The organism is Photobacterium sagamiensis (genome assembly GCF_050337085.1).
GTDB lineage: Bacteria > Pseudomonadota > Gammaproteobacteria > Enterobacterales > Vibrionaceae > Photobacterium > Photobacterium sagamiensis.
Genome location: NZ_JAKJSP010000045.1, coordinates 1 through 56,187 on the forward strand (window position 1 = coordinate 1; position 56,187 = coordinate 56,187).

The 56,187-nt window shown below is 48.7% G+C and carries 48 protein-coding genes; 32 read left to right on the forward strand and 16 right to left on the reverse strand.

From position 1 onward, the window contains the following. Positions 1–9 precede the first annotated feature (9 nt). Positions 10–1,332 (reverse strand): IS4 family transposase, encoded by a 1,323-nt coding sequence (locus L4D76_RS20230; protein WP_428442726.1) that lies wholly within the window; start codon positions 1,330–1,332, stop codon positions 10–12. A gap of 147 nt (positions 1,333–1,479) precedes the next feature. Then, positions 1,480–1,797 carry a met regulon transcriptional regulator MetJ gene (gene metJ / locus L4D76_RS20235; protein ID WP_107283464.1) on the reverse strand — a complete coding sequence of 106 codons (318 nt, stop codon included), beginning with the start codon at positions 1,795–1,797 and terminating at the stop codon, positions 1,480–1,482. Positions 1,798–1,979: 182 nt separating this feature from the next. Here metJ and L4D76_RS20240 point away from each other — a divergent pair, with 182 nt between their 5' ends. The 3 genes from L4D76_RS20240 (at position 1,980) to metF (ending at position 6,747) form a co-directional block, all read left to right on the forward strand. Then, positions 1,980–3,149 (forward strand): O-succinylhomoserine (thiol)-lyase, encoded by a 1,170-nt coding sequence (locus L4D76_RS20240; protein ID WP_428442683.1) that lies wholly within the window; start codon positions 1,980–1,982, stop codon positions 3,147–3,149. Then, the gene (locus L4D76_RS20245) at positions 3,149–5,566 is read left to right on the forward strand and encodes a bifunctional aspartate kinase/homoserine dehydrogenase II (RefSeq protein WP_428442727.1); all 2,418 of its coding nucleotides are present in this window, start codon (positions 3,149–3,151) and stop codon (positions 5,564–5,566) included. Before L4D76_RS20240 ends, L4D76_RS20245 begins: the two co-directional genes overlap by 1 nt. Before the next feature lie 284 nt (positions 5,567–5,850). Beyond that, positions 5,851–6,747, forward strand: a complete 897-nt coding sequence (gene metF / locus L4D76_RS20250; protein ID WP_428442684.1) for a methylenetetrahydrofolate reductase — start codon at positions 5,851–5,853, stop codon at positions 6,745–6,747. 97 nt (positions 6,748–6,844) lie between these two features. Here the strand turns inward: metF and L4D76_RS20255 are convergent, their stop codons facing one another. Both L4D76_RS20255 and ppc read right to left on the reverse strand, forming a co-directional pair. Then, complete coding sequence (locus tag L4D76_RS20255) at positions 6,845–7,414, reverse strand: PadR family transcriptional regulator (RefSeq protein ID WP_428442685.1); 570 nt, start codon at positions 7,412–7,414, stop codon at positions 6,845–6,847. Positions 7,415–7,853: 439 nt separating this feature from the next. After that, positions 7,854–10,484, reverse strand: a complete 2,631-nt coding sequence (ppc, locus tag L4D76_RS20260; protein WP_428442686.1) for a phosphoenolpyruvate carboxylase — start codon at positions 10,482–10,484, stop codon at positions 7,854–7,856. A gap of 581 nt (positions 10,485–11,065) precedes the next feature. Between ppc and argC the strand changes: the two genes are divergently transcribed. From argC to argH, 4 genes are all read left to right on the forward strand, one after another. Then, positions 11,066–12,079 carry an N-acetyl-gamma-glutamyl-phosphate reductase gene (gene argC, locus L4D76_RS20265; RefSeq protein WP_428442687.1) on the forward strand — a complete coding sequence of 338 codons (1,014 nt, stop codon included), beginning with the start codon at positions 11,066–11,068 and terminating at the stop codon, positions 12,077–12,079. A gap of 11 nt (positions 12,080–12,090) precedes the next feature. Next, positions 12,091–12,870: an acetylglutamate kinase gene (gene argB / locus L4D76_RS20270; protein ID WP_428442688.1), complete on the forward strand. Its 780-nt coding sequence runs from the start codon at positions 12,091–12,093 to the stop codon at positions 12,868–12,870. Between the two features lie 130 nt (positions 12,871–13,000). Beyond that, positions 13,001–14,215, forward strand: a complete 1,215-nt coding sequence (locus tag L4D76_RS20275; protein WP_428442689.1) for an argininosuccinate synthase — start codon at positions 13,001–13,003, stop codon at positions 14,213–14,215. Between the two features lie 50 nt (positions 14,216–14,265). Then, positions 14,266–16,143, forward strand: a complete 1,878-nt coding sequence (gene argH / locus L4D76_RS20280) for an argininosuccinate lyase (RefSeq protein WP_428442690.1) — start codon at positions 14,266–14,268, stop codon at positions 16,141–16,143. A gap of 93 nt (positions 16,144–16,236) precedes the next feature. Here the strand turns inward: argH and L4D76_RS20285 are convergent, their stop codons facing one another. The 3 genes from L4D76_RS20285 to L4D76_RS20295 form a co-directional block, all read right to left on the reverse strand. Continuing rightward, positions 16,237–16,500 (reverse strand): DUF3624 domain-containing protein, encoded by a 264-nt coding sequence (locus L4D76_RS20285; RefSeq protein ID WP_428442691.1) that lies wholly within the window; start codon positions 16,498–16,500, stop codon positions 16,237–16,239. A 149-nt stretch (positions 16,501–16,649) separates the two neighbouring features. Continuing rightward, entirely contained in the window at positions 16,650–18,101 is a 1,452-nt protein-coding gene (locus L4D76_RS20290; RefSeq protein ID WP_428442692.1) for a dihydrolipoyl dehydrogenase, read from the reverse strand. 119 nt (positions 18,102–18,220) lie between these two features. Then, positions 18,221–18,949 (reverse strand): glutathione peroxidase, encoded by a 729-nt coding sequence (locus tag L4D76_RS20295; protein WP_428442693.1) that lies wholly within the window; start codon positions 18,947–18,949, stop codon positions 18,221–18,223. 181 nt (positions 18,950–19,130) lie between these two features. Between L4D76_RS20295 and oxyR the strand changes: the two genes are divergently transcribed. Then, positions 19,131–20,030, forward strand: a complete 900-nt coding sequence (oxyR, locus tag L4D76_RS20300; protein ID WP_428442694.1) for a DNA-binding transcriptional regulator OxyR — start codon at positions 19,131–19,133, stop codon at positions 20,028–20,030. A gap of 163 nt (positions 20,031–20,193) precedes the next feature. On the opposite strand, the gene L4D76_RS20305 is transcribed toward oxyR, so the two are convergent. After that, the gene (locus L4D76_RS20305) at positions 20,194–22,767 is read right to left on the reverse strand and encodes a penicillin-binding protein 1A (protein WP_428442695.1); all 2,574 of its coding nucleotides are present in this window, start codon (positions 22,765–22,767) and stop codon (positions 20,194–20,196) included. A gap of 150 nt (positions 22,768–22,917) precedes the next feature. On the opposite strand from L4D76_RS20305, the gene pilM reads away from it, so the two are divergent. The 9 genes from pilM (at position 22,918) to dam (ending at position 31,672) form a co-directional block, all read left to right on the forward strand. After that, entirely contained in the window at positions 22,918–23,943 is a 1,026-nt protein-coding gene (gene pilM / locus L4D76_RS20310) for a type IV pilus biogenesis protein PilM (protein ID WP_428442696.1), read from the forward strand. Beyond that, positions 23,940–24,557: a PilN domain-containing protein gene (locus L4D76_RS20315; RefSeq protein ID WP_428442697.1), complete on the forward strand. Its 618-nt coding sequence runs from the start codon at positions 23,940–23,942 to the stop codon at positions 24,555–24,557. Before pilM ends, L4D76_RS20315 begins: the two co-directional genes overlap by 4 nt. Further along, complete coding sequence (locus tag L4D76_RS20320; protein ID WP_428442698.1) at positions 24,550–25,134, forward strand: type IV pilus inner membrane component PilO; 585 nt, start codon at positions 24,550–24,552, stop codon at positions 25,132–25,134. Before L4D76_RS20315 ends, L4D76_RS20320 begins: the two co-directional genes overlap by 8 nt. A 15-nt stretch (positions 25,135–25,149) precedes the next feature. Further along, on the forward strand, positions 25,150–25,668 hold the full coding sequence (locus L4D76_RS20325; protein ID WP_428442699.1) for a pilus assembly protein PilP: 519 nt from the start codon (positions 25,150–25,152) through the stop codon (positions 25,666–25,668). Positions 25,669–25,690: 22 nt separating this feature from the next. Then, positions 25,691–27,406: a type IV pilus secretin PilQ gene (locus L4D76_RS20330; RefSeq protein WP_428442728.1), complete on the forward strand. Its 1,716-nt coding sequence runs from the start codon at positions 25,691–25,693 to the stop codon at positions 27,404–27,406. A 162-nt stretch (positions 27,407–27,568) separates the two neighbouring features. Beyond that, the gene (gene aroK, locus L4D76_RS20335) at positions 27,569–28,087 is read left to right on the forward strand and encodes a shikimate kinase AroK (protein WP_428442700.1); all 519 of its coding nucleotides are present in this window, start codon (positions 27,569–27,571) and stop codon (positions 28,085–28,087) included. A gap of 20 nt (positions 28,088–28,107) precedes the next feature. Further along, positions 28,108–29,187: a 3-dehydroquinate synthase gene (gene aroB, locus L4D76_RS20340; protein ID WP_428442701.1), complete on the forward strand. Its 1,080-nt coding sequence runs from the start codon at positions 28,108–28,110 to the stop codon at positions 29,185–29,187. Positions 29,188–29,199: 12 nt separating this feature from the next. Further along, complete coding sequence (locus L4D76_RS20345; protein WP_428442702.1) at positions 29,200–30,714, forward strand: SPOR domain-containing protein; 1,515 nt, start codon at positions 29,200–29,202, stop codon at positions 30,712–30,714. A gap of 121 nt (positions 30,715–30,835) precedes the next feature. Beyond that, positions 30,836–31,672, forward strand: coding sequence for an adenine-specific DNA-methyltransferase (dam, locus tag L4D76_RS20350; protein WP_428442703.1), 837 nt, complete (start codon positions 30,836–30,838; stop codon positions 31,670–31,672). Here dam and L4D76_RS20355 read toward each other — a convergent pair. Continuing rightward, positions 31,669–31,890: a DUF2970 domain-containing protein gene (locus L4D76_RS20355; protein WP_428442704.1), complete on the reverse strand. Its 222-nt coding sequence runs from the start codon at positions 31,888–31,890 to the stop codon at positions 31,669–31,671. The two genes, dam and L4D76_RS20355, sit on opposite strands and share 4 nt — an antisense overlap. A 171-nt stretch (positions 31,891–32,061) precedes the next feature. Here L4D76_RS20355 and rpe point away from each other — a divergent pair, with 171 nt between their 5' ends. From rpe to L4D76_RS20400, 9 genes are all read left to right on the forward strand, one after another. Further along, on the forward strand, positions 32,062–32,733 hold the full coding sequence (gene rpe / locus L4D76_RS20360; protein ID WP_428442705.1) for a ribulose-phosphate 3-epimerase: 672 nt from the start codon (positions 32,062–32,064) through the stop codon (positions 32,731–32,733). A gap of 2 nt (positions 32,734–32,735) precedes the next feature. Beyond that, positions 32,736–33,419, forward strand: a complete 684-nt coding sequence (locus L4D76_RS20365; protein ID WP_428442706.1) for a phosphoglycolate phosphatase — start codon at positions 32,736–32,738, stop codon at positions 33,417–33,419. An 85-nt stretch (positions 33,420–33,504) separates the two neighbouring features. Continuing rightward, positions 33,505–34,509: a tryptophan--tRNA ligase gene (gene trpS / locus L4D76_RS20370; RefSeq protein ID WP_428442707.1), complete on the forward strand. Its 1,005-nt coding sequence runs from the start codon at positions 33,505–33,507 to the stop codon at positions 34,507–34,509. Between the two features lie 236 nt (positions 34,510–34,745). Further along, positions 34,746–37,865, forward strand: coding sequence for an ExeM/NucH family extracellular endonuclease (locus L4D76_RS20375; protein WP_428442708.1), 3,120 nt, complete (start codon positions 34,746–34,748; stop codon positions 37,863–37,865). A 158-nt stretch (positions 37,866–38,023) separates the two neighbouring features. Next, on the forward strand, positions 38,024–38,608 hold the full coding sequence (locus tag L4D76_RS20380; RefSeq protein ID WP_428442709.1) for an aminodeoxychorismate/anthranilate synthase component II: 585 nt from the start codon (positions 38,024–38,026) through the stop codon (positions 38,606–38,608). Between the two features lie 329 nt (positions 38,609–38,937). After that, the gene (locus L4D76_RS20385) at positions 38,938–40,155 is read left to right on the forward strand and encodes an aspartate aminotransferase family protein (protein ID WP_428442710.1); all 1,218 of its coding nucleotides are present in this window, start codon (positions 38,938–38,940) and stop codon (positions 40,153–40,155) included. Between the two features lie 201 nt (positions 40,156–40,356). Further along, positions 40,357–41,373: an arginine N-succinyltransferase gene (gene astA / locus L4D76_RS20390; RefSeq protein WP_428442711.1), complete on the forward strand. Its 1,017-nt coding sequence runs from the start codon at positions 40,357–40,359 to the stop codon at positions 41,371–41,373. Between the two features lie 26 nt (positions 41,374–41,399). Beyond that, entirely contained in the window at positions 41,400–42,857 is a 1,458-nt protein-coding gene (astD, locus tag L4D76_RS20395; RefSeq protein ID WP_428442712.1) for a succinylglutamate-semialdehyde dehydrogenase, read from the forward strand. 54 nt (positions 42,858–42,911) lie between these two features. Continuing rightward, positions 42,912–43,703 carry a DUF1338 domain-containing protein gene (locus tag L4D76_RS20400; protein WP_428442713.1) on the forward strand — a complete coding sequence of 264 codons (792 nt, stop codon included), beginning with the start codon at positions 42,912–42,914 and terminating at the stop codon, positions 43,701–43,703. 54 nt (positions 43,704–43,757) lie between these two features. Here the strand turns inward: L4D76_RS20400 and L4D76_RS20405 are convergent, their stop codons facing one another. After that, positions 43,758–43,961: a hypothetical protein gene (locus L4D76_RS20405; RefSeq protein WP_428442714.1), complete on the reverse strand. Its 204-nt coding sequence runs from the start codon at positions 43,959–43,961 to the stop codon at positions 43,758–43,760. A 195-nt stretch (positions 43,962–44,156) separates the two neighbouring features. After that, positions 44,157–44,789, reverse strand: coding sequence for a cAMP-activated global transcriptional regulator CRP (gene crp / locus L4D76_RS20410; protein ID WP_428442715.1), 633 nt, complete (start codon positions 44,787–44,789; stop codon positions 44,157–44,159). 272 nt (positions 44,790–45,061) lie between these two features. On the opposite strand from crp, the gene L4D76_RS20415 reads away from it, so the two are divergent. Then, entirely contained in the window at positions 45,062–45,466 is a 405-nt protein-coding gene (locus tag L4D76_RS20415; RefSeq protein WP_428442716.1) for an OsmC family protein, read from the forward strand. A gap of 259 nt (positions 45,467–45,725) precedes the next feature. On the opposite strand, the gene L4D76_RS20420 is transcribed toward L4D76_RS20415, so the two are convergent. The 4 genes from L4D76_RS20420 to L4D76_RS20435 all read right to left on the reverse strand — a co-directional run bounded on the left by L4D76_RS20420 (position 45,726) and on the right by L4D76_RS20435 (position 49,589). Then, a complete protein-coding gene (locus tag L4D76_RS20420) occupies positions 45,726–46,595 on the reverse strand; it encodes a phosphoribulokinase (RefSeq protein ID WP_428442717.1) in 870 nt (289 codons plus the stop codon). 94 nt (positions 46,596–46,689) lie between these two features. Next, positions 46,690–46,905, reverse strand: a complete 216-nt coding sequence (locus L4D76_RS20425; RefSeq protein WP_428442718.1) for a YheU family protein — start codon at positions 46,903–46,905, stop codon at positions 46,690–46,692. A gap of 236 nt (positions 46,906–47,141) precedes the next feature. Further along, positions 47,142–48,119: a hydrolase gene (locus L4D76_RS20430; RefSeq protein WP_428442719.1), complete on the reverse strand. Its 978-nt coding sequence runs from the start codon at positions 48,117–48,119 to the stop codon at positions 47,142–47,144. A 69-nt stretch (positions 48,120–48,188) separates the two neighbouring features. Further along, positions 48,189–49,589, reverse strand: coding sequence for an aminotransferase-like domain-containing protein (locus tag L4D76_RS20435; RefSeq protein ID WP_428442720.1), 1,401 nt, complete (start codon positions 49,587–49,589; stop codon positions 48,189–48,191). Between the two features lie 136 nt (positions 49,590–49,725). On the opposite strand from L4D76_RS20435, the gene L4D76_RS20440 reads away from it, so the two are divergent. Beyond that, positions 49,726–50,325 carry a LysE family translocator gene (locus L4D76_RS20440; RefSeq protein ID WP_428442721.1) on the forward strand — a complete coding sequence of 200 codons (600 nt, stop codon included), beginning with the start codon at positions 49,726–49,728 and terminating at the stop codon, positions 50,323–50,325. A 375-nt stretch (positions 50,326–50,700) separates the two neighbouring features. Here the strand turns inward: L4D76_RS20440 and L4D76_RS20445 are convergent, their stop codons facing one another. Then, complete coding sequence (locus L4D76_RS20445; protein WP_428442722.1) at positions 50,701–52,629, reverse strand: ABC transporter ATP-binding protein; 1,929 nt, start codon at positions 52,627–52,629, stop codon at positions 50,701–50,703. A 238-nt stretch (positions 52,630–52,867) separates the two neighbouring features. Between L4D76_RS20445 and kefG the strand changes: the two genes are divergently transcribed. From kefG to slyD, 4 genes are all read left to right on the forward strand, one after another. Further along, entirely contained in the window at positions 52,868–53,467 is a 600-nt protein-coding gene (gene kefG / locus L4D76_RS20450) for a glutathione-regulated potassium-efflux system ancillary protein KefG (RefSeq protein ID WP_428442723.1), read from the forward strand. Next, complete coding sequence (gene kefB, locus L4D76_RS20455) at positions 53,457–55,259, forward strand: glutathione-regulated potassium-efflux system protein KefB (protein ID WP_428442724.1); 1,803 nt, start codon at positions 53,457–53,459, stop codon at positions 55,257–55,259. Before kefG ends, kefB begins: the two co-directional genes overlap by 11 nt. A gap of 39 nt (positions 55,260–55,298) precedes the next feature. Next, positions 55,299–55,505: a YheV family putative zinc ribbon protein gene (locus tag L4D76_RS20460; RefSeq protein WP_107283602.1), complete on the forward strand. Its 207-nt coding sequence runs from the start codon at positions 55,299–55,301 to the stop codon at positions 55,503–55,505. 89 nt (positions 55,506–55,594) lie between these two features. Continuing rightward, positions 55,595–56,170, forward strand: coding sequence for a peptidylprolyl isomerase (slyD, locus tag L4D76_RS20465; protein WP_428442725.1), 576 nt, complete (start codon positions 55,595–55,597; stop codon positions 56,168–56,170). The last annotated feature ends 17 nt before the right edge of the window (positions 56,171–56,187 follow it).

Here is a 56,187-nt window from a genome sequence, read left to right on the forward strand (position 1 = left end):
TAATGCCGTTCACTTAACGTGAGCGGCATTGTTTTTTCTAACGGGATATCGGTTTTTTGAGCACTTCAATACTCTAGGGTAACTTCGTTCTCTTCTAGCAGGTAAAATAAACTGCTTCGCGATCTCTTCTAGTACCATTACTTGTTTCGGTATGTTCCCTGGTGTCACAAATGGCAACTGCGTTAACTCATGAACAATATGCAATGCCGCCCCATGAAAACTGAGTTGATTGGGAAAGACTCCTTTTAAACTACTAGCCATCAATACCATCTTATATCTCAAGAGGTTATAAGCTAGAAGGATCCCCCAAAGTTCCTGTCTTACGAGTTCTGGCTGCAAACTCCGTAACGTGAACTTATTGTCTAACATGTATTGTTTCATCTCTCTGTAACCCAGTTCGATTTCCCACCGATGACCATATAAATCAACTATATCCGATGATGGAAAGCGTAAAGGGTCTGTCATAGACGTTAATATTTCGACTTTTTTCCCTTTAACGGTTCTTGTTACTAAACGTGCCTGAACAGTTTCTTTTAAATCTGGAAATTTCTTCTGGGCTTGTCGGCTGGGAGTCAGCTCAATCAATACATCTTGTCGACCCAACTTGCGAATGACTTGGTATTGAGTTCCTTTCTTTAAAGGCAACAGCCAGTGTCGTGCTGTACCTGTATTTCGCCATCGAGATAATAGTCCTAGTGAGTAAAAACCCTTATCAAACAAAGTTAAGCTGTGGTCTGGTGTTTTCTCAATCAAATCTTCAGCCAAGACCATTTCACTAACTGAAACACTATCAAATGAGGAAGCTGTAAGAAGATGGCTCGTCAGCTCCATCTGACACACCATACGAACTTGCGGATACGTAGCTTTCCCGGACTGGTTTGATGTGCGACTAAAGCTTTGAGAATTATCTTCCGTATCTTGAGTTCGCCATACCACTCCATCGACCCCAAGCAATGTCAGCCCACACCATGTTGGGTGGTTAACTTGGGCGTGCCAATGAGACTGAGTCAGGTCAAAAATATGTCTGATAGCATCACTTCCAAGCTTGTGTCTTGCTTGGGTCACTGCACTTGAAGCAACATAAGGTTTACCATCAGGCAGGATAATATCTAGTTGATTAAGTAGCTGACGCATAGGGAATTTACGAAAAAGAGCCATGCCGATTACTGCCCAAACCATGGACTCCATCGGTAGTTTTCGTCTACGAATAGTCGCAACTCCAGCTTGATTCAAGCCTTGTTCGATAAGAGCAGGATCGAGAACATCAGCAAGACTTTGAAAGTCAGTACGGCTGTTAAGGGAAACGGAGGCAAGAGCATCTGAAAGTTGCATAAAAAAATCCGGAATCATTAACTGATTCCGGATTATGTCAGCCTCATAGGATCGTTCAACTGATCCTTAACTGATCGGCATTAGCCAATTGGCTGGTTTTTTTATATCCGTCTATCATCTGTAAATAGAGATAGCGCACCGATTCAATTATTCATTGATGTCTTCGTATTTGATCCCCATCTCGTCCATCAGGGCTTTGGCTTCTGCTGGCAGATCATCAGGGCAATCTTTACGGATGTCGTCATCGGTTGGTAACGGCTGACCGGTATAAGCGTGCAGGAATGCTTCGCACAGCAGTTCACTGTTTGTTGCGTGACGCAGGTTATTCACCTGGCGGCGAGTACGCTCATCCGTCAGTATTTTTAAAACCTTTAATGGAATCGAAACGGTAATTTTCTTAACTTGCTCATTTTTTTTACCGTGTTCCGCGTATGGGCTGATGTATTCGCCATTCCACTCTGCCATGTTCTACCTTCTCAGCGATGTTGGGACCAAATAAATATATCCCCGAATTTTAGCGGGATTTACTGCCATAAGGAAAGACATATAGACGTCTAGAAGTGTTGACGGCTCAATTAAATGTGGTTAATGTGATTGCTGCGATTTTATTCGGGAACAGGGCTTAGCCCGAGACAAGGAAGGTTATTATGAGTGACAAGCAGTTTGCCACCATCGCGGTACGTGCCGGTATTGAATCAGACAGCCAGCACAATGCCGTCGTTCCACCTATTTATCTGACTTCTACCTATAGTTTTCCGCAGCTCGGAGATCTTCCTCAATACGATTACTCCCGCTCGGGTAACCCGACCCGTAATATGTTAGCCGATGCCTTGTCAGAACTGGAAGGCGGTGCCGGAGGCGTGGTCACCAGTTGCGGCACTGCAGCCATTAACTTATTGGTTTCTGCACTATTAGGCCCTGATGATTTAATTGTTGCCCCGCATGACTGCTACGGCGGAACTTACCGTTTATTTAATACCCGTGCCAATAAAGGTGATTTCAACGTTGAGTTTGTCGACCAGTCCGATCCGGCCGCACTTGCCGCGGCACTGGCGAAAAAACCTAAAATTGTCTGGGTTGAAACCCCGTCAAACCCGCTGTTACGCGTGCTTGATGTTGAAGCCTTGTGCCAGCAAGCGGCACAGGTCGGTGCGCAGGTTGCGGTTGATAACACCTTTTTATCGCCGGTCTTGCAGCAACCGATAAAATTGGGGGCTGATTTTGTGGTGCACTCCACCACGAAATATATCAATGGTCATTCTGATGTGGTGGGGGGGATCCTGATTTCCAAAGATGCGGAGCAAGCCGAGAACATTGCCTGGTGGGCGAACTGCATTGGGGCAACAGGTGCGCCGTTTGATGCGTATTTAACCCTGCGCGGTTTAAGAACCTTGGTACCCCGGATGAGAATGCATGAAGAAAATGCCGCCCAGGTGCTGGCATATCTGCAAACTCAGGCGTTGGTTGGGAAGATTTATCACCCGGCGTTACCGGATCATCCGGGTCATGATATTGCTGCTCGCCAGCAGCAGGGCTTTGGCTCAATGCTCAGTTTTGAGCTGGCAGGCAGCCAACGTCAGCTGGAAGTGTTTGTCGCGGCTCTTAACTGTTTTTCGCTGGCGGAATCTCTCGGGGGCACGGAAAGCCTTATTGCGCACCCAGCCAGTATGACTCACCGTGCGATGTCTGATGAAGCGCAGGCCGAAGCCGGTATTAAGCTTTCACTGTTACGTTTGTCGGTTGGCCTGGAAGATCCTCGAGACCTTATCGCAGATCTTGAGCAGGCATTTAATCAGGCGGCGGAGGTTGGAGCATGATGACACAGCCAGCCAATCGCCAGTTACATAAATTTGGCGGCAGTAGCCTCGCCGATCCTGATTGCTATCGTCGGGTCGCAACGATTTTACGAGAATATTCTGATGTTGAAGATCTGATTGTGGTCTCAGCGGCCGGAAAAACAACGAATAAGCTCATTGAGTGGATTGAACAACTCGGCAAAGACGGGCGTCAGGCCCATGAGACGCTGCAAAGCTTGCGTCAGTATCAGCAAGGGTTAATCGAAGCGCTGGTGAGCGGCTCTGTTGCCGATGAGCTACTAACCCGGCTGCATTTAGATCTGAGTGAGCTGGCTAAGCTGAGCGAGCCGGATATCACAGAGCCGGTATACGCGGCGATTTTAGGCCATGGTGAACTGTGGTCTGCACGTTTGCTGGCTGCTTTACTCAATAGTTATGAGATGCCGGCGACTTACCTTGATTCGCGGATTTTTCTTCGCGCAGAGCGCGTGGCTCAACCGGAAGTGGATCGCGCTCAATCCTGGCCGTTGCTGAAAGAACAACTGGCCCAGCACAGTTTGCATCGTATTGTGATCACCGGCTTTATGGCGCGTAATCAACAGGCAGAAACGGTGTTGCTAGGGCGAAATGGTTCTGACTATTCTGCCACTGTGATTGGTGCCTTGGCGGAGGTTTCGCGGGTGACTATCTGGAGTGATGTGGCTGGCGTATACAGTGCTGATCCGCGCAAAGTCGGCGACGCCTGTTTGTTGCCGCTGCTGCGCCTGGATGAAGCCAATGAACTGGCTCGTCTGGCGGCTCCCGTGCTGCATAGCCGAACGTTACAGCCTGTTGCGCAGAGTGCGATTGATTTAACCTTGCGCTGCAGCCATCAGCCGGAATCCGGCTCGACCCGGGTCGAGCGTATTTTGGCATCCGGGCGTGGTGCTAAAATTGTCACCTCGTTAGACGATATATGCCTGATTGAATTAGACGTACCTCGCTCACACGACCTTGAACCGGTAAAGGCAGAGCTGGAGCGTACCTTGCAGCGTGCGCAGCTGTTACCGCTTGCACAGAGTACTGAAGCCGATCAGGGACGTATTTTGCTGGCATACACAAGTGAGGTGGTGAATGGCGTACTGGCACTGTTGCAAGACAGTGGGATTGCTGCCGAGCTGAGGTTGCGTGAAGGCTTCTCAATGGTTGCCGCGGTAGGAGCGGGTGTGGTGAATAACCCCGTGCATTGCCACGGTTTCTATCAGCAGTTGAAAAGGCTGCCAGTGGAGTTTATGGAAGAAGCGGAATCAGGTCTTAGCCTGGTTGCGGTGCTGCGTAAGGTCGAGACTGAAAACTTAATTGTCGGTATTCATCAGAGCCTGTTTCAGGCGCAGAAACGTATTGGCCTGGTGTTGTGCGGTAAAGGCAATATTGGTAGCCGCTGGCTTGAGCTGTTTGATGCTGAGAAAGAACAGCTTGAGAAGCGCCATGGTATGAGCTTCACCTTAATCGGTGTTGCTGACAGTTGCCGTCACTGGGTTGATTTTCAGGGCATTGAACCGACTCGTGCGCTGAACGCGTTTGATGATGAAGCCGTGGAGTACGCCGACGGGGAGCTGCTCGCGACCTTAGCCTCTAATCCTTATGATGATGTGGTGGTGCTGGATGTGACGGCCAGTGCTGAACTGGCGGCTAAATACCCAAGCGTGGCTGAAAATGGGTTGCATCTGATTTCAGCGAATAAAGTAGCGGGTTCTGCATCGAGTGATGATTACCATGCGGTGCAGGATGCCTTTGCCAAAACCAGCCGTCACTGGTTATATAACGCCACCGTCGGTGCGGGTCTGCCCGTGAATCACACGGTACGGGACTTACGTGAAAGTGGTGATGAAATTATTGCGGTATCGGGGATCTTTTCAGGGACGTTATCCTGGCTGTTCCAGCAGTTTGATGGCTCACAACCTTTTTCTCAGCTGTTAGAGCAGGCGTGGCAGCAAGGGTTAACCGAACCGGATCCCCGGCATGATCTCGATGGCAGCGATGTGATGCGCAAGCTGGTGATCCTGGCTCGTGAATCAGGGCTGGCGTTAGAGCCAGAGCATGTGAAGGTGGGCTCGTTAGTGCCGGCTGAGCTGGCTGAGCTGGCGCTTGATGGATTTTTTGAGCAGATCAATCAGCTTGACGAGCTGTTGTTCGAGCGTCTGAACAAAGCCCAGAAAGAAGATAAAGTGCTGCGCTATGTTGCGCGTCTGGATAAGAATGGCAAAGCGCATGTGGGGGTTGAAGCGTTGCCTGCAGAGCATGCCCTGGCCAACTTACTGCCTTGCGACAATATCTTTGCTATTGAAAGCCGCTGGTATCGTGATAATCCGTTGGTGATCCGCGGCCCCGGTGCCGGCCGTGATGTAACCGCCGGCGCATTGCTGTCTGATATCAATCGTTTGGCCGCGATGCTATAGAGTATGCCAAATGGTGACAAATCTAGTCTGATATATCGCTCCGTGCGATAAGGTCGGTGTTAATCACCAAATAACCATGAAGAGCCCGCCAATGGCGGGCTTTTGTGTTTAAGTTATGTTGAAATTTATGCAATGTGAAGTTGAGAAAAATTCATGATCACTTTATTGACATTAAATTGGTTACAAGACATTCTGTAGACATATAGACGTCTAAACGGTTTTTTCAGACGTTACATTTTTTGGGGAATAGGCCGAAGGCAGGCCAGAATAGGAAGGGATTGACTATGGGGTATTCTCACGCAAGTCACTTAGATTCGTTAAATCAAAATATTGCAGATCTTAATGGTGACATTAATGTTTCTTTTGAATTTTTTCCGCCAAGCAGTGAGAAAATGGAAGAAACCCTATGGAATTCTATTCATCGTCTGAAAACACTGAAGCCAAAATTTGTCTCAGTGACTTATGGTGCCAACTCGGGTGAACGGGATCGTACTCACAGCATCATTAAAGAGATTAAAGATCAAACCGGACTGGTTGCTGCACCTCACCTGACGTGTATTGATGCCTCCCGCGATGAGCTGCGTACCATTGCCCGTGATTACTGGAATAATGGGATCCGCGATATAGTGGCATTACGCGGTGATTTGCCACAGCAAGGCGTAAAGCCTGATATGTATGCCGCAGATCTGGTTGAGTTGCTGCGCAAGGAAGCCGATTTTGATATCTCGGTGGCCGCATACCCGGAAGTGCATCCGGAAGCGAAAAGTGCTCAGGCTGACTTGATCAACCTCAAGCGTAAAGTCGATGCGGGGGCGAGCCGTGCTATCACCCAGTTCTTTTTTGATGTTGAAAGTTATCTGCGTTTCCGCGACCGTTGTGTTGCCGCGGGTATCGATGTCGAAATTGTGCCGGGTATCCTGCCGGTATCAAACATGACGCAAGCCAAGCGTTTTGCACTGGCGAACAACGTTAAAATTCCAGGCTGGTTAGAGAAGCAATATCAGGGCCTGGATGACGACCTGCTTAGCCGCCAGATGGTTGGTGCCAGTAATGCGATCGATATGGTGCGCATTCTAAGCCGCGAAGGGGTAAAAGACTTTCACTTCTATACCCTGAATCGGGCTGAACTGACTTATGCCATTTGTCATACCTTGGGTGTTAAGCCTGGAGTAGAAGCATAATTCTGTTATATCGAAGGGATATCGTGTTATCGATCCCAATAAAAAAGCCGCTCTGAGCGGCTTTTTTTAGTTGGTATAGCGAAATAACGACATCCGGTTATTTGGTGATCGCAATCTTGCTTGCTTCGCTATCCAGGTCTTTCAGCTCAGCCAGAACTTCTTCTGCCCAGTTAATCCACGCCTGGCGGTTATGCATGCCGCGGCGTAGGGTCAGGCGGTCAAGACGAGACTGGCGATCCATTTCTTTGTAGTTAGCAAAGTGGACTTTTTCCAGCTCCTCATAGTTGTTCATTAGCGAGTGAGACTCTTCAATGAGTGCCTCAAGCTGTTCTTGCATTGGCTCTGAATTATGAACACCGCAAACCAGTAGCTTGGCCGAGAACTCATCGCGGATCGTTGGATTGCGAGCGGGTTCCTGGAACCATTCAAACAGTGCCTGACGTCCCAGATCGGTAATGGTGTAGACCTTACGGTCTGGTTTACCTTCCTGAGGTTCAAGCTGACATGTTACCTGGTCATTGCCGGCCATTTTATTCAGTTCGCGATACACTTGTTGGTGGCTCGCTTTCCAGAAATAACCGATGCTGTGTGAAAATTCTTTGGTGATATCGTAACCGGTTGCGTCGCGATTGCTCAGCACGGTTAAAATTACGTGTGGTAGTGACATCTCTTCTATCCGATAAAATACTGCAAAGTAAAAAATACAATCAAACGGACGTTACCTTTCGCTCTTTGGCGTTTGTTATAATCGTCATGTTGCACTGCCTGATCGAGATCACATAGAATATCATCAATATACTCAATACTGATACCTGACAGGGTAAATAATTTATTCACTTAGGCTGTCAATTGCTTATCTTGTGACATTTATCCAGAGAATAATTCCAGATTGGCATTGCAAGCGGTTTTGCATCACCTGCTTTCACAAGGTTCATCATTTACTCTAGTGCAAGACATTGATGGGCGTTTGTCTCAATTTTGCGTCAGCATAAAATTAATGCTTGGAAATGATTTCTGGGTGATAAGGTGGAATTGATCGGGGTTCGGCAGGATAAAATAAAGGCCACGCGAGGTGGCCTTATTCGACTTTGCTTAGGTGCAGCGGATTAACCCGTGTTTCGCATTCCCGTTGCGATACCCGCGATACTGACCATCAGCGCTTCTTCCAGTATCGGTGAAATTTCTTCTTGTTGGCGCGTCCGGTATAGCAATTCAGCCTGCAGCATGTTGAGTGGCTCAACATAGATGTTACGCAAGCGAATGGCCTCGGCACCCCACGGGTCCTGCTCCATCAGGTGAGCGTTGTTTTCAACATTCAGTACCGCTTTAATGTCTTGTTGCAACTGATCGCGAAGTTGCTGCCCCAGCGGCCACAATGACTTCTCTGTCAGGCGTTGATCATAATATTGCGCAATGCCGACATTGGTTTTGGTGTACACCATCTCCAGCATGCCCAGGCGGGTCGAGAAGAATGGCCATTCCCGGCACATATCTTCGAGTAGCTGGGCATGGCCCTTATCGATTGAGTACTGGATCGCCTCACCGGCACCAAGCCAGGCCGGTAGCAGCAAGCGATTCTGGCTCCAGGCAAAAATCCAAGGGATCGCACGTAAACTTTCGACCCCGCCGTTCGGGTTACGCTTCGCCGGACGAGAGCCCAATGGCAGTTTGCCCAGTTCTAACTCTGGGGTAGCGGCGCGGAAATAAGGAACGAATTCTTCATTGCCTCGCACCACGTTGCGGTACGCTTCGCAGGAAACTTCAGACAGCACGTCCATCAGATCGCGCCAGTTTTGTTTTGGCGCGGGTGGCGGTAGCAGGTTCGCTTCAAGGATTGCACTGGTGTACAGGCTCAGGCTGTTTACTGCAACGTCCGGCAGGCCCAGCTTAAAGCGGATCATTTCCCCTTGCTCGGTAACACGCAGGCCGCCTTTCAGGCTACGAGGAGGCTGAGAGAGCAGTGCAGCATGTGCCGGTGCGCCACCACGACCGATAGAGCCGCCGCGGCCATGGAACAGAGTCAGTTCAACACTCGCGTCTTCACAGACATCAACCAGCTCTTCCATTGCGCGGTACTGTGCCCAGCCTGCCGCCATCACACCGGCATCTTTCGCCGAGTCGGAATAGCCGATCATTACCATTTGATGGTTCTGAATGAAGCCACGGTACCAGTCGATGTTCATCAACTGCTTGATGACTGCCGCGCCATTGTTTAAATCTTCCAGTGTTTCAAACAGCGGGCAGACATCCATGCGGAACGGACAGCCTGCTTCCTTGAGCAGCAGGTGCACTGCTAATACATCAGAAGCAGTACGTGCCATTGAGATCACATAGGCGCCCAGCGCTTCGCGAGGTTGTTCTGCAACGGCTTTACAGGTATCGATGACTTCCTGTACATCGGCTGACGGCTGCCAGTCACGCGGTAGCAGCGGACGTTTTGACGCCAGCTCACGGATCAGGAAAGCAACTTTATCTTGCTCGCTCCACTGATCGTAGTCACCGATCCCCAGATAACGGGTCAGCTCTGAAATAACATCAGAATGGCGGGTGCTTTCCTGGCGGATATCAAGGCGGACCAGATGAACGCCGAAGCACTTAATACGGCGCAGAACGTCAAGTAGCAGACCGTCTGCAATAATACTCATGCCACATGCGTGCAGAGACTGGTAACAAGCGTGCAGAGGTTCCCACAGCTGATCGACGTGAGTGATTGTTTCAAGATCCGGAACGTTATGGCCCTGAATTTTGGCATCCAGCACGTCGCGGGTATTGGTCAGCTTAGTGCGCAACACTTTCAGGATCGCACGGTAGGGTTCATGCTCATCGCCGGCCAGCTCGCGGACCTGATCATTGCATTTGACCATTGACAGTTCGCTAACCAGTTCCTGAATATCACCCAGGTACAGATCGGCGGCTTTCCAGCGGGACAGCAGCAGCACTTCTCGGGTGATTTCTGAGGTCACGAACGGGTTACCGTCACGGTCTCCGCCCATCCATGAGGTAAATTTTACCGGTGAGGCATCGAGTGGCAGGCCTTCACCCAGATGGTGAACCAGTTTCTCGTCGAACTGACGCAGAAACTCAGGTACCGCTTGCCACAGCGAGTTTTCTACCACCGCATAACCCCACTTGGCTTCATCGAGTGGCGTCGGGCGCTGTTTACGGATGACATCAGAGTGCCATGCCTGGGCAATCAACTGCTCTAGGCGTTGCTCAACACGCTGGCGTTCACTGTGAGAAAGTTCGCTCAGCTCAAGGCTCGACAGGCACTTATTGATCTGTACCAGCTTGTGGATCATGGTGCGGCGGGCAATCTCTGTCGGGTGAGCCGTCAGTACCAGCTCAATGTTCAGATCACGTACCGCCTGAATAGAGTCAAACTGACTGACGCTATTGGCGTTGAGCTTACCAAACAGTGAATCGATAGAATCCGGACTGCAAATGTGTTCTTCACAGTGGCGGGAGATCGTATGGTACTGTTCGGCGATATTGGTCAGGTTAAGAAACTGACTGAAGGCACGAGCAACAGGAAGAAGCTGATCATCAGGGAGGTTTTGCAATTCATCGATCAGCTTAGCGCGATCGTCGTCATTACCTGCCCGAGCTGATTTAGACAGCTGGCGTATGGTTTCCACTTTCTCAAACAGTGGCTCGCCATGCGCATCCTTAATGGTATTACCCAGCATGTGGCCGAGCATACTTACGTTACTTCTTAACGCGCTGTATTTTTCCTTCATATAATATCCATCTCGTAATTTTGTTACATCCAATCTGCAACGTTCTTCTGACAATCTATCCGCGATCCCACTTTCAGGTCAACAGTGATTACATTTGCGGGCAATAAATCGAGTCTACCTTGATTTTGGTCATAATCTGCTTTTAGTCCTGAAAGTTTATTTCGTCAATATGTGTCATGTGGCACATGTTTTGTTTCCAAACCGTATTGGTAGAACGGGTGACAGATCTGCCAATACGTTCTTTATAAGCATAGCTAATAACCTGAAATGGCCTTTTTTTCTGCTTCTGTTGTTGACAGCTTAAGGATTAGTCGGTAAAAATAGAAATGCAGGTACAGTGAATAATTATTTAATTGTATTTTCTTGCGCAGATTGATAGATGATGCAACCAGGCTCTTAAGCCAGAAGTAGGAAAAAATTAACATGAACCAAGCGAAGATCAACAATCAGAATTCCCTCCGACGACGCTAAGTCTGATTCGCTTGGTGCCTCCCGTGCACCCCATCACTCGCTGTGTCAACAGCACTGTTTCAAAACCTAATGCTTTACAAAAACCCAAAGCACATAAAACGGAATCTCTTATGTTGAACACCTTCATTATCGGTGCCAGCGGCTATACCGGCGCTGAGCTGGCAAAAATGGTGCACGTACATCCCCATCTTCAACTGGCTGGTCTGTTTGTCTCGGCCAATAGCCTGGATGCCAATAAGCCCATCAGTGATCTGCATGGCCAGCTCAAAGGTATTGTGGATTTGCCGCTGCAGCCTTTATCCGAACCGGCTGCGGTTGCCCAGCAGGCGGACATAGTTTTACTGGCAACGGCCCATGAAGTGAGCCATGACCTGGCCCCGATTTTTCTGGCCGCTGGCTGTCAGGTGTTTGATTTGTCTGGTGCGTTCAGGGTGAAGGATGATGAGTTCTATAATCAGTATTATGGATTTGTTCATCAGCACTCTCAATGGCTGGAACAAGCTGTTTACGGCTTAGCAGAATGGAACAGCAAGGCGATTAAACATGCCCAGTTAATTGCGGTGCCCGGCTGTTATCCAACCGCTTCTCAGTTGGCACTTAAACCACTGATTGAGGCAGGCTTGCTCGATGAAAATCAATGGCCTGTTATCAATGCGGTGAGCGGGGTGTCGGGGGCCGGTCGTAAAGCATCAATGATCAATAGTTTTTGTGAGGTGAGTTTGCAGGCTTATGGTCTGTTCAGTCACCGGCACCAGCCGGAAATTGCCAGCCACCTCGGCAGTGAAGTGATTTTCACCCCTCATTTAGGCAGCTTCAAGCGCGGTATTCTGGCGACTATTACGGCGAAATTAGCCGCTGGTGTCGAGGTTGAGCAGGTAGCACAGGCAATGACTCAGGCCTATCAGGGGATTGCTGGTGGCCATGCTGTCAGATTACTGGGTGAGCAAACGGCCAGTATTCAGAATGTTGTTAATACCTGTTTCTGCGACATTGGCTGGAAAGTACAGGGTGAGCACATTATTTTAACATCTGCGATTGATAATTTATTGAAAGGTGCATCCAGCCAGGCGATGCAGTGCATAAATATTCGCAATGACTTTCCGCAATTAACTGCGTTGGTATAGGAGCCGTCACCATGAGTCAGATCCCTTTGGTTATTAAATTAGGCGGTGCAGCACTGTCGAGTGATGAAACGCTGGAAAAGCTGTTCAATGCCATTCATCACTATCAGGAAAGTTCCCAGCGCCCATTGCTGATCGTACATGGCGGTGGTTATCTGGTTGATGATTTGATGAAGAAATTACAACTGGAAACCGTCAAGAAAGAAGGACTCCGGGTGACGCCTAAAGAGCTTATCCCATTTATTGCCGGCGCATTGGCGGGAACCGCGAACAAAATACTGCAAGGGCAAGCGATTAAATCAGGGGTTTCGGCGGTGGGTTTGAGCCTGGCTGATGGCGGGCTGTGTCAGGTCACCGAACTGGATCCGGAGCTGGGATCGGTAGGTAAAGCCGCGCCGGGCAACTGCACGCTGGTAAGCCAAATCATGGCGTCGGGCTATTTGCCTATCGTCAGTTCAATTGGCCTCGATGCTAACGGTGATCTGATGAATGTGAATGCTGATCAGGCGGCTGTTGCAGTCGCTGCCGCTCTCGATGCGGAATTGGTACTGCTGTCGGATGTCAGCGGCGTATTAGATGGCAAGGGCCACCTGATCCCGAGCCTGACTGAGCAGCAAGCCGAAGCCTTGATCACCCAAGCGGTGATCACCGATGGCATGATTGTAAAAGTCCGTGCTGCTTTTGATGCCGCAAAAGCCTTAGGTCGTCCGATTGAAGTGGCAACCTGGCGCTATCCCGAAAAGCTGGCAGCGTTATTTGATGGCCAGAGTATCGGTACAAAATTTTCAGTTTAAAGCCAGCGTTAACTGTCAACAGCACAGTAGAAACGTGGTTTTAACGAAAACAGTTTTAGAACAATTTATTTCAGAACATTTTAAAGCAGCCTGAACGGTATGACCGTCGAACGGGCACGAGGAGAGCATCATGAGCAAGGTAACTAAAGTCGTATTAGCCTATTCCGGCGGTCTGGATACATCAGCAATCATTCCATGGCTGAAAGAGAACTATGACTGCGAAGTTGTCGCGTTCGTTGCCGATGTCGGCCAGGGCGCAGCAGAGCTTGAAGGTATCGAAGAGAAAGCAATCGCATCAGGTGCATCATCTTGCTATATCGCCGATCTGAAAGAAGAGATGGTGGCAGATTATATCTACCCGAGCCTGAAAACCGGTGCGATTTATGAGGGTAAATACCTGCTGGGTACGTCAATGGCGCGTCCAATCATTGCCAAGGCGCAAGTTGAGTGTGCCTTGAAAGTGGGGGCTGATGCTCTGTGCCATGGTTGTACCGGTAAAGGTAACGACCAGGTTCGTTTTGAAGGTGCATTCGCAGCCCTGGCTCCGCATCTTACTGTTATAGCCCCTTGGCGTGAATGGGATCTGCGTAGCCGTGAAGCCCTGCTGGATTATCTGGCAGAGCGTGATATTCCTTGTACTTCAACATTGGAAAAAATCTATTCGCGTGATGCCAATGCATGGCACATCTCTACCGAAGGCGGTGTGCTGGAAGATACGTGGAACCAGCCTAATGAACTATGCTGGGTATGGACGAAAGATCCGGAAGACGCGCCAAACACCCCAGAAACAGTTTCAATTCTGGTCGAGAAAGGCGAAGTTGTTGCGGTTGATGGCAAAGCCATGTCACCATTTGATGCCCTGACATACCTGAATGAAAAAGGTGCCGAGCACGGTGTTGGTCGTATCGATATCGTTGAAAACCGTCTGGTTGGTATTAAGTCCCGTGGTTGTTATGAAACGCCGGGAGGCACCATCATGAACGAAGCACTGCGTGCCGTTGAGCAACTCGTGCTGGATAAAGAATCGTATGAGTTCCGTGAAACTGTCGGTTTGAAAGCATCGCACCTTATCTATGACGGCCGCTGGTTCACACCACTGTGTAAATCGATCTTAGCTGCCGCTGATGAACTTGCTAAAGATGTGAGCGGCGAAGTTGTGGTAAAACTGTATAAAGGTCAGGCGACTGTGGTTCAGAAGCGCTCGCTAAACAGCTTGTACTCAGAAGAGTTTGCTACTTTCGGGGAAGATGAAGTGTATGACCACAGCCATGCAGGTGGCTTCATTCGCCTTTACTCGCTGGCAAGTCGTATCCGTGCTTTGAACGCACAGAAAAAACAAAAATAATTACATTAAAGCATTGAGCAAGTCGAGTCGCGAAGCATAGGAGAAGTACCATGGCATTATGGGGCGGACGTTTTAGTCAGGCAGCTGACACACGGTTTAAGCAGTTCAACGATTCACTACGTTTTGATTACCGTTTGGCGGAGCAAGACATCGTTGGTTCTATAGCATGGTCAAAGGCACTGCATCAGGTTGATGTATTGACGGAAGAAGAGCAGCAGCGGTTAGAGCTGGCGCTGAATGAGCTGAAACTGGCAGTGATGGAAGATCCGGAGCAGATTTTACATTCTGATGCGGAAGACATTCACAGCTGGGTTGAGCAGCAGCTAATCAGCAAAGTCGGTGATTTAGGTAAGAAGCTACACACGGGGCGTTCTCGTAACGACCAGGTCGCGACTGATCTGAAACTCTGGTGCCGTCAGCAAGGTCAAGAGCTTCTTCTTATGCTCGATAAATTGCAAAACCAGTTAGTGTCTGTGGCGCGCGAACACCAAGCCACAGTTCTTCCTGGTTACACCCACTTACAGCGGGCTCAGCCGGTTACGTTTGCCCATTGGTGTCTGGCTTACGTTGAAATGTTTGAGCGTGATTACTCTCGTTTGCATGATGCGTTAAATCGCCTTGATACCTGTCCTCTGGGCTCTGGTGCATTGGCTGGCACGGCTTATCCCATCGACCGTGAAGTGCTGGCTCATAGTCTTGGTTTCCAACGGGCGACTCGTAACAGCTTAGACTCAGTGTCTGACCGTGATCATGTGATGGAATTGCTATCGACTGCGTCTATTTCGATGCTGCATCTGTCACGGATGGCAGAAGATCTAATCTTCTACAACTCGGGTGAATCGAATTTCATTGAGTTAGCAGATACCGTGACATCAGGATCGTCACTGATGCCACAAAAGAAAAACCCGGATGCACTTGAGCTTATCCGTGGTAAATGTGGCCGGGTCTACGGGGCGATGACGGGCATGATGATGACCGTTAAAGCGTTGCCACTGGCTTACAACAAAGACATGCAGGAAGACAAAGAAGGTCTTTTTGATGCGTTGGATAGCTGGAATGACTGCATGGAAATGGCTGCACTCTGTTTTGACGGTATTCAGGTCAACAAAGAGCGTACCCTTGAAGCGGCTATGCAAGGCTATTCGAATGCCACAGAGCTGGCGGATTACCTGGTGGCGAAAGGCATTCCATTCCGCGAGGCGCACCACATTGTGGGAGTAGCGGTCGTAGCCGCCATTGCCAAAGGGTGTGCATTAGAAGAACTGTCACTCGATGAGATGAAAGAATTCTCTGCGCTAATTGATGAAGATGTCTACCCGATCCTGACCATAGAGTCGTGCTTAGATAAGCGTTGCGCGCTAGGAGGCGTGGCGCCTAATCAGGTTGACTATGCGATTGGTCAGGTTGAGAAGCGGTTAGAGAAGCGTTATTCACCCGAGGTGAAAGTACGTGGCGCTCGCCTCACCGATCTCGATGCGATTGAAGGCATGGTGGTTTACTGGGCTGGCCTGGGTGAAAACCTGCCGCGTAAACGTAATGAACTGGTGCGTGATATAGGCTCTTTTGCGGTCGCCGAACACCACGGTACCGTAACCGGCTGTGCCTCGCTTTATGTTTATGATTCAGGTCTGGCTGAAATCCGCTCGCTGGGTATTGAAGCCGGCTGGCAGCATCAGGGGCAGGGCAAGGCGGTTGTCGAGTATCTGATTGAGAAGGCCAGCCAGATGGCGATTAAGAATGTCTTTGTCCTGACCCGGGTACCAGAATTCTTTATGAAGCAGGGCTTTATACCGACATCGAAATCATTGCTGCCTGAGAAGGTGATGAAAGATTGCGATCGTTGTCCGCGTCAGCATGCTTGTGATGAAGTGGCACTGGAAGTGCGCCTGGATCAGGAGCTGGTCATTCCGACCGTGAATGTTGCTTAAATCTGAATTTGTCGGTTTTTTATATAAAACCGCTTAAATTATGAAAACCGGTTTATTAGCCGGTTTTTTATCACTCAAGAAAAATGATCAGATTTATTTATCCCGATTGGTATTACGCAAGCGTCGAATGAAGGCGACCAGCAGGTGGGCCGCAAGTAACAGTGAAAATGCGCTGGCAGCAAAGATGAGGGTGATAGATTCCACCATGGCGGGTTGGGTGCGGTAGAAATACCACCACGCGCCCCAGCTTAATCCACTTAACAGGGTTAACTGCCACATGCACTGACGACAACGGCCTAACTTTTGTTTGAACGCCTGTTGGTTGAAAGCCTGACTGCGGCAGTTGTTACATCCCATTGTTTTTTCTCAAATCAACCCATGACATCCGCATTGTACCTTAATTAAGCGTAAAAATTTTCTGATATGCGTTAACGAAAAAGCCCTCATAGGGTGAGGGCAAAGTTTGGCTGTATTATTTGCTTAACGGTACAAATACGCTTTATTGATTAACAACCCGGGCCGCAGTCCAGGCAGTGTTTGATCATATCCGGACCCAGGTGTAGCTTGGCGTTCAGGTCACGCAGGGCGGTACGGATACCTTCTTCAATCACCGGGTGGTAGAACGGCATATCCAGCATTTCAGACACCGTCATTTGGTTCTGGTGCGCCCAGGCCAGCAGGTGAGCCAGGTGCTCGGCATTCGGGCCGATCATTTCAGCACCGAGGAAGCGGCCGGTACCGTGTTCGCCATAGACATTCAGGATCCCTTTATTGCGGAGCATCACACGGGAGCGGCCCTGGTTTTCAAACGAGACATTACCGGTTTCAAAGCATCCACAGGTGCCAAGGCGAGTGGTGATCTCTTTGTATGTTTCGCCAACCATCGCAATTTGCGGATCAGAGAATACCGCTGAGATTTTTGAGCGACGCCGCCCGGCGCGAATTTCAGGGAAGCGGCCCGCATTATCCCCGGCGATGCGTGCCTGATCGGCCGCTTCGTGAAGCAATGGAATTTGGTTGCTGGCATCACCGGCAATAAAGATTGAGCTTACCGATGTTTGCAGGGTGTAGTGATCTGCTACCGGTACACCGCGGGCATCTAGCTCTAAGCGGGTTTTTTCAATGTCCAGTTTATCAACATTAGGACGACGACCGGTTGTTGCGAGCACGTAATCGACCGTGATTTCCTTTAATTCACCGTCTTTGCCGATATACATGATATCAACCTTATCACCGTTGCGTTTCATGCTTTCAACGTTCACATCGGCATCAAGGTAGAACTCTTCATTGAACGACTTGTCGGCATACGCCATCACTTCAGGATCGGTCAACGGGCCAACCTGGCCACCGATACCGAACATCACCACTTCAACCCCAAGACGTTTCAGTGCCTGACCAAGCTCTAAACCAATAACGCCCGGGCCGAATACCGCCACCGAGTTAGGCAGATCATCCCACTCAAATACGTTGTCGTTAATGATCAGGCGATCCCCCAGCTCGTTCCAAATTGCAGGATAAGCCGGGCGAGAGCCGGTGGCGATAACAATACGCTTTGCTGTGATTTGGGTATGGTCATCCACTACGAGCGTCGTGTCATCAACAAATGTTGCGTAACCAATAATTTTGTCTTCCGCCGGGATCTCGTCAACCCCTTCCAAAACGAATCCAACAAAGCGATCACGTTCGCTTTTCACCCGAGCCATGACTTCACGGCCATTGATCACGATCTCACCTTGCGGGTGAACACCGAAACCCGGCGCCTTTTCGATTTGGTGAACGCTTTCTGCCGCTGCAATAAGGAGTTTTGATGGCATGCAACCAACGCGGGCGCAAGTGGTGCCGTACGGGCCACCTTCAATCATCACAACACTGTCAGTGTGTGCTTTTGCAGCGCGATAAGCACCAAGACCAGCAGTACCACCACCGATAACAGCGACATCAACATTCAGGATTTTCATTTCGGTATCTCCGGGCAAAATTAAAAATGGCGGGGCAAATGAGAGAGGGTCCCGCCAATTACTTATTGGTTTTTCTTAATGGTTAGTAACCGTTGTTACTCGGTTTTAAAAAGCACGACTTAGCCCAAGAATGTTGCTAGTTCTTCGCTGCCACCAATGTGTTTGCCACCGATGAATACTTGAGGCACAGTGCTTTGACCTGTGATTGCGCGAAGGCTGACGGTTGTTGCATCTTTACCCAGCACCACTTCTTCGTACTGAAGGCCTTTATCGATTAGGTTCTGTTTTGCTTTTGCACAGAACGGACAACCAGGCTTGGTGAATACGGTGATTGACTCTTGCATCTTGTGGTTTGGTGCAACGTAGTTCAGCATTGTGTCGGCATCAGAGACTTTGAACGGGTCGCCCGGTTCGTCGTTTTCGATGAACATTTTTTCTACCACACCGTTTTTAACCAGCATGCTGTAGCGCCATGAACGTGGACCGAAACCAATCTCTTTCTTGTCGACTAACATACCCATACCCTCTGAAAACTCACCGTTGCCATCTGGGATAAATGTGATGTTTTCCGCTTCCTGATCAGCTTTCCATGCGTTCATAACGAATGTGTCGTTAACAGAGATACATAGAATGTCATCAACGCCGTGCTCAGAAAATACTGATGCCAGCTCGTTGTAACGTGGCAGGTGGCTAGAAGAGCAAGTCGGGGTAAATGCGCCGGGCAGGCTGAAAACCACGACTGTTTTGTTTGCGAATAACTCTTCTGTTGTCACGTTTACCCATTGGTCGCCCTGGCGAGTTGGGAAAGTAACTTGGGGTACAGCCTGACCTTCTTTAGATGCGAACATAATGGTATTCCTTAAATTTTAAATAGTTATTTGATTCAATCGGAGCGTACCAAGCTATACCTTGTTTAGTTCACTTGGGCTCCCTTTTGATGTGATGATTATGCGATCTCTGGCTTGATAGCTCTAATCGTTTGCTGTTATTGTTTTGATAGTTAATTCCTATCACATGGCGAAAAACCACATGAACATCCGTGATCTTGAATATCTGGTTGCTTTATCTGAGCACAAACATTTCAGAAAGGCGGCAGAAGCCTGTTTTGTCAGTCAGCCGACGCTGAGCGGGCAGATCCGCAAGCTGGAAGATGAATTAGGGGTCTCACTGTTAGAACGTACCAGCCGCCGGGTGTTATTTACCGATGCCGGGCTGAGCCTGGTGGCGCAGGCGCAGAAGGTGTTACTGGAAGTGAAAGTACTGACCGAGCTGGCGAGCCAGCAAGGGGAAAGTATGGCAGGCCCGCTGCATATCGGTTTTATTCCCACGGTTGGGCCGTACCTGTTGCCGTTGATTATCCCAGCCCTCAAAGAGGCATTTCCGCATTTGGAATTGTTCTTACATGAGGCGCAAACCCATCAGCTGGTGCATCAGCTTGAAGCCGGCAAGCTGGACTGCCTTATTCTGGCGGCGGTGAAAGAAACCGAGCATTTTATTGAGTTGCCACTTTACGACGAACCGATGGTTGTTGCTGTTCCCGATGCTCACCCCTGGGCAGAGAAAACGTCGCTGGATATGGCAAGCCTCAATGGTGAAACGCTGCTGATGTTAGGTGATGGCCACTGTTTGCGTGATCAGGCGATGGGATTTTGCTTTGCCGCCGGAGCCAAAGAAGATGGCCAGTTTAAAGCGACCAGTTTAGAGACGCTGCGTAACATGGTGGCGGCAGGCAGTGGCATTACGTTACTGCCCAAGCTGGCTACACCGAAAGCGCACAGTCGTGATGGTGTTAGCTATATTAAGGCTTATGATCCGGTACCGACCCGGTTGATCACCTTAGCTTATCGGCCAGGCTCACCGTTGCAGGCGCGTTATGAAAAAATAGCGTCGTTGATCAAAGAACATATACCTGCGGTGCTGGCAGGGTGAGAGTATACCCAAACCACTTCAAGATGCTGTGCTCAGCGAGAATTCAGTGGCTTTTAGGCAAGGCAGCCATATGAGCGAATAGTGGTTCTATTTGGACTTTGGGTATAGACACAAAAAGAGCGCCATTTCGGCGCTCTTTTGTGGTATTGATTAGCAAGTGTTATCAGAACAGTTCATCAGAGCTATCTGATTCAAACACACTGTCTGATCCGCCCTCTGTCACCATCTCGGTTGGCTCAGAGCCTTTGGTGAAGTATTCAAACATTGAGCTAAAGTCGTTACGGTTCGATAACTTGCCGGTTTCACGGTCAATACGCACCGTCACGATATCATTTGGCAGTTGCTTACGTTGAACCGGAACATCTTCCAGCGCGGCTTTCATGAACTCGACCCATGCTGGTTGAGCTGTTTTTGCCCCTGCCTCACCGCCGGAAATCTGCTTTTTACCCAGGTTATTGTTCCATGACGCTTTGCCAAGCTCACGGCTATGGCTGTCAAAGCCGACCCAGGCCGTCGCGACAATGTTCGGTCCGAAGCCTGAGTACCACGCATCTTTCGAGCCGTTCGTGGTACCGGTCTTGCCGCCGATGTCACGGCGCTTCAGTACCTGACCACGCCAGCCGGTACCATTCCAGCCGGAACCATGGCGCCAGTCGCCACCGCCCCAGATATTACTTTCCATCATCTCACGCACCAGGAATGCATTTTGTTCTGAAATCACCTGCGGCGCGTAGTTAACCTGCTGCTGATCGAGTTCCTGATCACCGCCTGCGGTACCCAGTTCCTGCTCACTAATGGCAATGTCGTTCAGTACGGCACGGCTGGCAGCGACAGGATCCCCCGCCTGTTGCTGTTCCTGCTGACATTCACTATTGCAAACAAGGTTCGGGTTAGCCTGATAGATCAGGTTGCCATAGGCATCTTCAACTCGCTCAATAAAGTAAGGTTCAACGTAATAACCACCGTTAGCAAAAACAGAGAAACCTTGTGCCATTTCTATCGGCGTTAAGCTACCTGCCCCCAGAGCGATGGCTTCGGCGCGAGGCAAGTCTTTACGTTTAAAACCAAAGCGAGTCAGGTAACTGATGGTCTGATCTAAGCCGACACTGCGTAATACGCGAACGGCCATTACGTTTTTCGATTGGGCCAAGCCCAGACGCAGACGTGTCGGACCATTATAGGTTGGCGGTGAGTTTTTCGGACGCCATGCTGTTCCCTGACTCTGATCCCAGCGGTTAACGGGGGCATCATTGATTAAGGTCGCCAGCGTCATACCGTTATCTAAAGCGGCAGAATAAATAAAGGGCTTGATACTTGAGCCAACCTGACGCACTGACTGGGTGGCACGGTTAAACTTACTATGGACAAAATTAAAGCCGCCCACCATGGCCGCGACAGCGCCGTTTTGCGGTGAAACGGCAACAAAAGCGGTATTGGCATCCGGTACCTGGCTCAGTACCCAGGTCTGACTTTCGGTATTGTCTTCACCGGTGCGAACTTGTTGCTGCACCCAGATTTGCTGGCCGGTTGCCAGGATCTCGGTGGCGGCTTTTGGTGCGGATCCCTGACGGGTATCAGAGATAAATTTCCGTGCCCACTTCATGCCATCCCATTCGATGATGACGTGTTCACCGCCTTTTACCACAACCTCTGCTGACTGGCTGTTCACTTTGGTGACAACGGCTGAAATCAAGTCACCGTAGCCAGGCTGTTTATCCAGGTGCTCGGTGATTGCAGTGATATCCCATGCTGGCTGGCCGGGTTGCCACAGTGTCGCCACGGCACCACGGTAGCCATGGCGCTGATCATAATTTAGCAGGTTGCTGATGGCGGCACGTTCTGCAGATTTTTGTAATGATGCATTCACGGTGGTGTAGATACGCATGCCGGAAACATAAGCCTCCTCACCGTAGCGTTCAAGCATCCAGGCGCGAGCGCGTTCAGCAAAGTACGGGGCATTCAGCTCAATTTCTGCACCATGGTAACGAGCAGTAATGGGTTCAGAACGCGCCTGATTAAGTTCGTYTTGAGTAATGTAGCCTTCAGAAAACATCCGGCCCAAGACGACATTGCGGCGTGTTGTTGCACGATCCAGTGAGTAAATTGGGTTCATGGTTGACGGGGCTTTGGGTAAGCCGGAAATCATTGCAATTTCGCTGAGCGTCAGTTGATTGACCTCTTTGCCAAAATACACTTGTGCCGCCGCACCGACACCATAAGAACGATAACCGAGATAAATCTTATTGAGATAGAGTTCCAGAATTTCATCTTTGCTCAGCAGCTGCTCGATGTGAATAGCGATAAAGATCTCTTTGATCTTACGCATGATCTTTTTCTCGTTAGAGAGAAAGAAGTTACGTGCCAGCTGCTGGGTGATTGTACTTGCCCCTTGCTTGGCTGAGCCAGAGGTGGCAACGACGAATGCTGCACGGGCAATACCTATCGGGTCAATCCCCGGATGTTCGTAATAACGGCTGTCTTCGGTAGCTATAAATGCGTTCAGCATTTGAGGTGGAATATCTTTCAGCTCCAATGGGATACGCCGTTTCTCACCGAATTGTGAGATCAGCTGGCCATCAGCACTAAACACCTGCATTGGTGTTTGCAGTTCGACATTTTTTAATGTTGCAACATCTGGGAGCTCTGGTTTTACATAGAGGTAAAAACCAAAGATTGTACCGACTCCAAGAATTATGCAAATCATTGCAAGTATAAGTAATCGCTTTATGAACTTCACTTGAGATTTCCCGTTACGCCATCGTCCAACCGGTCATTATCCATTATCTTTCAATCAATAGTATAAAGATAACAGAAATTAAATTAATGCCATCGGATGGTGTTTATTAGAAATAGTTTGCTTTTCCGTTATCAGGGAGCATAACACGGTATGTTTGGTAACCCATTAAGTGTTGGGATAGATATTGGCAACCACAGCGTTAAAGCGGTTGTGTTAAATCAAAAAAAAGAACAACTGGAATTATCGGCATTTGCTGAAATTATTCTGACCACTGCCATCATTAATGATCAGCATAGCGTGAATACTCCTGCCTTATTGTCAGTGATTCGTAAATTAAAAAAGCGTTTCCCTTTTGGTGCAAAAAAAGTGACGCTGGCATTACCCGATAGTGCCGTGATCAGCAAAGTCATTCAGCTCGATACTAATCTCAGTGACGAAGAGGCAGAGTTTGCCGTTTCGCAGGCGCTTGGCGCTTCGTCACCCTTTCCGGTCGAAGAGCTCTGGATGGATTTTTTTCCTTTGATCTCCGATTCTTTTACCTCTCCGACAATAACGGCGCCGTACCAGGTTTTTGCTTCGCGCAAAGACACCATCGATACCCGCATTACAGCCATTAAAAAAGCAGGTTTAACACCGAAAGTCATGGAGTTACAAACCCATGCTTTACTGTGGCTGGCTGACCACTATACGGCAATGTCAGGAATGGATGAGCATTGGTGCGTCGTCGATGTAGGTAAGCGCCAGACAGGGTTCAGTGTTAAACCCCCTGGAGCGGCGGCTTATCACCGTGAAATAGCGTTTGGTACCAGCCAGATCCCGGATGCAAGGGGCGAGGGCGGTGACAATAGGCAGATGCTTTCATTGCCAAAAGAACCGTCACCACCGTCTGATGTGATGGAAAACTTCACTAAGCAACTGGCCAATCACCTGAAAAGACAATTTCAGTTGTATAACTCCACCCACCCGAGAACAGCGTTGAAAGGCCTTTGGCTGTGTGGTGGGAGCCAGGATGTGGTCTCTGATGAATTACTCAGCCGCTGGCTGGGTATTGAGGCGGTATGGATGAACCCGTTGAGTTGCTTCCCGAACAGTCAAAAACTTGATGTTATGTCTACGGGAAGGTACAGCCAGTATGCTGTTGCGGCGGGATTAGCACTTCGTGGACTTGCCGAATGATCGATAAATTAAACCTGCTGCCGTGGCGTGAAGAAAAACGGAAAAAACATAAGCAACGTTTTGTCGGCATGCTCGTGATAGCTGTGGCTATCGTTGTGGCGAGTCATTGGCTGGCAGCCAGCTATATCGTTCAGCAAAAGTCATTACAGCAGTCACGAAATCAACAGTTACAACAAGAGATCGCTGTTTTGGAGCGGCGACGGGCATTTTTACCCGAGCTGGATAAACAGCGTGATGCGCTAAACAAGCGTTTGCGAGTGATTGCCAATATTCAGCAAGAGCGTAATCGGGTGACTCAACTTTTCAGTATGTTACCGGCATTAATACCACCTGGTGTTTATCTGGAAGATTTAACGTTAAAAGCGGGAAATGTATCGCTCAATGGTGTTGGCGAGTCGAATGGCCGGTTAGCATCGCTGTTGTCGAATGCAGAGAATTCAGCCTGGCTTGAAAATGTGGCGATGCATTCGATTATCGCAACCAAAGGGAAGAATGCAGAGGAACTTACTCGCTTCAAAGCGTCTTTTACTATGGTCAGGACCACGGATGAGGGTCGGGCTGTGCGCAATAGTAACCTGAAACGAAGCACTAGTAAGGAGCGAAACGGTGAGTGACTGGCATGATTTAGATTTAGATGAAATCACGGACTGGCCGATCATTCCTCAGTTGGTTGTCGTGCTATTTCTGGCACTTATTGTTGCCGCTGCTGGTTACTGGTACTGGCTGACTCCGTTGCAAAATGAACTGGTAACCCTTAAGCAGCAAGAGGTGGAATTACGGGCCAGGTTTACTAATCGAGTCACCCAGGTTGCTGCGTTGCCGACAGTAAAAAAGCAGATTGAGGAGTTAGAGCGGCGTTATCACATGGTGATCAATCAACTGCCGGTAGAAAAAGAGCTGGCGAGCTTACTATCGGGCATTAATGACATCGGGATCAGAAATGGGCTGGAGTTTCAGCGTATTCAATGGGCGCCGCGCATTGAACGGCGCTGGTATTACGAGCTGCCGCTGAATATGCAATTAACCGGCAGTTATGAGCAGATCGGTCAGTTTGCGGCATCGATTGCGAAGTTGCCCCGTATTGTCACGCTCAAAGACTTTGATTTAAAAGTGGTCGAACAAAAAGGACAGCAAGAGGCGTTGTCGCTGACAGTATCTGCCAGTACCTATCGCTTTAAAGCCTCCGAGTAATTTTCAGGAATCACTATGAAGAAATTGTGGCTTATTGTATCGCTGACGTTATTGCTATTGGGATGCCAAGCCAATGAAGACCCGATTCAGGCGTTTATTTCACAAGCGCATATCAAGGTGAAATCTAACGTTGAGCCGCTACCCGACCCGTTTGAGTTTGTTGCCGACGAATTTGTGATGACCAGTCGGCGGATCCCCTTTGTTCGTCCTCGCCCTGAGCGGCAGGGTCGCGAAGAGGGCAGTAATAAAGACTGCTGGCAGCCGGACTTAGAACGACCCCGAACGCCACTGGAAAACTATCCGCTCGGCAAACTGACGATGAAAGGCGTGCTTGGCGATGACAGCCTGCTTTGGGCATTAATTTATACCCCGGATGGTCTGTTGGTGAAAATTCGGGAGGGGCATTATCTCGGTTTAAACCATGGCAAGGTCCAGCGTGTTAACGCCAGCAGTATTGAGATTGAAGAAACGTTGTCCGATGGCGCTGGTTGTTGGCTGAAAAGGCCAATGAAGCTGACTCTGACTCAGCCGTAAGATAGGAAGAGACCGAAAAGTGATGAAAATAAATATTCTGGCAGTTATGCAAGCAAAAATTGTACGCCTGTTTGTTCTCTGTTTGTGTATCGCTCCTATGGCATTAACCGTTGCCGCAGCCAGCAAAGTTGATAATCAGGTCGCCAAGATTGATTTTAAGCGCGACAGTGAGGGGCGGGGCGTCTTAAGTGTGCAGTTGGCAAAGGTGCAGTCTTTGGTGGATATACGTAAATCGGGTAGTCAATTGCATGTTGAAATAGTTGATACCACCATTGGTGATGAGATGCTTTATGTGCTGGATGTGACCGATTTTGCCACGGCAGTGAGTTCAATTGAGACCTTCCGGACGGGTAAAGGTGTCAAGTTGGTCCTCAATATGACGAAGACGTTTCATTATGATTACACCTTGAAGGATACCAAGTTTGACATTGTGGTTAGCGCCAAACAAAAAAAGGAAGACGAAGCACAACAGCAGGAGCTCACTTATAAAGGCAAGCCAATATCAATTAACTTCCAAGATGTGCCGGTACGTAACGTGCTGCAGCTTATCGCCGAATATAATGATTTTAACCTGGTCGTCTCTGATACCGTACAAGGTAATGTGACACTGCGCCTGGACGATGTGCCGTGGCCACAAGTGCTGGATATTATTCTGCAGGCCAAAGGGCTGGATAAGCGAGTTCAGGGCTCTGTGGTACTGATCGCGCCAAAGGCGGAGCTGGCACAGAATGAACAGAAAGCCCTGGAGGCAAAGCGCAAAGAAGAAGAGTTGGCGTCACTGCGCTCTGAGCTGATCCAGGTGAATTATGCCAAAGCCATGGATTTAGCCAACTTATTGCAAGGTACTGAAGATGGTATCAGCATGTTGTCACCTCGTGGTTCTTTGCATGTGGATGCACGAACCAACTCACTTATTATTAAGGATATTAATGACAGCGTTGACAGTCTCAAAGAGATTATTGTCGCATTGGATAGACCGGTGAAACAGGTACAGATTGAAGCACGTATTGTGACGGTGGATGAAGGAGATGTTGATGAGATTGGTGTTCGCTGGGGGCTCTCGAACAGAAATGGTGACTTCACGATCGGAGGCTCTGTCGAACATAATCTTGATTCCGTCGGATTATTGGAGGGTGACTCAACCGTAGATGACTTTCTTAATGTTAATCTAGCGGCGGTGAAAACCGGTGCATCGAGTATTGCTTTTCAGGTGGCCAAAATTGGCGATATCTTGCTCGATTTAGAGTTGTCAGCGCTGCAGGCTGAATCTAAAGCTGAAATTATTTCCAGTCCGCGTTTAATTACGACCAACAAGCAAACCGCCTATATCGAACAGGGAACTGAAATTCCTTATTTGGAGGCAGCATCCAGTGGCGCGGTCTCTGTTGCGTTCAAAAAGGCCGTGCTGAGCTTAATGGTCACCCCGCAAATAACACCGGATAATAAGCTGGTTCTTGATCTGGTGGTAACCCAGGATAAGCCCGGTGCAACAATCAGTACCGGCACCGGAGAGGCCGTCGCGATCAATACTCAGCGTATCGGGACCCAGATATTGGTTGAAAATGGTGAGACGGTTGTACTTGGCGGGATCTATGAACAGCAAATTAATAATTCCGTCGAAAAAGTACCGTTATTAGGTGATTTACCGGTTTTAGGGGGCCTTTTCCGCCATAGTTTGGAAGAAATGGGTAAGCGTGAGTTGTTGATTTTTGTCACTCCAACGATCATTTTTCAGTAATCTTTACTTAAGAATGCTTCTAGCTCTTGCCAAGAGGCAGTGAGTCCTGAGATAATTTTCGGTCTTATCACGAATTATATGTGAGGAAGTTGGCGCCTCGGGCTTATTATTCATAGCCTGCGGGCGGTGTCGTTTTCTTAACCGCGCGTAAAATTGCTAAAAATGGCTGAAAAACGAAATATTTTCCTAGTCGGCCCAATGGGTGCCGGCAAAAGTACTATTGGTAGACATCTTGCACAGCAACTGCATATGGAATTCTTTGACTCTGATACCGTCATTGAAGACCGTACGGGTGCTGATATTAGTTGGGTCTTCGATGTTGAAGGCGAAGCTGGTTTCCGCGTTCGCGAAGAAGGTGTCATTGATGATCTGACACAAGAGCAAGGTATTGTGTTAGCGACAGGCGGTGGCTCTGTAGCAAGTAAAGAGAACCGTAATCGCTTATCTGCACGTGGTGTGGTGGTTTATCTGGAAACTACCATTGAAAAACAGTTAGCACGTACACAACGTGATAAAAAGCGCCCACTGCTGCAGACTGATAAACCACGCGAAGTGCTGGAGGCACTTGCGGAGGAGCGCAATCCGATGTATGAAGAGGTAGCTGACTACGTTGTTCGTACTGATGATCAAAGTGCGAAAGTGGTCGCGAACCAAATCATCAAAATGATTGAAGAGCGTTAATAACACAAGAGAAGCTGACCATGGAACGGATCAACGTCAATTTAGGTGACAGAAGCTACCCTATCTCTATCGGCGCCGAGTTATTTAATAACCCGGCGTTGTTTTCGCCTGCCATCAGTGCAGGTCGACGTGTCGTCGTGGTTAGTAACGAGACAGTCGCCCCGCTTTATGCTGAACAGGTGATGACAACCATCCGCTCATTAGAGTGTAAGGTTGCGCTGCTGGAGTTACCCGATGGCGAGCAATACAAAACGTTAGATACGTTTAATCAAATCATGACTTTCTTACTGGAAGGTAATTATGGTCGTGATGTGGTGATTGTAGCGCTAGGTGGAGGGGTGATTGGTGATGTGGTCGGTTTTGCTGCGGCCAGTTATCAGCGAGGGGTAGATTTTATTCAGGTACCGACCACATTATTGTCTCAGGTCGATTCATCGGTTGGTGGTAAAACTGCCGTGAATCATCCGCTGGGCAAAAATATGGTTGGGGCTTTTTATCAACCTAAAGCGGTAGTGATTGATAATTATTGCCTGCAAACCTTACCCTCGCGCGAATTTGCGGCAGGTATGGCTGAAGTCATTAAATACGGCATTATTGCCGATTATGACTTTTTTGTCTGGTTAGAGCAGAACATTGAAAAACTACAGGCATTGGATAACGATGCACTGTGTTATGCCATTGGTCGTTGTTGTCAGATCAAGGCCGATGTCGTTGCCGCCGATGAAAAAGAGTCTGGCGTTCGCGCTTTACTCAATTTAGGTCATACGTTCGGTCACGCGATTGAAGCGGAAATGGGCTATGGTCAGTGGCTGCATGGTGAGGCCGTGTCGGCCGGTACCGTGTTAGCCGCACAAACTGCTTGCGAGCAGGGGTTGCTGAACCAAGATGATGTGACCCGTATTATCCGCCTGCATGAACGTGCACAGCTGCCTGTTCATGCGCCGGACTCGATGAGCTTTGACAGTTTTATCAAGCATATGATGCGGGATAAAAAAGTGCTGTCAGGGCAATTGAGGCTGGTATTGCCAACATCAATTGGTACAGCTGAGGTGGTATCTGACGTACCACACGACGTTCTGCGTCGTGTAATTGATGCTTAAGTTGTAACGGTAATGACAAGCGACAGTAATGCAAGAACATTGGATCTGGATAGCCAGATCCAATTGCTTTCCCGAATTCAATTCTTAACCCGTTTTAGTTCTAATCTTATTCAAGTCACAGGTGGTGACGGTGCCGGAAAAACCTGGTTGGCACAGCGCTATCTGGAGCATTGGGCCCCCGACTCTAATCAGGCACTGTTGACGTGTTATCCGACCCAGACAGATAGCCAGCACCGTTCAATTTTACTTAAACAGCTAGTGGCCAAGCCATTGTTCAACGATCAGGATCCCCTGGTGCAAAGCCTTGAACGCATGCTGGAAGGCAATCGGTGCAATGTATTGCTGGTGATTGATGACGCTCAGTTATTGAGCCCTACCATGATCGCCGAGTTATGGGCCTTAGTGCTGAAAGCGCAAAATGAACCGCTGTGGCAGATCAATATATTGCTGTTGAGCCAGCCCGGGCGGCTCAATAAGTATTTAGACCAGGTCTCTCATGGTCAGGGGCAAGTGCCGCTTGAATTAGAAATTTCTGATTTAACTGAACAAGAAACACAAAGCTTTGTCGAAGTTATGCTCTCTGGCGATCAGCTGGATGCAAATGGAAGACGTGCACTCAAAGAAAAGGCCGCAACAACGGCTGCTCGCCCGGGTGCTTTAATGCAATTAGATCATACAGAGAGTAAAGATATGACCAACTCGTCATCGCGTATTCTTTCACCTGCCGCATTATTTGTTGTACTGCTTGCGGTCGTCGGCGCGGTGCTCGTTTTTTGGCTGTTCCCAGCCGATGACGGTACGACAACAGCAGTTCAAACGGACAATGTGCCAGCGGTAGAAGAACCATCAGCGAGCGTCAAAACCGGCCGTTTTGATGAAACCGAGCAGGTTGAAGCCGATCAACGCGATCCGGCGACCGTTAAGTCTGTAACACCACAAGATGAGATCAACGATGATTCTCATGTCTTGCCTCCTGAACTGTCCCTTGAAGGGCTAACAGTCGGACGAAATGATGATAACAAACGTGTGGTGGTACCATCACAGGTTGTTGATGCCATGATATCGGAACAAGCGCTCGGCGGTAGCGGAGAGCAAGCCATTGCTCAACAAGAACTACCGAATGAAACCGCAATGACTACGTTAACTGACACTCTGGTGAAAACGGCAGAGCCAGCAGTGGTTTCAACAACCGAACCTGAAGCTACGTCTGTAGAAGCTAAGCAGGTAAGTGTGCTTGGCAGCGAACTAAAAGCGATCGACAGTCGCCACTATACGCTGCAGTTGGCGGCATTGAAGTCGTTATCGGCGGCAAAAAAGTTTGTCACGGAACATGAAATCAGCGAAATAGCCAAAATGTATGAAACTCGCCGTAATGGTGAGCCGTGGTTTATTGTGATCATCGGAGATTACCAGGATATCGTGACCGCACGCAGGGCTGAAACCCAATTGCCCGGAGGCGTTCAGGCCGTGCAGCCTTGGGTTAAATCTTATGCGCAAATTCATCGCGAAATTGATCGGGTAAAATAATCTTAATATCCTTGCGGTTTGGTGGTAGATATTTCCGGTAATTGGTATCAGACAACGTGATAAATGAGGTACAATCCGCCACCTTTCGAGGGGTCTTGGTATTGGTGGTAGGTTTAGCTGAATGAAAAAGCATCGTGCATTTCTGAAATGGGCTGGGGGTAAGTATTCTCTGGTCGAGGAAATCCAACGCCACCTGCCCCCCGCGCGTAAGTTAGTTGAGCCTTTTGTCGGGGCCGGATCGGTGTTTCTGAATACTGACTTTGAACAGTATCTACTGGCTGATATTAATCCGGATCTGATCAATCTCTACAATCTCCTCAAAGAGGATCCTGAAAAGTACGTTGAAGATGTACGAAAACTTTTTACCCCTGAATATAATCAGAAAGAAGCGTATTTAAAGATCCGTGAAGAATTCAATAAAACACAAGACCCCTATCAGCGCTCGCTGTATTTTCTCTATATGAATCGCCATGGCTTTAATGGTTTATGCCGTTATAACAAAAAAGGCGGCTTCAATGTGCCGTTTGGTTCCTACAAAAAGCCTTATTTCCCTGAAGATGAGATGTACTATTTCGCCGAGAAAGCGAAACGCGCCACTTTTGTTTGTGAAGGTTACCATCAGACATTTTCGCGAGCGCGCAAAGGTTGTGTGATTTACTGCGATCCACCTTATGCGCCACTGTCGACGACCGCTAATTTTACGTCGTATGCGGGTAATGGCTTCAGTCTGGATGATCAGGCAGCACTGGCTGATACGGCAGAAAAAGCGGCAACAGAGCGCGATATTCCGGTATTGATTTCAAATCATGATACCACCCTGACCCGACGTTTATATCATGGTGCCGAATTGTCGGTTGTGAAGGTAAAGCGAACGATCAGTCGCAATGGTGCGGGGCGTAATAAGGTTGATGAGCTACTGGCACTCTTCAAAGCGTCAGACAGTCAGCACAACGATTAATGGATTGCGGTGACCGATAGGGTAACCGTGATTAACAACGCGACAAAAACCACAATGGCGATGATACCGCCAATAATAAACGGCCAGGGGCTTTGCTGATTAAAGTCCTGCTGGCGGTTGCTATCTGACTGCACGCCAAATAAGGCCGCAGCCACGCTAAGTGCCACATTTCTTATTTTTCCTTTCTGTGGCCGTGAATTTTCATCCTGTTCCGGCATTCTTCTCTCCCTTGCCCATATTTCGTTCTTGTCTTTTTAGCTTATACCTAAACCATCCCTTAATGCTGACTCACAAGTCGTTTGGGTATATCCATTAAGACATTGTTAACCGGATCGGGTAGAATTGCGGCGATTTTAACCGTGACCATTGGTATCGTATAGAGGCTGAACATGAAGGATTTTTTGATTGCACCATCTATCTTGTCTGCAGATTTAGCACGTCTTGGTGAAGATGTTGAGAAAGTATTGGCTGCAGGCGCTGATGTGGTGCACTTTGATGTGATGGATAATCACTATGTACCAAACCTGACTTTTGGTGCGCCAATCTGTAAAGCATTGCGTGATTATGGCATTACAGCCCCGATCGATGTGCACCTGATGGTAAAACCGGTTGACCGAATTATTCCGGATTTTGCTAAGGCTGGCGCAACGATGATCACCTTCCATGCTGAGGCCACTGAACATCTGGATCGTACCCTGCAGCTAATTAAAGAACACGGCTGTCAGGCAGGGGTGGTATTAAACCCTGCAACGCCACTTCATTCTCTTGATTACATCATGGATAAAGTTGACATGATCCTGCTGATGTCAGTGAATCCTGGTTTTGGTGGTCAGTCTTTTATTCCGAACACGCTGGATAAATTACGTGAAGTACGTAAGCGCATTGATGAATCAGGCCGTAATATTCGTCTGGAAATTGATGGCGGTGTGAAAGTGGATAATATTCGCGAAATAGCAGAAGCGGGCGCAGATATGTTTGTCGCTGGCTCTGCCATTTTCAATCAGCCGGATTATAAAGCTGCGATCGATGCAATGCGTGAAGAGCTGGCTAAGGTTGAGTGATAATGAAACCGTTTGAAGGCATAAAATTTATTGCTTTTGATCTGGACGGAACGCTGCTCGACAGCGTTCCCGATCTGGCGGATGCGGCAGATCAAGCCATGCAAGCGTTAGGCCGTCCCGGAGTCTCGGTTGAGCAGGTTACCCTCTGGATCGGTAACGGTGCCGATATTCTGATTGGCCGGGCGTTAAGTCAGAGCCTTGAGGTTGCCCCTGATCTTGATCCAGCCTTGCATCAAGAAGCCCGGACTTTATTTGACCGCTTCTATGACGAGGGCGGTCACCAGAAAAGTACCCTGTACCACGGTGTGAAAGAGACATTGTCGGCTTTCCACCAAGCTAAGATCCCCATGGCGATTGTCACTAACAAGCCTGCTCAGTTTGTTCCTCACCTGTTGGAACAACACGGTATCAGTGATTATTTTGCTGATGTTATCGGTGGCGATACCTTCTCGCTGAAAAAGCCGGATCCTTATGCGTTGCACTGGTTGATGGAAAAACATCAGCTGGCAGCCTCCGAGATGCTGATGGTCGGCGACTCCCGCAATGATATTTTGGCGGCTAAAGCAGCAACATGTTATGTTGTAGGTCTCACATATGGTTACAATTATGGCCAGCCAATTAGTGCCAGTGATCCAGATATTGTGTTAGATCACTTTAGTCAGTTGACCGAAGTGGTTAGAATCTAGATTCTAGAAACGAGCCTTTTTTTTGATATATCTGTCAGCGGCGATAGGGCCGCGGCTTAGTCAGGTTAGATAGGAAAATCCCATCATGAGTAAACCCATTGTTTTAAGTGGCGTGCAGCCTTCCGGCGAATTGAGTATTGGTAACTACATGGGTGCGCTGCGTCAGTGGGAACAGATGCAGGATGACTACGATTGCCAATACTGTGTGGTTGACCTTCATGCCATCACAGTACGTCAGGATCCGGCCGCGCTTTATGAAGCAACACTGGATGCATTGGCGCTTTGCCTTGCAGTAGGCGTTACCCCGGAAAAGAGCACACTGTTCGTACAGTCCCATGTGCCTGAGCATGCTCAGCTTGGCTGGATTCTAAGCTGTTATACCCAGATGGGTGAGCTTAGTCGTATGACTCAGTTTAAAGATAAATCGCAGCGTAATGCCGATAATATCAATTGCGGGCTGTTTAGCTATCCGGTACTAATGGCGGGAGATATTCTGCTTTACGGCGCAAACCAGGTGCCTGTGGGCCACGATCAGAAGCAGCACCTAGAGCTTGCTCGTGACATTGCGAACCGTTTTAACAACCTGTACGGCGACACGTTTGTGGTTCCGGAACCGTATATTCCACCGGTTGGTGCGCGTGTAATGAGCCTGCAAGATCCGCTGAAGAAAATGTCCAAGTCAGACGATAACCGCAATAATGTTATCGGCCTGCTTGAAGATCCGAAAGCGATCACCAAGAAAATCAAACGTGCGGTTACCGATTCTGAAGATCCCGCGCGTATCGTTTTTGATATCGCTAACAAGCCGGGTGTGTCTAACCTGATGGGTATTATGTCGGGTGTGACGGGTAAGAGCCTGGATCAGATCGAGGCAGAATACACAGACAAGATGTACGGCCATCTGAAGAAAGATACGGCAGAAGCCGTTGTGGCGATGGTTGAGCCTCTGCAGGTGCGATACAAAGAGTACCGGGAGGATCGTGCATTCTTAGATCAGGTGATGAGTGCTGGTGCTGAGAAAGCGTCAGCGCGCGCATCTGTTGTCCTGAAAAAAGTGTACGAGGCGGTAGGTTTCGTTCCCCGTCCGTAATATCAGAAACCCTCTTTAATCCCCCAAAGCCGGCATTTTGTCGGCTTTTTTGTGCTGTTAATTCAGGCAATACCGAACGCTGCACTCATTATTTACCCATCCTGTTGAAAAAAAGCCTGTTTTATGAGCGCCACATCAATTATTAGAGTATTAGCTCTGTTTCATGTCACATTTGTCTCGTGAATGACTGGATGGCTTTACATAAATGTACAGAATCAGACTCAAATCAAATAATAATGTATAGCAGTGAAGCTAAGAGGTTTGAGAATGAGACATTTATCACGTACAGCAGTGGCGCTGGCGGTCGTTCAGCAATTTCTATGAGTGCCCAGGCAGAGATTTTAATTACAGAATACGTTGAAGGTTCTAGTTATAACAAAGCGATTGAAATAACAAATACGGGTTCAGATGAAGTTAATTTACAAGAAGCTGGCTATGTTATTGGTTTAGCCACTAATGGGAAATCTGAACCTGATAAAGTATTAGAACTTTACGGGATACTTAAAAAAAATGAGAGTATCGTTCTTGTTAATTCAAGATCATCAGATGAGCTGAAAGCAAAAGGAATTGTCAGTGATGTAACAAACTTCAATGGTGATGATGCTCTTATCATTAAAAAGGGTGCTGACATTGTTGATAGCTTCGGTCAACTCGGAACTGATCCTGGAACATTATGGGGCGAGGGGAATACGGCCACACAGAATAAAACACTCCGTCGTACAAATTTAACTCCACGAGATGATGCATCGGGACCATTCGACCCTTCTGTATACTTTGCTGGTCATGACGAAGATACATTCGACGGATTAGTATGCACGAATGAAGCATTTTGTTCTGGCGAAGAACCGACACCGACACCACCGGCACCAGAAGATGTAATTGATGCAACTATCATGGAACTTCAGGGTGATGGCTGGAGCAGTAAAGCTGATGGTATTGATTTTACAAAATATGAATATGAATCCACTAGTTTTTATAAAGTCACTGGTGTCGTCACTGCGATTCAGACTAAAGCATTAGGAAAGGATGTACCTGTTGGTTTCTTTATTCAGCATGAAGCCGGTGATGAGGATCCGAAGACTTCTGACGGTATCTTTGTTCAGAGTTCCGTTGAAGGGTTAGTTGTAGGGCAAGTTGTCGATGTCGTTGCGAAAGTCGAAGAAGATCATGGCTGGACAAAGCTCATTTCGCCAATAGTGACTCAAACTGGTACCACGTCTAGCATTGCTGCAACAGTTATTAGTTCCCTTGAAACAGATGAAAATTTCGACTTCACTCTAGAGCGTCATGAAGGCATGTTGGTCGAACTGGATACGGATTCAGATCTTCGTGTCACCCGAAGCTTCAGCTATGACTACGATAGTCGTCGCAATAACATGGTGTTGTCCCATAAGACCCCGAATGTTAAGCCAACCCAGCTTTATGCGGCTGAATCAGCCAAAGCTGTTGCAGAACAAGGAAAAAACAAATCGAACCGCATCGTTGTTGAATCAGAGGAAAAAGCCTCGGCTGGTGAGGTTCCTTACTTCGCCGACTTTAACCCTGAAGACGGTTATATCCGGATCGGTGATCGGGTTGAAAACCTTGAGGGTGTTATCAGCTACTCCTATGGTGAATATCGTCTGGTAGCGACCAACCAGCTAACAAAAGCAGACTTTGTCCGTGATGATGCTGTTGCTCACGAGCGAATCGATGCACCGGCATTAGAGGATGTGTCCGGGATCAAAGTTGCCAGCTTTAATGTACTTAACTTCTTTACCAGTTTCAGTGAGATCGGCGGTCCGCTTAATGCGAGCTGTGCAGATCAGGCTGATGCAGATAAGTATAAAGGGTGTAACCGTGGTTCCAGAGATGCCGAGGAATTCCCGCTTCAACGCGCCAAAATTGTCAATGCGATGAAAGCGATGGATGCCGATATCATCGGGATCATGGAGATGGAAAACAATGGCTTTGGTGACGGCAGTGCCATCAAAAACCTGGTTGATGCTCTGAACGCGGAGTTCTCTGATCCTGCTGATTTCTATACGTATGTTGAAATTTCTAATGCCGATGGCCAGAAATACGTGAAAGAAGGTGCCGATTTTGAAGGTCAGAAGTATTTCGGTACTGATGCGATTATGGTTGGCATGTTCTATCGTCCTGCCAGCGTATCATTAGCCGGCGATGCTCAGGTTATCGTCACCCCAGAGCAGCACGGCAAAGCATCTGATGACAGTGACTTCAATAAGTATCAGCGTCATAGTCTGCTTCAGGGCTTTAATGTTCCGGGGCAGGAAGAGCCGTTGCATGTGGTTGTTAACCACTTTAAGTCAAAAGGTTCGGGCTGTATTGAAGACGTAGGTGCAACGGACGACCTGCAGGGTAACTGTACTGAATTCAGGGTTTCAGCTGCAGAAGTGGTTGGCCAGGCTGTCAGCCAGCTAAAAGGCGATGTACTGGTTATCGGTGATCTGAACTCCTACGGCATGGAAGATCCGGTTCTTGCTTTGACCACGATCCCGGCTGAGCGTACGAATAAGGTGAAGACTGCGGCTGCTACTACCTTGGATGGTAAAGAGCATGATGCTGAAAGCCGGGTACTGACAGAAGGTGCAGGCCTGGTTAACCTGAGTGAACTTGATGCTTTCTCATATACCTATGAAGGTGAGCTGGGCAGCCTTGACCATGTGCTTGGCAATGCATCTGTAGCAGGTAAACGCCTTGGTATTACTGACTGGCACATCAACTCGCTGGAAAGCAATATGTTTGAATACGGTAGCGGTTTTACCGGTGATTTAACGAAATCAGAAAATCCATTCTCTGCTTCCGATCATGATCCGGTGATTGTGACCCTTAACTATAAAGGGGTTGCCGAAGGCGTTAAGGTCAAACCTGCTCGTGACGGTGAATCTGCAACCTTACCTGTAGCCGTATCAAGCGACGATGCAGGTAAGTATATTGTGGTTACATTGGATGTAGCACCTGCTGCCAAGCTGATGTCATTCGGTGCAGAAGCTTCTGAGCAAGCTGAGACGACGAAGGTTACCCACCAGGTGACTCAGGCTGAAGCTAACAGCGGCAGTGCAGATATTGCTTTACCAGCAGAATTGGCATCCGGTAATTATCAGGCCAAGCTGGCGCTGTATGAGGGGTATCCTAATGCCGCGTATGAGCAGACGCCGGTTGATTTAGGCACTGCTACGATTATTGTTGAAAAAGCGGCGTCTTCATCAACATCAACACCAGAACCAACGCCAACACCAGAACCAAAACCAACGACAGCACCTGCTGAAGGTGGTTCTTCAGGCGGTTCCTTTGGCTTCGGTGCGCTGCTGGCACTGGCAGGTCTGGGCTGGACACGTCGCCGTCGCACGTAATCCGCTTTAGTTTATCTGTTAACCATTAAGGCCAGCATATGCTGGCCTTTTTTTAGCTTTGTTGTCTGGTAAATGACAGCACTGTCGATGTTTCTGCTTGCCTTTCTTATTTCCTATAGCAAAATAGACCGCCAAATCACCCGGGAGCTGAAGTATCAATGCTGCTAATTATCGACAACTACGACTCTTTTACCTATAACCTGTACCAATACTTTTGCGAGTTAGGTGCGAAGGTGGAAGTGGTGCGTAATGATGAAATCGATATTGCCGGTATTGCTGCGCTCAATCTGACTCACCTGGTGATCTCCCCCGGGCCTTGTACCCCTGATGATGCGGGTATTTCGCTGCAGGCGATTGAACATTTTGCGGGCCGGCTACCTATTCTCGGGGTCTGTTTAGGCCATCAGGCTATTGCTCAGGTCTTCGGAGCCGAAGTGGTACGTGCCCGTCAGGTTATGCATGGTAAGACATCACCGGTGATCCATACCGACCGCAGTCTCTTCCACACGCTCAATAACCCGTTGACGGTCACTCGCTATCACTCTCTGGTAGTGAAAGCCGATACCCTGCCGGATTGTTTCGATGTGACGGCCTGGACGGAAAAAGACGGCCAGTTTGATGAGATCATGGGAATTGCCCATAAAGTATTGCCGATTGAAGGGGTGCAATTTCATCCGGAAAGCATTCTGACCGAGCAGGGTCATCAGTTATTAGCGAACTTTCTTCAGCGTAAAATGACTTGATTTAGGCAGAAAACTGCTACTTTTCTGCTTTTTAGTTGCCTCACAATCGCGATCTCCATCACTGTTCTTAACATTTCATTATCTTTCTTTACTGAATACTGCGAGCAATCTTATTCACTAGCCTATTTTACAGCACGCATTGTTTCCTAGATGGAAAAACAGCTTTATCCAATTGCCACTTAATAACTTTTCCTTTATCCCGCATAAATATGTACATAAACTGGGTGTGAACAATTTCTTTGTCAGACAAAAAAAATATTCTGCTATTGGAATTGGTTAATAAAATGTAAATACTATGCTTAAGACGGCGTGCACAGAAGGATAATGTGATGGCAACGGATCAAAAAGTAGAACGTAAGTTATTTGATGAAGTAATGGTACCTTGTTATTCCCCGATGCAGATTATTCCGGTGAGGGGACAAGGGGCACGTATTTGGGATCAGGATGATCGCGAATACATTGACTTTGCCGGCGGTATTGCGGTGAGCTGCCTGGGGCATTGTCATCCTGCAATGGTGAATGCACTAAAATCGCAAGCCGATAAGTTATGGCACCTCAGCAATGTGATGACTAACGAACCTGCTTTACGTCTGGCGAAAAAGCTCACTGAGCACAGCTTTGCTGAAAAGGTGTTCTTTGCGAACTCTGGTGCTGAAGCGAATGAGGCGGCACTAAAACTGGCTCGTCGTTACGCCGCGGATAAATTTGGCCCTGAGAAATCAGAAATTATTGCCTTCGAGAAGGGATTCCACGGCCGTACATTCTTTACGGTAACCGTGGGTGGTCAGGCGGCCTACTCTGATGGCTTCGGTCCTAAACCACAGGCTGTCTCCCATATCCCTTATAACGACTTAGCGGCCTTAGCCGAGTTGATGTCTGATCACACCTGTGCGGTGATGATGGAGCCGTTGCAAGGAGAAGGGGGAATTATCTCCCCGACATCTGAATTTATTCAGGGTGTCCGTGAGCTGTGTGATAAACACAATGCACTGCTGATTTTTGACGAAGTTCAAACCGGTAACGGTCGGACGGGTGATTTTTATGCTTACCAGGGGCTGGGTGTCACACCTGATATTCTGAGTACTGCGAAATCACTGGGTGGTGGCTTTCCTATTGGCGCAATGCTGACTACCTCAGAGCTCGCGACACACATGAAAGTAGGCACGCATGGTTCAACCTATGGCGGTAACCCATTGGCGTGTGCCGTTGCAGAAGCCGTGATTGATGAAGTGACCAAGCCGGAAGTACTGGCTGGCGTTAAAGAGCGCGAGCAATGGTTCCGTGATGCATTGGCGAAAATTAATGCCAAGTACCCAACCTTTGAGGAGGTGCGAGGTAAAGGTCTGCTATTAGGTGCCGCTCTGAATGAAAAATGGCAGGGCCGGGCTCGCGATATTCTGCTCGCCGCAGGTGAAGAAGGCCTGATGGTGCTGGTCGCGGGTACCAATGTGGTGCGCTTTACGCCATCACTGGTGATTGATAAAGCCGACGTAGATGAAGGAATGGCACGTTTAGAGCGTGCAATTGCTAAACTTCATACACAGTAACATCGTAAACATGTTTTGCTCAGGCAGTGATGGGCAGGAAAGCCTGTCACTGCCCTTTCCCATGATTTAAGAGGGGGCAGTACATTCCGTCGTAACAACTATTCAGGTGGTTACAACAAGTCATGTAGTTACAAAAATTGATGTAGTTACAATAAATATGGTTAGCGACGCCTGTCGCTACCTGCATCTGGAGGGAATTTGATGCTGGTTATTCGTCCTATTACCGAAGCTGATTATCCGGCGCTTATGCGCTGTGCAGAAGAATCAGGTCATGGTTTTACTTCACTGCCTGTTAACGAGGAAATTCTGCGTAACAGGATCTCCCACTCAGTAGAGAGCTTTACCAAAGAGGTCACCGAGCCGGGAACGGAAGGCTACCTGATGGTTGCTGAAGATACGGAAACGGGTGAAATTGCAGGGACCACGGCAATAGAGGCCGCAATTGGCTTAGATACCCCTTTCTATACCTACCACCTCAGCACTGTGGTACATGCTTCACGCCGCCTTGGTGTGCACAATGTGGTGAAAGTACTGACTTTTGGCAATAACTACACGGGTAACAGTGAGTTATGTACGTTGTTCTTACGGCCGGAATGGCGCCATGGTTTGAATGGCCGCCTGTTATCAAAGTGCCGGTTTTTAATGTTGGCTGAGCACAAACACCGTTTTTCTGAAACCGTGCTGGCGGAAATGCGCGGGGTGTCCGATGAAGAGGGCCACTCGCCTTTCTGGGAATGGCTGAGAGAGCATTTTTTCTCCATCGATTTTGTCCATGCTGATTACCTGACTGGTATTGGGGCAAAAGGCTTTATCGCCGACTTGATGCCTAAGTTGCCAATTTACGTCAATCTGCTGAGCCCGGAAGCACAAGCGGTGATTGGTCAGGTACATGAGAAAACCCGCCCGGCACTGCGTTTGCTGGAAAACGAGGGTTTCTGCTGTCGTGGTTATGTCGATATTTTTGATGCTGGCCCGACGGTTGAGTGTGATGTGCGCAACATTGAATCGGTACGCCATTCGAAGCGTTGCACTGTCGAAATCGACGAACACAACGGTTCGCATGACTATTTGGTGAGTAATACTTCCTTTGCGAACTTCCGGGCAGCTGTCGGCAAGGTCGCGGTCGATGGTGAACGTAATGTAGCGCTGATCACGCCGGAAATGGCGGCAGCATTACAGGTTAAGAATGGCGATTCGGTACGGTTGATCGCCCAGTAAACAACGGGCAGAGAAAGGAGAACATCATGACTCAATGGATTGCTGGAAACTGGTTGGCGGGGCAGGGTGAACAGATGCAGTCACTGAACCCTTTTAGTGGCGAAGTGATTTGGCAAGGGCTGGCTGCTACCCAGGAACAAGTTGAACAGGCCGTGACCAGTGCCCGTGAAGCCCTGGTGGACTGGCGCAAAACAGATCTAGCCGAGCGCCAGGCTATTGTGGAAAAATTTGCTGAACTGGTGAAAGAACACAGTGAGCATATTGCCCGTACTATTGCTGAAGAGACCGGTAAGCCGTTGTGGGAAACCCGAACGGAAGCCGGTGCAATGGTCGGTAAAATAGCTATTTCACTGCGCGCTTACCATGAGCGAACCGGTGAAAGGCAAAAAGATATCGCAGGTACTGCGGCAGTCTTGCGCCACCGCCCGCTGGGCGTCATGGCGGTATTTGGCCCATATAACTTCCCCGGCCATTTACCCAACGGTCATATTGTGCCGGCCCTGCTATCTGGCAATACCGTGGTCTTTAAGCCTTCAGATCTGACACCAAAAGTGGCAGAAGAAACCATGAAGCTGTGGCAACAAGCTGGCTTACCTGAAGGTGTGTTGAATATGGTTCAGGGTGCGCGTCCGACAGGTGAAGCACTTGCGAGCTCGAAAGGGATTGATGGTTTGCTGTTTACCGGTAGTGCCAATACCGGCCACATCCTGCACCGTCAGTTTGCCGGACAGCCAGGCAAGATGCTGGCGCTGGAGATGGGTGGCAATAACCCGATGGTGATCTCGAAAGCCTATGGCGAGCTTGATGCGACGGTCTACACTATTATTCAGTCAGCCTTTATCAGTGCAGGCCAGCGCTGTACGTGTGCTCGCCGCCTGTATTTACCGCAGGGGCCGGAAGGTGACGCGATTCTGAACCGTCTGGTTAAAGCGACAGGTCAGCTAAAAATTGATGGGCCATTTGCTGAACCGCAACCGTTTATGGGGCCGCAAATTTCTGAACGCGCGGCTGACGGCATCATTGCCGCGCAAGCAAATCTGGTGAGTTTAGGCGCAGAGCTATTACTTGAAGCGAAACGTGGCCAGGGGGCGGTAGTCACGCCTGCTATTATTGAAGTGAGCCAAGTTGCTGAGCTGCCAGATGAAGAATACTTTGGCCCATTGCTTCAGGTTGTCCGTTATCAGGATCTGCCTCAGGCCGTCGCGATGGCGAATGATACTCGCTATGGTTTGTCAGCTGGCCTGATTTCTACCGATGATGCGGAATGGCAATATTTTATTGATCATATCCGTGCCGGTATTGTGAACCGCAACCGTCAGTTGACTGGAGCCAGCGGTGATGCCCCGTTTGGCGGGCCTGGAGCATCAGGCAACTTACGCCCAAGCGCTTATTATGCCGCAGACTATTGTGCTTACCCTATGGCATCGATGGAAGGTGAACAAACTGAGCTGCCAGCCCAGCTGTCACCTGGGGTGCAGTTGTAAGCACCGGTATACGTCGACTACGGCAATCATTATCAGCAAGGGGAAATATTCATCATGGAAAGAGTGGAGCAATTATTTAATGCCCTGTGGCAAGACTATATACAACGTCTTTGTCCGTCTGCGGCTCAGGTTCATGCACTGTTAACCGAAGATGAACCCTTGCTCAATGATCACATCGCACTGCGTACCTTCAATTTACCGAAAGTGGGGCTGGATAAGCTGGCAGCCCCATTTATTGCAATTGGCTATAAGCCATGTGGTAGGTATCATTTTGAAGCAAAAAAGCTGTATGCAGAGCATTTTGAGCATCCGAACCCGTTAGCACCGAAAGTATTTATCAGTGAACTGATGGTGGGGCAGTGTTCTTCGCTGTTACAGGAAACGGTACGCGAACTGGTTGATCAGGTGCCGGAGCAGGCAATTCATGAACCTGAGTTTGTTTGCTGTGGACGTTTGTGGGATATCGATTCGGCGACGTATGAGATGTTATCGGCAGAAAGCGAGTATGCCGGCTGGGTTGCTGCGCATGGCTTTGGGGCCAATCATTTTACCGTCAGTATTAATCAGCTGGAGCAGTTCACTGAGATCCATGAAGTGAACCATCTGCTGCGTCACAATGGTTTTGCGATTAATGAGTCTGGCGGTGAGGTGAAAGGGAGTCCAGAGGTGATGCTGGAGCAGTCTGCCACTATGGCTGACAAGGTGGCGGTGGGCTTTCTTGATGGTGAGAAAATAATCCCTGGCGGCTTCTACGAGTTTGCTAAGCGCTATCCTCAGACGGATGGTGAACTGTACCGTGGGTTTGTTGAAGCGTCGGCGGATAAGATCTTCGAAAGTACGAGTTAGTAAGAGTAGGAAACAGTGATAAAACAGCGGCCTTGGCCGCTGTTTTCGTTTCAATTATTGGTTTGCTTGGTGGCAATCTAAAGTAGGGCTCCATAGCTCATTACCATGCACGGTGCGTTGACGCTGGCTGAACAGGGTTTGTTGCTCAAGGTAATGACGAGGATCGCTAAAACCAGTCATTTCAATGGTCGCGGGTAAGGCTGCAATGACAGCCGTAGCGGGAACCAGGGTATGTGGAGAAAAGCGTTCGATATCCATATCAAGACCTCTCATAAATATTAGATATGCATAATGTAGCATTGGTATTGCTGTTGGCAAGTGAATAAACAGTGACGGTTACGGCAGAATATACGTTTTGAGATCTTTTTATGCTTTTTGGTGATAGTGATATGTTTCGCAGTTACAAAAAAAGCCGCATTAAGCGGCTTTTTATTAATCGAAGTCGTTGGTCGGTTAGCGAGTACCGTAAACCACGATAGTTTTGCCGTGGGCAGAAATCAGATTCTGCTCTTCCAGCATCTTAAGGATACGACCTACCGTCTCACGCGAACAGCCCACAATCTGACCGATTTCCTGACGGGTGATCTTAATTTGCATACCGTCTGGGTGAGTCATTGCATCAGGTTGTTTTGCAAGGTTTAGCAATGTCTGTGCAATACGGCCTGTTACATCAAGGAATGCAAGATCGCCTACTTTCTGGCTAGTGATTTGCAAACGGTTGGCCATCTGTGCAGAAAGACGCATCAGAATATCAGGGTTGACCTGAATAAGCTGACGGAATTTTTTGAAAGAAATTTCTGCCACTTCACAAGGACTCTTGGCACGTACCCATGCAGTACGTTCCTGCTCTTCTTCAAATAAGCCTAGCTCACCGATGAAGTCACCTTGGTTAAGGTAAGACAGGATCATTTCTTTGCCTTCTTCATCCTTGATCAATACGGCAACAGAACCTTTCACAATGTAGTAGAGAGTTTCTGCTTTCTCTCCCGCATGGATCAAAGTACTCTTTGACGGATATTTGTGAATGTGGCAATGGGAAAGAAACCACTCTAGAGTTGGATCTGTTTGAGGTTTACCTGGAACCATATTACTAACTTCCTCTGCGTTTGTTGCCCAACAACGACATCCATATAATTCAAGGCTGGGCCTAACAATAGAATTGTTCGCTGATTAGGATATTCATTCAGCCGCTAGGCTGCAAGTTCACTTGAATATTTACTTGAGAGTTTATCTTTTTTCCGCGTCTTTTTCTTGATATTGATCTACCTGAAATGGCCATTTGGTACTCATAAGTGTGCACATGATCACACAGTTGTTAGTTAATGCAGAATTACCCTGTTTGAAGTAAGGAGAAAGCAATGCAATCACGAGTGAAATGGGTAGAAGGAATGACCTTTCTGGGACAGTCAGATTCTGGTCACAGTGTCGTCATGGATGGCAATGGGGGCGAAAAAGCACCAAGTCCGATGGAAATGGTATTGATGGCTGCTGGTGGCTGTAGCTCAGTTGATGTTGTCGACGGTTTGCAATCAGCTGGCCAGAACATTGCCGGCTGTGAGGCGCAGATTTCTTCTGTTCGCCGTGAACAGTCACCGCGTATTTTTACCTCGGCTAACCTGCATTTTGTGGTCACAGGCCATGATCTGGATGAGGCTCGGGTTGCCAGTGTTGTTGCAGATTCACTGCAGAAATATTGCTCAGTATGCCTGATGCTGGGCGAAGGGGTCGAAATGACCCATTCGTATGAGATAGTTAAAGCCTAGGTTTCGCGTGACGAGAGCCGGGTATCGAGAAAAGCGGTGCTATGGCCCTGAGGACCTAAGGATAAACAGTTTCGAGTAATTAGGTTCGAGTTTCGAGAAAGAGCCACAGCTTGACCCCCAACTATGGCTCGGAGAGCCTGCTTACAGGACCACAGGACCACAGGACCACAGGACCACCGTAGGTATTAAGACCCTAATATAGTGTCGGGTAACGAGAAGCACGCATCTCGTTACTCGCCACTCACCTCTCGCGTCGGGTTTATCCTATCTTTCCGGTTTCGACTAACTTCTGGATCAGCGGTCGCATGATCAGCTCCATCGCAAAGCTCATTTTTCCGCCCGGTACCACCAGGGTGTTATGGCGAGACATAAACGAGCCCTGGATCATTGATAGCAGATACGGAAAATCGACATTTTTAATTCCGCGGAAGCGGATAACCACAAAGCTTTCATCCAGACTCGGAATGCCTTTGGCACTGAATGGGTTGGATGTATCGACGGTCGGCACCCGTTGGAAGTTGATATGGGTGCGCGAAAATTGCGGCGTAATATAATTGAGGTAATCGTCCATCGAGCGGACGATAGACTCCATGACCGCTTCCCGGGAGTGGCCGCGATCACGCGTGTCGCGGACGATCTTCTGTATCCATTCCAGGTTCACAATCGGCACCATACCAATCAGCAAATCGACGTGTTGTGCGGCATTGATCTCACCATCAACAACACCGCCATGTAACCCTTCGTAAAAGAGCACATCCGTATTTTCAGGTAGTTCCTGCCATGGCGTGAATGAACCCGGCATCTGGTTATAGGGGACCGCTTCGTCAAAAGTATGCAGGTAGCGGCGGAATTGACCACTGCCATCGTCACCATATTGGCGGAAAAAAGTTTCCAGTTGGGCAAAGTCGTTAGCTTGCGGACCAAAATAGCTGACATGGCGGCCTTGCTCTTTGGCTTTACGAATTTCAACATCCATTTCCGGTCGGGTAAAGCGATGGAAGCTATCCCCCTCCAGCCAGGCGGCATTGAAGTTCATCATATTGAACATTTTGCGAAATGCTTCTGAAGTGGTGGAGGTGCCGGCACCAGAAGACCCTGTTACTGCAATAATCGGATGTTTTGCAGACATGACATACCCTGTCGTTAATGTTAACGATGAAAGTTATTAACAGGGTGTTGCGCCAGGGTCAAGGATAAGTTGGTTTTTGATCGGGAGATATCCGTTAATTGAGATCTCTGCGGAGTTTAATATCAACAGATTTATGCAGTTCAGAAAATACGATCACTGCATCACCTGATTCAAGCTGCTTTCGGACATATTGTACCTTGTGTTCCATGTTGAGTTCGGTCTCACCATAGTCAGTACCTTCGCGCAGCACAAAGTGTTCAATCAGATTGTCTAGGGTGTCAGAGTCGATATCTTGCCAGGGAATAATCATAGTTACTGTATCTGTTTTCTAGTGGGGTGCTGATTATATTGTTAATTTCATAGATTGTAGAGCGGTACTATGGCCCTGAGGCCCTATGGATAAACAGTTTCGAGTAACTAGGTTCGAGTTTCGAGAAAGAGCCACAGCTTGACTCCCAACTATGGCTCGGAGAGCCTGCTTGCAGGACCACAGGACCACAGGACCACAGGACCACAGGACCACAGGACCACACTTGTGACTCGAATCTAGTCTCTAGGATCTGGCAACTTCTTAAACCATTCCGGTACCGTCTTTTCCAACCAGAAATCAGGATTGCGCCAGGATCCGGAGACAAATCCGACATGACCGCCATTCGCCGTTAAGTGATAATCAATATTTGCAGGCAATGGTTGCAGGGGAATCACTCGTTGCGTCATGAAAGGGTCGTCTTTCGCATGAATGATCCGCAATGGAATTTTGACCTGATGGAGCTTACTGAGTCCGCTACATTGTTGGTAGTAGTCGGCGGCATCTTTAAAACCATGCAGGGGAGCGGTAACCTGATCGTCAAACTGCCACAATGACTGAATGTGCTGTACTTGCTCTGATGCCACGGGCATTGCATCAGGCAAGGCAGTAATTTTCTTGGCTAAGGTGTTTTTCAGTGAATTAAGCAGGTACTGTTGATAGATCCTGGAAAACCCTTGTTGGATTCGCACTGAGCAAGCTTCTAAATCCAACGGTGGTGAAATCACCTGCGCAGCGGTTAATCCAGACTCATCCCCGGTTTCCGCCAAGTAGTTAACCAGCATGTTACCGCCGAGCGAGACCCCGACAGCATACAAGGGTGCATCGGGAAATTGCTGTTTCAGCCAGTCAATAAAGAATCTGGCATCACTGGTTTCTCCCGAGTGGTAACCGCGGGCCTGACGGTTGATCTCTCCACTGCAACCGCGAAAATGCATCATTACCCCAAGCCAGCCTTGTTCTCTGGCGGCATGGAGCAAGCCATTGGCATAGGGGCTGTTAAAACTGCCTTCTAAGCCGTGGAACAGAATCATTAGCGGTTTATCACGTGGATGCTCAGCGGGAGCTGCTGTCCAGGCCAGATCGAGGAAATCGCCGTCAGGCGTCTCAATGCGCTGAATCACCGGCGTGAACAGAGGCTTGCGGCGGATAAACCGCGGGAGCAGGGTTTGTAAATGGGCGTTGCGCAGCCCGTTCGCTGGCTTAAAAGGCATCATGGTTCCACTCATGTTTGAAGTGATATTTTCAACTTATGCTTGTTACTTTAGTCCGGCACTACACAGGCATTATAGGGGAAAATCATTTATCGGATCTTTCTCTAACAATTCAGCAAGTATTCGCAAGCCTTGTTCCAGTTTATGGTGACTGAACGGGGCGCTGACGGCTAAACGTACTGCCGGAGGTATGGTGCTCCCCGGCGGGGCAAACAATTCGGCGGATTTCACCACGACGCCCAGATCTTCAGCCGCCTTAACAAAGTCGCTCAGTAACCAATAGTCTGGCAGTGTCAGCCAGACATGGAAGCTGTCATTGCGATGTTGAATATTGAAGTTACCCAAATACTGCGATACCAGCTGCTGGCGCTGATAAATATCACCACGGATCTGACTCAGTATTCGGTCAGCATCGCCGTTAGTGATGAGCTCGCAAGCCAGGCCAGTCAATAACGGGCTGATCATCAGGCTATGATTATGCAGGGCAGCATTAAGGCGCTTTTGCAACCTTGTCGGCACCTGGATGTAACCTAACCTAAGCCCCGGAGCCAGACATTTCGACAGACCGCCAATATGGATCACCTGCTCAGGATCCAGGTTCACCATTGGCGTCGGGCGTTGTTCCGGCAGTAAGCCGTTGACATCATCTTCAATAAATAACACCTGATACTGGCGGCAAACTGCCAGCACTTCCTTGCGTCGTTGCTCGCCCATTGTCACCGTGGTCGGGTTCTGCAGGGTGGGGGTGCTGTAGATCATGCGTGGCTGATATTGACGGCAGGCCGCTTCCAGGCTGGCCGGAAGAATCCCTTCCTGATCCATTTCAACAGGTTTGACCGATATTTGCTGCTGACGGGCCAGACTGAGAAAACCGGGATAGGAGACCTGCTCAACCAGTACAGTATCACCGCTGCGACAGAATGCGGACAATACCAATTGCGCAGCATGCTGCCCGCCGGAGGTGAAGTGCATGCGCTGCGGATCGAGAGCCACCCCTTTTTGTTGCAACCAATCACCGACGATTTGGCGGTGTGTCGCTAAGCCTTGGGGATCCTGATACAGCATCATCTGATTCAACTGATCAGGGTGACGGGCAATGTTCTCCATTGCTTGCTTGAGCATGCCAGAACGATCGATTCGAGGGGGAATGTTGTAACCGAAATTGCATTCCTCTTCTTCCTGCTCGGAATAGTTATAGACCCAGCTAGGCTGATCCGCCTGGCAGACATAAGTACCGGCTCCCACTCTGGCTTCAACCTGTCCGCGTCGCTCGGCTTCGGCATAGCCCCGGGTAATGGTGCCGACGGTCACGCCCAATTGGTCGGCGAGTGCTCTGTGGGTAGGCAGTTTGCAGCCCGGCTTGAGTTGTCCTGATTTGATGTGACGGGCTATCGCATCGGCAATCTGCCGGTAGATAGGAGCCGCCTTACTATCAGAATTACTTGGTGTTAATACAATTTTCATAATTGTCATGGTGACAATAAACCTTTTGATCACAGTTAAACCAGCTGGTAGGGTTAATTGTGCGCATAAAATGATCGAATTACAAACTAATAAGTAAATTGTACCGATACAATTTGCTTGGGCATCAATAAGGACAATAACAGTTATGCTGGAATGGCAATTCATTCTGTCTTTAGCGGCGTTTGCTGCAACCATGACAGGTACTCCCGGACCGAATAACCTGATGCTCACCGCATCGGGTGCGAACTTTGGCTACTGGCGCACGTTACCGCATATGATGGGCATTGGGGCGGGCCTGGTTTCGATGATTATATTGGTCGCGGCCGGCTTGGGGGTAATGTTTACCCGTTTTCCGCTGCTGCATGAATTACTCCGCTGGGTGGGTAGTGCTTACCTGCTCTATCTGGCGTGGAAAATAGCCTCTGCGACAGCCGCTATCCGAACCGATCAGAAAGACGCTGAGCCGATGAGCTTTATGGAGGCGGCAATGTTCCAGTATGTGAACCCCAAGGCATGGATGATGTCGGTTACAGGGATCAGTACCTTTACGCTGGCGGGCGAGCAATACTGGCAGTCTGCCGGTCTGATTGCGGTGATTTTTTTCCTGATCTGTTTTCCGAGTGTCTCAATATGGACCAGCTTTGGCACCTTCATTGGTCGCTGGCTCAACAGCGTGAAAACTCGGCGGATTTTTAATTCGGTGATGGGCGTGTTGACGGCGGGTTGTGTGGTGATGATTTGGTAATTCACGGGTCCTAGACTCTAGACTCTAGGTTCTAGGTTCTAGGTTCTAGGTTCTAAGTGGTTGCCGTCAGCTGAGGGATCAACTGGCTCGCGCCTAGCTGTTCACAATATCTTTTTAAGTTATTGGTGGTGCCATGGTGAGGCGTATGTTGCAGTGAACAGAGGTTGAGCTGCGTAATAAGCTCCTGCTGCTGGCTTTTTTCCAGTTTCAGTTCGAACGCCAGTAACTGCTTGTATCCCGCTTCATCAAGTTGTCAGCCTGAGCATAATGGCTCAGGCTGAACTGCCAGAAATCCTGGTGATAAAAGCGTAATGACTCAGAGGTCATTGCTTTAGATAACCAGGCTTTCGGAGACCAAATTGTTGATAACCGGGCTTAAAGATCACCAATAGTAAATTCCTGCTCCATCGCTTCCACTTGCTCTTGTAGATCCATCCACTCCATCTCAACATCTTCTAATGTTGATTTAGCATCACCCTGACGTTTGAGTTGTTCGTGCAGTAGGGCTTTATTGTCTGCTTCATAGATAGTGGAGTCAGATAGCTTCTCTTCCGCGTCGGCAATATCGGCACTGAGCTTTTCCATCTGCTTATCAAGTTGGGTGATTTTTTTGCGCAGTGGTGCGGTTTGCTTACGTAACTCGGCTTCTAATCGTTTTTGCTCTTTACGCGATGAAGCACTGTTTTCTTTGGTGACATCAGGTTTAGCGGCTTGTAATTCTCGTCGCTCATTACGCTGCTGCTCGGTTAACCATTTATGGTAATCCGATAGATCACCATCAAATGGCGTCACTTGGCGATCGTGAACAAGATACAGATCATCCGTTGTTGCGCGTAACAGGTAACGGTCGTGACTTACGATAACCATCGCGCCTTCATAAGATTGCAGCGCAAACGTTAAGGCTTGGCGCATATCTAAATCAAGGTGGTTAGTCGGCTCATCGAGTAACAATAAGTTAGGACGTTGCCATACCAGCAGTGCTAATACTAATCGGGCTTTCTCACCGCCAGAAAATGGCCCAACTTTATCAAGGGCTTTTTCACCGTTGAATCCAAAGCTACCAAGGTAATCGCGAAGCTGCTGCTCGGTTGATTGTGGGGCAAGTCGTGCTAAATGCTGCAACGGCGTATCGTCAAGGCGCAAGGTTTCTAGTTGGTGCTGAGCAAAATAACCGATCTTCACGCCTTGCGAGTAGGTTAAATCGCCAGCTTGTGCTGGAAGCTCACCCGATAACAGCTTGATCAGGGTCGATTTGCCGGCACCGTTACGTCCTAATAAGCCAATACGGCTACCTGGTACCAGGTTCAGGCGGATCTTTTCTAAGATGAGGTTGTTGCTATAACCCGCAGCGACTTGGTCCATCATCAAGATCGGATTCGGTAACGCTTGTGGCTCTCGGAATTCAAACAGGAATGGGTTATCAAGCTGAGCAGGCAACACTTTTTCCATTCGGTCGAGCGCTTTAATTCGGCTTTGTGCTTGGCGCGCTTTGCTCGCTTTGTAACGGAAGCGGTCAATATACGATTGCATGTGAGAAACTTGCTTCTGCTGTTTCTGATACATGGCTTGCTGCAGCACCAGCTTTTCTGCGCGTTGTACTTCAAACGATGAATAGTTACCGGTGTAGCTGTTTAGCGTGTGGTTCTCTACATGAATAATGCGATTAACTACAGGGTCAAGAAAATCACGGTCATGAGAAATCAGCACTAAGGTGCCACGGTAGCTCTGTAGCCATTTTTCTAGCCACAGAACGGCATCGAGATCTAAGTGGTTAGTCGGTTCATCGAGCAGGAGTAGATCGGAGCGGCATAACAGTGCTTGAGCTAGGTTCAAGCGCATACGCCAACCACCTGAAAACTGGGTCAGGTGCCATTGCATTTGTTCTTGGGAAAACCCAAGGCCATCGAGCAACTCAGAAGCGCGAGCATTGATTGTGTAACCACCAATGGTATCTAATTTGGCATGCAGTTCGGCGACTTTAATGCCGTTATTGCCCTCTTCAGCGGCTGCTAACTCACGCTCAAGTCGACGGTATTCACGGTCACCATCAATCACATAGTCAATCGCATTGCGTTCAAGTGCCGGTGTTTCCTGTGCTACCCAAGCTAATTCCCAGTTAGACGGGAATTGGCAATTACCGGCATCTAGACTCAATTCATTTTTTAATAAAGCAAATAAGGTAGATTTGCCACAGCCGTTTTTACCGACTAGCCCGACTTTGTCACCGGGATGAATAGTAGCAGTGGCGTTATCGAGAAGGACTTTACCGCCTCGTAAAAGTTGCATGTCCGAAAAGGTAATCATCGATAGTGTCGGGGGTAGCCCCGCTCCGCAAAATAAAGTGCACGAAATGAGCGGCAGTCTATACCAAACCGCCACTGACTGCTAACGCAGTGATAATTATGCGGCATGATTAAGAAAGAAGCGGTTATGACTTTGGATTCAGATGATCCGCATGAGTAACAATTATGTATGATGTGTATAAATGTTAAGGTAATGTTATACCGGAAGGGATTGCCAGAAAGAGGGTGTAAGGAAAGATATGACCACACAAGGCCAGCTTAAAATTCTGGTGATATTCGCTCACCCGGATCCGCAAGAGTCGGTTGCTAACCGGGAGATGCTGGCAAGTATTGCCGACTTACCCCATGTCACCATTCATGATCTTTATGGTGCTTATCCTGATTTTTTTATTGATGTCGGGCAGGAGCAGCGACTCATTGAACAACACGATATCATCGTTTTTCAACATCCCCTCTATATGTATTCATGCCCGGCGTTGCTCAAAGAATGGATTGATGTGGTATTGAGCAAAGGTTATGCCCACGGTGAAGGGGTATCGACCAAAGGTAAATTCTGGCGTTCGGTTGTCACCACCGGAGGAGCGGCAGAAGCGTATACCCCGGATGGTTATAACCGGTGCAGTATTGCTGAAATTCTTAAGCCTTTCGAGTTAACCGCTGATTTGTGCCAAATGAACTGGATCGAGCCTTTGGTGCTGCACTGGGCACGACGGATCCCCGTTAGCGAACGTCAGCAATATGCGCTGGATTACCGATCCTGGCTGGAGCATCCTTTTGCAGGCAGCGAGCAAGGTACACCGGCTTATACAACGCAGAAAGGGAATATTCATGGCGAATGATGTGTTGTCAGTCAGTGTGGTTTTTCTAGCGGCGGCTGTCGTTGCGGTGCCGATTGCCCAGCGCTTAGGCCTGGGATCGGTTTTGGGTTACTTGCTGGCGGGCATTGCAATTGGTCCGTGGGGGCTAAGCCTGATCACCGATGTTGATGCCATTCTTCATTTCTCTGAGTTTGGTGTTGTGCTGCTGTTGTTTCTCATTGGTTTAGAGCTAAACCCCAAAAAGTTGTGGCAGATGCGCAAGCCTATCCTCGGTCTCGGCGGCGGTCAGGTGGTGCTGACCAGCGTAGTGATCACGGCTATTGTCATGGCTAGTAGTCTGTTTTTGCCTGCGATAAGCTGGCGTGATGCGCTGGTGGTCGGTATGGGGCTGGCGTTGTCATCGACGGCCATCGCATTACGGGTGATTGAAGAACAAAACCTTGATGGCAGTGAAACCGGACAATCTGGGTTTGCGGTGTTGTTATTCCAAGATATTGCAGTGATCCCTATGCTGGCTATCTTGCCGGTACTGGCTGGCGGCGGTGGTGGTAGCTGGCTCGATTTTGCCTGGATGATCGGCGGGATCGGCACCTTATTAGTGGGCGGTCATTTTTTATTGCGGCCGCTGTTTCGCTGGGTGGTTCTCAGCGGGGTACGTGAACTGTTTAATGTCGCGGCACTGCTGTTAGTGATTGGCATTGCTTTGGGGATGCAGTCGCTCGGACTGTCAATGGCACTTGGCACATTCCTGGCGGGGGTGTTACTGGCCGAGAGTGAATATCGGCATGAATTAGAAATTGCGATTGAGCCGTTCAAAGGCTTGTTACTGGGCCTGTTCTTTATTTCAGTCGGCATGGCGGTCAATCTCGGTTTATTACTGGAATTTCCGTTGCTGATTTTGACGGCAGTGGTGGCGCTGATCGTCGTTAAAGGCTTGTTACTTTATGGCCTTGCGCGACTATTTGGTATTCGTGCCAAGTCACGAAGCCAGATGGCAGCAATACTCAGCCAGGGCGGTGAATTTGCGTTTGTATTGTTTACTGCTGCAAAAGGAGAGGGGCTGCTGGGGGAATCGTTAACGGCATTTCTGCTGGTGGTCGTCAGTATTTCAATGATGACCACACCATTGATACTGCTGCTGCAAGATAAGTGGTTTATTCATACCTTTAAAGCCGACGAAGAGACGCTGGAAACCGATGTTATTGACCGTGAGCCGCGAGTGATCATTACCGGCTTTGGTCGTTTTGGCCAGGTGGTAGGGCGGTTATTGTTTGCCAATAAAATCAGGGTGACGGTACTGGAGCGGGATCCTAGCCAAATACAGTTTTTGCGTAAATTCGGGTACAAGGTGTATTACGGCGATGCCACCCAGCTGGATTTATTACGTGCAGCCGGAGCCGATAAAGCAGAAGCCATTATTATCTGTGCCGATGAGCCTGACGAGGTGATGGAAATCGTCACCCTGTGCCAGCACTACTTTCCGAATTTGAAAATACTGGCGCGAGCACGGAGTCGGGTCGAGGCACACCAGTTGCTGAGCCACGGGGTAGAGAACTTTTCACGTGAAACATTTACTAGTGCTCTTGATTTAGGCCGTCAAACCCTCATATCTTTAGGCATGCACCCGTACAAAGCTAAACGGGCAGAAGCACACTTCCGTAAACTTGACACTACAGCGTTGCGGGATTTATTGCCACAGCACTCGGAAGATGTTCATCTGGCATCACGGTCGAAAGAAGCCCGTAAAGAGCTGGAAGAAATCTTTGATCGCGAGATGCGTGGCGAGCGTGAACGGCATAATGGTTGGGATTAATCCAGACCGAGTTGTTTGGATTTGCAAATGGAAGTGGTTATGAAAAAACGATTTATTGCTGGTGCGGTGTGTCCTGCCTGTCAGAAACAAGACACCTTACGCTGGTGGAAAGAAAATGATATCGAGATAGTCGAGTGTGTTGAATGTCAGCATACAGACCGCCGCGTTCCTCAATCTGTAGAGCAAAGTGAACACCTTGCTAAAGACAAAAAACAGCAAGTGATTGGCATTTTTAAACCTGAATAAATCATCTGTGATTAGCATCATGGTACCAAGATAGGTATTATACCGTCTTAACACCTAGCTCAACACCTGGCTCAAATTTCGGAGTAAACATGAAAGTCGTTAAAGACATCGTAGTAAGTTTGGCATATCAAGTTAAAACTGAAGAAGGCGTAGTCGTTGATCAATCAACTACTGATGCACCACTTGATTACCTACACGGTCACAGCAATCTGATTGTTGGCCTAGAAAAAGCGCTAGAAGGTCGTGAAGCCGGCGAGAAATTTGAAGTGACTGTAGCACCGGAAGATGCATACGGTGAGCACGTTGATGAAATGGTACAGCGCGTACCAGCAGACGTATTCCAAGGTGTTGATGAAATTACTGTTGGTATGCGTTTCCTTGCGGATACTGATCAGGGTCCAATCCCTGTAGAAGTCACTGAAGTAGACGGCGACGAAGTTGTGGTTGACGGTAACCACATGCTTGCAGGCCAGACGCTGACATTCACAGCTGAAGTTGTTGCAATGCGCGCAGCGACAGAAGAAGAGATCGAGCATGGTCACATCCACCAGGATGGCGGTTGTTGTGGCGGTGGTAGCTGTGGTGACGACCACGGTCACGATCACAAAGAAGAAGGTGGTTGCTGTGGCGGTGAAGAGAAAGGCGGCTGTGGCTGCTCTCACTAAGAAGCACTGTTATTAAG

Coding starts and splice junctions, on each gene's coding strand:
- L4D76_RS20230 (WP_428442726.1), bottom strand. CDS start 1,332: ATGCAACTTTCAGATGCTCTTGCCTCCGTTTCCCTTAACAGCCGTACT.
- metJ (WP_107283464.1), bottom strand. CDS start 1,797: ATGGCAGAGTGGAATGGCGAATACATCAGCCCATACGCGGAACACGGT.
- L4D76_RS20240 (WP_428442683.1), top strand. CDS start 1,980: ATGAGTGACAAGCAGTTTGCCACCATCGCGGTACGTGCCGGTATTGAA.
- L4D76_RS20245 (WP_428442727.1), top strand. CDS start 3,149: ATGACACAGCCAGCCAATCGCCAGTTACATAAATTTGGCGGCAGTAGC.
- metF (WP_428442684.1), top strand. CDS start 5,851: ATGGGGTATTCTCACGCAAGTCACTTAGATTCGTTAAATCAAAATATT.
- L4D76_RS20255 (WP_428442685.1), bottom strand. CDS start 7,414: ATGTCACTACCACACGTAATTTTAACCGTGCTGAGCAATCGCGACGCA.
- ppc (WP_428442686.1), bottom strand. CDS start 10,484: ATGAAGGAAAAATACAGCGCGTTAAGAAGTAACGTAAGTATGCTCGGC.
- argC (WP_428442687.1), top strand. CDS start 11,066: ATGTTGAACACCTTCATTATCGGTGCCAGCGGCTATACCGGCGCTGAG.
- argB (WP_428442688.1), top strand. CDS start 12,091: ATGAGTCAGATCCCTTTGGTTATTAAATTAGGCGGTGCAGCACTGTCG.
- L4D76_RS20275 (WP_428442689.1), top strand. CDS start 13,001: ATGAGCAAGGTAACTAAAGTCGTATTAGCCTATTCCGGCGGTCTGGAT.
- argH (WP_428442690.1), top strand. CDS start 14,266: ATGGCATTATGGGGCGGACGTTTTAGTCAGGCAGCTGACACACGGTTT.
- L4D76_RS20285 (WP_428442691.1), bottom strand. CDS start 16,500: ATGGGATGTAACAACTGCCGCAGTCAGGCTTTCAACCAACAGGCGTTC.
- L4D76_RS20290 (WP_428442692.1), bottom strand. CDS start 18,101: ATGAAAATCCTGAATGTTGATGTCGCTGTTATCGGTGGTGGTACTGCT.
- L4D76_RS20295 (WP_428442693.1), bottom strand. CDS start 18,949: ATGTTCGCATCTAAAGAAGGTCAGGCTGTACCCCAAGTTACTTTCCCA.
- oxyR (WP_428442694.1), top strand. CDS start 19,131: ATGAACATCCGTGATCTTGAATATCTGGTTGCTTTATCTGAGCACAAA.
- pilM (WP_428442696.1), top strand. CDS start 22,918: ATGTTTGGTAACCCATTAAGTGTTGGGATAGATATTGGCAACCACAGC.
- L4D76_RS20315 (WP_428442697.1), top strand. CDS start 23,940: ATGATCGATAAATTAAACCTGCTGCCGTGGCGTGAAGAAAAACGGAAA.
- L4D76_RS20325 (WP_428442699.1), top strand. CDS start 25,150: ATGAAGAAATTGTGGCTTATTGTATCGCTGACGTTATTGCTATTGGGA.
- L4D76_RS20330 (WP_428442728.1), top strand. CDS start 25,691: ATGAAAATAAATATTCTGGCAGTTATGCAAGCAAAAATTGTACGCCTG.
- aroK (WP_428442700.1), top strand. CDS start 27,569: ATGGCTGAAAAACGAAATATTTTCCTAGTCGGCCCAATGGGTGCCGGC.
- aroB (WP_428442701.1), top strand. CDS start 28,108: ATGGAACGGATCAACGTCAATTTAGGTGACAGAAGCTACCCTATCTCT.
- L4D76_RS20345 (WP_428442702.1), top strand. CDS start 29,200: ATGACAAGCGACAGTAATGCAAGAACATTGGATCTGGATAGCCAGATC.
- dam (WP_428442703.1), top strand. CDS start 30,836: ATGAAAAAGCATCGTGCATTTCTGAAATGGGCTGGGGGTAAGTATTCT.
- L4D76_RS20355 (WP_428442704.1), bottom strand. CDS start 31,890: ATGCCGGAACAGGATGAAAATTCACGGCCACAGAAAGGAAAAATAAGA.
- rpe (WP_428442705.1), top strand. CDS start 32,062: ATGAAGGATTTTTTGATTGCACCATCTATCTTGTCTGCAGATTTAGCA.
- L4D76_RS20365 (WP_428442706.1), top strand. CDS start 32,736: ATGAAACCGTTTGAAGGCATAAAATTTATTGCTTTTGATCTGGACGGA.
- trpS (WP_428442707.1), top strand. CDS start 33,505: ATGAGTAAACCCATTGTTTTAAGTGGCGTGCAGCCTTCCGGCGAATTG.
- L4D76_RS20375 (WP_428442708.1), top strand. CDS start 34,746: ATGTATAGCAGTGAAGCTAAGAGGTTTGAGAATGAGACATTTATCACG.
- L4D76_RS20380 (WP_428442709.1), top strand. CDS start 38,024: ATGCTGCTAATTATCGACAACTACGACTCTTTTACCTATAACCTGTAC.
- L4D76_RS20385 (WP_428442710.1), top strand. CDS start 38,938: ATGGCAACGGATCAAAAAGTAGAACGTAAGTTATTTGATGAAGTAATG.
- astA (WP_428442711.1), top strand. CDS start 40,357: ATGCTGGTTATTCGTCCTATTACCGAAGCTGATTATCCGGCGCTTATG.
- astD (WP_428442712.1), top strand. CDS start 41,400: ATGACTCAATGGATTGCTGGAAACTGGTTGGCGGGGCAGGGTGAACAG.
- L4D76_RS20400 (WP_428442713.1), top strand. CDS start 42,912: ATGGAAAGAGTGGAGCAATTATTTAATGCCCTGTGGCAAGACTATATA.
- L4D76_RS20405 (WP_428442714.1), bottom strand. CDS start 43,961: ATGGATATCGAACGCTTTTCTCCACATACCCTGGTTCCCGCTACGGCT.
- crp (WP_428442715.1), bottom strand. CDS start 44,789: ATGGTTCCAGGTAAACCTCAAACAGATCCAACTCTAGAGTGGTTTCTT.
- L4D76_RS20415 (WP_428442716.1), top strand. CDS start 45,062: ATGCAATCACGAGTGAAATGGGTAGAAGGAATGACCTTTCTGGGACAG.
- L4D76_RS20420 (WP_428442717.1), bottom strand. CDS start 46,595: ATGTCTGCAAAACATCCGATTATTGCAGTAACAGGGTCTTCTGGTGCC.
- L4D76_RS20425 (WP_428442718.1), bottom strand. CDS start 46,905: ATGATTATTCCCTGGCAAGATATCGACTCTGACACCCTAGACAATCTG.
- L4D76_RS20430 (WP_428442719.1), bottom strand. CDS start 48,119: ATGATGCCTTTTAAGCCAGCGAACGGGCTGCGCAACGCCCATTTACAA.
- L4D76_RS20435 (WP_428442720.1), bottom strand. CDS start 49,589: ATGACAATTATGAAAATTGTATTAACACCAAGTAATTCTGATAGTAAG.
- L4D76_RS20440 (WP_428442721.1), top strand. CDS start 49,726: ATGCTGGAATGGCAATTCATTCTGTCTTTAGCGGCGTTTGCTGCAACC.
- L4D76_RS20445 (WP_428442722.1), bottom strand. CDS start 52,629: ATGATTACCTTTTCGGACATGCAACTTTTACGAGGCGGTAAAGTCCTT.
- kefG (WP_428442723.1), top strand. CDS start 52,868: ATGACCACACAAGGCCAGCTTAAAATTCTGGTGATATTCGCTCACCCG.
- kefB (WP_428442724.1), top strand. CDS start 53,457: ATGGCGAATGATGTGTTGTCAGTCAGTGTGGTTTTTCTAGCGGCGGCT.
- L4D76_RS20460 (WP_107283602.1), top strand. CDS start 55,299: ATGAAAAAACGATTTATTGCTGGTGCGGTGTGTCCTGCCTGTCAGAAA.
- slyD (WP_428442725.1), top strand. CDS start 55,595: ATGAAAGTCGTTAAAGACATCGTAGTAAGTTTGGCATATCAAGTTAAA.